Annotated in this window: 31 protein-coding genes; 12 read left to right on the top strand and 19 right to left on the bottom strand. The window is 51.2% G+C overall.

Going from position 1 to position 41,196, the window contains the following annotated elements; translation table 11 throughout:
* Positions 1–2,356: 2,356 nt before the first annotated feature.
* From AC13D2_RS01130 to AC13D2_RS01145, 4 genes are all read right to left on the bottom strand, one after another.
* Positions 2,357–3,505 (bottom strand): hypothetical protein, encoded by a 1,149-nt coding sequence (locus AC13D2_RS01130; protein WP_482938088.1) that lies wholly within the window; start codon positions 3,503–3,505, stop codon positions 2,357–2,359.
* 151 nt (positions 3,506–3,656) lie between these two features.
* A complete protein-coding gene (locus AC13D2_RS01135; RefSeq protein ID WP_482938089.1) occupies positions 3,657–5,336 on the bottom strand; it encodes a DUF4942 domain-containing protein in 1,680 nt (559 codons plus the stop codon).
* Positions 5,337–6,555: 1,219 nt separating this feature from the next.
* Positions 6,556–7,719 carry a hypothetical protein gene (locus tag AC13D2_RS01140; RefSeq protein WP_482938090.1) on the bottom strand — a complete coding sequence of 388 codons (1,164 nt, stop codon included), beginning with the start codon at positions 7,717–7,719 and terminating at the stop codon, positions 6,556–6,558.
* Between the two features lie 488 nt (positions 7,720–8,207).
* A complete protein-coding gene (locus AC13D2_RS01145; RefSeq protein WP_482938091.1) occupies positions 8,208–9,092 on the bottom strand; it encodes a BrxR family helix-turn-helix transcriptional regulator in 885 nt (294 codons plus the stop codon).
* A 292-nt stretch (positions 9,093–9,384) separates the two neighbouring features.
* Here AC13D2_RS01145 and AC13D2_RS01150 point away from each other — a divergent pair, with 292 nt between their 5' ends.
* Together AC13D2_RS01150 and AC13D2_RS01155 are read left to right on the top strand one after the other, a co-directional pair.
* Positions 9,385–9,558 carry a hypothetical protein gene (locus AC13D2_RS01150; protein WP_482938092.1) on the top strand — a complete coding sequence of 58 codons (174 nt, stop codon included), beginning with the start codon at positions 9,385–9,387 and terminating at the stop codon, positions 9,556–9,558.
* A 1-nt stretch (position 9,559) separates the two neighbouring features.
* Positions 9,560–9,895, top strand: a complete 336-nt coding sequence (locus AC13D2_RS01155) for a YegP family protein (RefSeq protein WP_482938093.1) — start codon at positions 9,560–9,562, stop codon at positions 9,893–9,895.
* 170 nt (positions 9,896–10,065) lie between these two features.
* On the opposite strand, the gene AC13D2_RS01160 is transcribed toward AC13D2_RS01155, so the two are convergent.
* The 9 genes from AC13D2_RS01160 to AC13D2_RS01200 form a co-directional block, all read right to left on the bottom strand.
* Positions 10,066–10,881, bottom strand: a complete 816-nt coding sequence (locus AC13D2_RS01160; RefSeq protein ID WP_482938094.1) for a hypothetical protein — start codon at positions 10,879–10,881, stop codon at positions 10,066–10,068.
* A 7-nt stretch (positions 10,882–10,888) separates the two neighbouring features.
* Entirely contained in the window at positions 10,889–14,098 is a 3,210-nt protein-coding gene (locus AC13D2_RS01165; protein ID WP_482938095.1) for a type I restriction endonuclease subunit R, read from the bottom strand.
* 53 nt (positions 14,099–14,151) lie between these two features.
* On the bottom strand, positions 14,152–15,525 hold the full coding sequence (locus AC13D2_RS01170; RefSeq protein ID WP_482938096.1) for a restriction endonuclease subunit S: 1,374 nt from the start codon (positions 15,523–15,525) through the stop codon (positions 14,152–14,154).
* Positions 15,522–17,507, bottom strand: a complete 1,986-nt coding sequence (locus tag AC13D2_RS01175; RefSeq protein WP_482938097.1) for a type I restriction-modification system subunit M — start codon at positions 17,505–17,507, stop codon at positions 15,522–15,524. Before AC13D2_RS01175 ends, AC13D2_RS01170 begins: the two co-directional genes overlap by 4 nt.
* Before the next feature lie 42 nt (positions 17,508–17,549).
* Positions 17,550–18,113: a recombinase family protein gene (locus AC13D2_RS01180; protein WP_482938098.1), complete on the bottom strand. Its 564-nt coding sequence runs from the start codon at positions 18,111–18,113 to the stop codon at positions 17,550–17,552.
* 539 nt (positions 18,114–18,652) lie between these two features.
* A complete protein-coding gene (locus AC13D2_RS01185) occupies positions 18,653–19,429 on the bottom strand; it encodes a LuxR C-terminal-related transcriptional regulator (protein WP_083231811.1) in 777 nt (258 codons plus the stop codon).
* Between the two features lie 251 nt (positions 19,430–19,680).
* The gene (locus AC13D2_RS01190) at positions 19,681–21,195 is read right to left on the bottom strand and encodes an aldehyde dehydrogenase family protein (protein ID WP_069183782.1); all 1,515 of its coding nucleotides are present in this window, start codon (positions 21,193–21,195) and stop codon (positions 19,681–19,683) included.
* Between the two features lie 14 nt (positions 21,196–21,209).
* A complete protein-coding gene (locus tag AC13D2_RS01195) occupies positions 21,210–23,321 on the bottom strand; it encodes a PQQ-dependent dehydrogenase, methanol/ethanol family (RefSeq protein ID WP_449287807.1) in 2,112 nt (703 codons plus the stop codon).
* A gap of 39 nt (positions 23,322–23,360) precedes the next feature.
* Positions 23,361–24,284: a transporter gene (locus AC13D2_RS01200; RefSeq protein WP_449287806.1), complete on the bottom strand. Its 924-nt coding sequence runs from the start codon at positions 24,282–24,284 to the stop codon at positions 23,361–23,363.
* Between the two features lie 209 nt (positions 24,285–24,493).
* Between AC13D2_RS01200 and AC13D2_RS01205 the strand changes: the two genes are divergently transcribed.
* The 9 genes from AC13D2_RS01205 (at position 24,494) to AC13D2_RS01245 (ending at position 34,414) form a co-directional block, all read left to right on the top strand.
* Entirely contained in the window at positions 24,494–26,410 is a 1,917-nt protein-coding gene (locus AC13D2_RS01205; protein WP_449287805.1) for a sigma-54-dependent Fis family transcriptional regulator, read from the top strand.
* A 211-nt stretch (positions 26,411–26,621) separates the two neighbouring features.
* Positions 26,622–27,236 carry a tyrosine-type recombinase/integrase gene (locus AC13D2_RS01210; RefSeq protein ID WP_138437831.1) on the top strand — a complete coding sequence of 205 codons (615 nt, stop codon included), beginning with the start codon at positions 26,622–26,624 and terminating at the stop codon, positions 27,234–27,236.
* Positions 27,237–27,811: 575 nt separating this feature from the next.
* On the top strand, positions 27,812–28,846 hold the full coding sequence (locus tag AC13D2_RS01215; RefSeq protein ID WP_482938099.1) for a hypothetical protein: 1,035 nt from the start codon (positions 27,812–27,814) through the stop codon (positions 28,844–28,846).
* Positions 28,847–28,906: 60 nt separating this feature from the next.
* Positions 28,907–29,797, top strand: coding sequence for an LAPAL motif-containing putative phage structural protein (locus tag AC13D2_RS01220; RefSeq protein WP_482938100.1), 891 nt, complete (start codon positions 28,907–28,909; stop codon positions 29,795–29,797).
* A gap of 67 nt (positions 29,798–29,864) precedes the next feature.
* Entirely contained in the window at positions 29,865–30,356 is a 492-nt protein-coding gene (locus AC13D2_RS01225) for a type II toxin-antitoxin system VapC family toxin (RefSeq protein ID WP_482938101.1), read from the top strand.
* 177 nt (positions 30,357–30,533) lie between these two features.
* Positions 30,534–30,908, top strand: coding sequence for an IS66-like element accessory protein TnpA (gene tnpA / locus AC13D2_RS01230; protein WP_482938102.1), 375 nt, complete (start codon positions 30,534–30,536; stop codon positions 30,906–30,908).
* Positions 30,905–31,240, top strand: a complete 336-nt coding sequence (tnpB, locus tag AC13D2_RS01235; protein ID WP_482938103.1) for an IS66 family insertion sequence element accessory protein TnpB — start codon at positions 30,905–30,907, stop codon at positions 31,238–31,240. Before tnpA ends, tnpB begins: the two co-directional genes overlap by 4 nt.
* Positions 31,241–31,315: 75 nt before the next feature.
* On the top strand, positions 31,316–32,860 hold the full coding sequence (tnpC, locus tag AC13D2_RS01240) for an IS66 family transposase (RefSeq protein ID WP_482938104.1): 1,545 nt from the start codon (positions 31,316–31,318) through the stop codon (positions 32,858–32,860).
* Positions 32,811–34,414 (top strand): IS3 family transposase gene (locus tag AC13D2_RS01245; RefSeq protein WP_482938105.1). Its coding sequence is split into 2 segments (ribosomal slippage): positions 32,811–33,342 and positions 33,342–34,414, totalling 1,605 coding nucleotides; the frame shifts between segments, so codons are not numbered across the junction. Before tnpC ends, AC13D2_RS01245 begins: the two co-directional genes overlap by 50 nt.
* Before the next feature lie 94 nt (positions 34,415–34,508).
* Here AC13D2_RS01245 and AC13D2_RS01250 read toward each other — a convergent pair.
* From AC13D2_RS01250 to AC13D2_RS01275, 6 genes are all read right to left on the bottom strand, one after another.
* A protein-coding gene (locus AC13D2_RS01250) for an IS3 family transposase (protein ID WP_227507849.1) occupies positions 34,509–35,620 on the bottom strand; the annotation gives its coding sequence in 2 pieces (ribosomal slippage) (positions 34,509–35,359 and positions 35,359–35,620; 1,113 coding nt in all).
* A 484-nt stretch (positions 35,621–36,104) separates the two neighbouring features.
* The gene (locus AC13D2_RS01255) at positions 36,105–36,296 is read right to left on the bottom strand and encodes a hypothetical protein (RefSeq protein ID WP_091643569.1); all 192 of its coding nucleotides are present in this window, start codon (positions 36,294–36,296) and stop codon (positions 36,105–36,107) included.
* Positions 36,297–36,462: 166 nt separating this feature from the next.
* Positions 36,463–37,641: a replication initiation protein gene (locus AC13D2_RS01260; RefSeq protein WP_091643693.1), complete on the bottom strand. Its 1,179-nt coding sequence runs from the start codon at positions 37,639–37,641 to the stop codon at positions 36,463–36,465.
* A 571-nt stretch (positions 37,642–38,212) separates the two neighbouring features.
* A complete protein-coding gene (locus tag AC13D2_RS01265; protein ID WP_228210962.1) occupies positions 38,213–38,389 on the bottom strand; it encodes a hypothetical protein in 177 nt (58 codons plus the stop codon).
* A gap of 310 nt (positions 38,390–38,699) precedes the next feature.
* Positions 38,700–39,038, bottom strand: coding sequence for an N-acetyltransferase (locus AC13D2_RS01270; RefSeq protein WP_482938106.1), 339 nt, complete (start codon positions 39,036–39,038; stop codon positions 38,700–38,702).
* A gap of 136 nt (positions 39,039–39,174) precedes the next feature.
* A complete protein-coding gene (locus AC13D2_RS01275; protein ID WP_104272348.1) occupies positions 39,175–39,498 on the bottom strand; it encodes a type II toxin-antitoxin system TacA family antitoxin in 324 nt (107 codons plus the stop codon).
* A gap of 364 nt (positions 39,499–39,862) precedes the next feature.
* On the opposite strand from AC13D2_RS01275, the gene AC13D2_RS01280 reads away from it, so the two are divergent.
* On the top strand, positions 39,863–40,828 hold the full coding sequence (locus AC13D2_RS01280; RefSeq protein ID WP_482938107.1) for a DNA-binding protein: 966 nt from the start codon (positions 39,863–39,865) through the stop codon (positions 40,826–40,828).
* Positions 40,829–41,196 lie beyond the last annotated feature (368 nt).

Here is a 41,196-nt window from a genome sequence, read left to right on the forward strand (position 1 = left end):
CTTTTAGAGCGTGTGGCACAGCCACTCGCTCCTGGAGGATCGTTCTAACAGTCGCGAAGCGTCTGTTGATCCGACTTCGGGGGCCCCGCGATCAGCGGGGATCCTTTACCGGCCGGAGGTCGGAAGCGCGAGGGATACGGAGGGCGTCAGTCCCGCCAACGGCGGGATGAGCGAATAGCGAACCCGGAGAAGCCCGCCCCGAAGGGCGCGTCTCTGAAGTTTCCGGCCGGAAATTCTCTGACTTTTTCTTAGAATCAAAGCTACACGGACCAGTAATATGTCCTCAGTCCGAGTTATTCGCTCTGTCTAGTGCAATAAACCCCTCTTTAACCAAGCTAAAGATGTCCAAATTTGCAAAGCTTGTGCGGCAATCAGGCATAGAAGATAAGAGGCTTACTACTTGCGCGTGGGTTTTTTCGACATGTGAACCGTCGACCAAGTTTTTCACTAAAACCGACACATCGATAATTCCTTTGTCATCCAACGATGACGCCGTGTTCGAAAATCTGCATAACCCTATCCTAATGTAGGCAGTGTCCTTTTGTGGGATTTTGTAAATCGTTTCACCTACTTCCGTCCCAAAACGCGAACCCCCTTTTGCGAAAACTAAAGCACCTATTGGTTCGCGATCATATTTCTCAAGGCCTGCGAAAGCTGGATGTGCGTTCGTGGGAAGGTTTCCCTCGTATACGCGCAACGTCGCTTCAAGACCCGTAAGGTCCATTGTATATTCATTATGATTTGATATTTCTACGTCTAGCCAGGCGGCTGAATCCGTCTTCCTGATGTCGGAAGTAATAATTGGCTCAATCCAGCCGCCTATTCCTTTTCCGGCCTATACCCATTTATAAGCGCTGTTATCAAGGTGAACAACTCGCCTTTTTGTTCTTGGGTGAGACTATCATCTTCTCTCATTGCCAAGAGTGGGCAAAGTGTCTGACGATAACGCCTATCAGCTGCGGCCTCTCGGTCAGACATCGGAACCTCTTGTTTGACTGTTCCTTTTACCGATGTGTTCGAACCTCCCTTAATATTTCCGCTTACGCCGCCCGAAGCATTCGCGTTGTCAGAGAGCGAACCCTCAGCTTGGAGCTCAGCCGTCAATTCCCGGCCAGAGTTCACAACTTGCTCATATGTGAGGTCACGAGCCTGACGCTGCCAGCTCTCCATTGGAAGACCTGGACAGTGCGTCGAAAAATCGAATGATGTAGTTTCAATAGTTTCATCGGGCGTAGTCTCAGTACTTTGGGAGACGCACCCAAACAAGGCAAAACACATGGATAGGAAAATCAGAAAACGGTGATTCATCGCTTTAATCCCTTAAAGGTTCATTGAACTCGGCCAATGATCGATCGCTACAGCGAACTCCCGCGCTGATCCATGCCAATCTTATGTAGAATTAAAGCCAATTTCCTAGAAACGTTCAAGAAATAGACAATACTGAAAATTGTTTCCGGCCGGAAACATATCGGCGGGTTAGGATCCAAACCAGTCCATGAAGGTTTTGTGAGTCTCACATTCAAGCGAAGGCTGAATCTCCACTGAGCCAAAGCCTCCATCAGGTGTAATCGCATATGCCGCCACTCGAAAGGCCTCCAGTCCGTTTGGGAGAATTGCAATCGTTTCAAACGACGATTGAGAGAGGACGGCACAACGTCCCGAGTAATTGGGTGGCAAGTAACTGGTAGCAGCGGTGCCGCCTATTTCATCAGCGACCTGGGCGATTACGGCGCCGCAGAATTCGGGGCATTCCACTTTCACGATTGACCCTCTCGAAAACCATAGCCCTGGCAATGGGCCTCTCGATTAATCATGCTTTTCTTCCCTCAAAGGTCGCTTAACATCCCTATTTGTTATTATATAATCATCGGAGAAAGTAGAACCTGGAGGGAAGGCCTTCTACGACGTGACGCCGCTGAGTTTCCGGCCGGAAACTTATATCTATTAGATCCGGAATCGATTCCGAAATCCGAGACCTATAAGAAAGATAAGCGCGATTGCAATCAAGCCCTGGGTTGCCATCAAGGCATACAGTACGGGTTCTGCATCCTCGAAAATATTCCGAAACCCGATGAGGCGCAAAACACCCGCAGCAGGAAGAAACGGGAAGGTCCATGCAAACGAGAACAACAACGGTGACTCGATGCTATCGAACACATAACGATAGATAAGGCCAAAACCCGCCCAAGTAAAAGTGAGCCAAAGCATCGGTAGAGCTATCGATTGCCCATAGTTGGAAGTGCATTCATAAATTAGGTCGAGCGTATCCGCGAGAAACCTGCCAACTCCTTTCCTTTGAAAACGGTTAAATCGCATTTCCTCGGCGTGACACGTCAACGCCAGGCCATGATCCTTGTTAGCCTCTGCCAGCTCTTTGATTCGCTGCAGTTTGGCGCCCCTGTTGGGCCTGCCGCTTTTGCTTGCTGGTCATCTGGGAGCCAAACTCCACATCTGTAAGACTGAGGTGTTTTTGAAATTCAGTACCCACTAGATTTGGAACAGGTCCAAACTTCAGTCCATTAATAAATAATGGGCCCTTAAAGGTGGATCCTCGAAAAGAGAGCTCGCTTGTAAACACCTCTCCGTCTTTTTGACTAAATTCCAGTATTCCAGGAAAGTGGGCCTGTTTGAATACCACCTCACCAGGGCCAAGATCACTGAAGTTTAGTTCTGTTATTGCGCGCTCAGGAAATCTGGTAAACGCAAAGATCATATGCCCGCTTACCATGCCGAGCCCATCGAAGCGCAGCCGCCTGACTTCTTCGAAATTGGCATCGGTGAAGCGCAAATAGTTCTTCGTCCCTTCATGATCCGGGAATCCGAGTCGCAGGCCATTCACGCATACGTTCCCGCTTCGCCATTCCGTCTTTGTGAAGTCGACCTGAGACAGATTTGAAGCGCCCGCGAAGTCCAGCAGCAGGTCGCCTACATTCAGAATGGCTTCACGGAATGAAATACTTGTGCCCGTCGACGCTTTGATTTGGAAGTGGAATTTTGGACCCTGCATCACACAGCAGCAGTCAGCTTGCCCAGGTTTCTTAAATGGCCCAAAGCTCAAACGCTTCTCGCCTAAGTCTTGAATCTGAATCTCGGCATTGTTGTAAAACCTCGCACCGTTAAACAGAACCTTGCCTTGGCCACTAAAGGAGCCCCCCTTGAACTTAAATACATCAAACGAGGATCCAGCAAAGGATAAGGTTCCGCTTCCAAAATGAGCGTCCTGGAACACGACAGCGCCTTGGAACGTCCCTGCAAACGTAATATCGCCATCGCCAAAGTCACACTCACCGAAATGCAGAGTCCTGGCGCCCCAGCCAATAAAAGGAAATTTCAAATCTCTTTGGCCAATGTCGCTCCGCAACTGCTCCCAATCCATCGCATCGAAGCAAATCTCAGCGCCATCTTTCGCTTCACGCTTAAGAGATTGGCTTGCTTCATCAGGGGTTCGACATTGCAAAATCGTCTGCAGGAGGGTTTGAAGCCTTTCGCCGCTGATACTTTCCATTTACTGTCCTTGTCCAAGTGGCGTGTATTTTAAGGTGAGTTTCCGGCCGGAAACTAAAAGGCCCGCGATCGCGCGAGCCTTCGTCTTTAGTCACCTTTAGCCTAGCAGGACCAATCCCTGCTGCATCCAATTTGTTTTCGGGCGGAAACTTTTACGGAAGCGGTGCTGCCAAAGCCAGCAATGCATCATTACCCAACCGCAAGTTCGAATGAAAGGCTGCTTGCGCTTGCGTCACAGAAATATCCATTTCGTCAGCGGCCTCCTGGGCATTTCGCACCCATCCTTTCAAGCGCCCGAATTCCACGTTCAACCGGCACATCAAACGCTGATTTACCTTCAGATGTAGCGTTCCCTTCTTGTGAGCCTTTGCCTCGAAAGCGACAGCTCTTTGCCCGGTCTTTCGGTCGGTAAAATGAAAAAGCACTTTCTGGCCGGCCTCCCATGCCCGCCGGCCCGCTGGCGCCTCATGCCTGGTCTCAAATCCCAGATTATTAGCAACGGTCATTAGATCGTTCAAAAGGTCTGCCACGGTAGAATCGAGGGTAGGGGACTGATCTCCAAAATACCCATAATCCAGCGCTTTCCAACACTCCAGGATAATCCGATGATCGAGTTTGTACCTTTCGATCTCGGGCGTGCGCCCGTAACGCCAGCCTTCCTCGGCAAACGTCTTGACGTTGGATTTATAATTTATGACATTGGCTTTCTTGGTCATTCGCTCCACGAGCTCAATCAGCTGGTCATCAAAGTATTGATTGCAGTTTTTAATGAGCCAGGCACAGAGCGCATGCACATTATCCGGCGTGAAATCGATGCTCATCGAGGCCTGTAATTTGTCCATAACCCTTTGCCTTGTCTTCGTAGCCAGCCGGGAGGTAACCGGCCGGAAATTCTCGAACAGCTCACGCCAATAAACGTGCTTCAGGCCCTCAATCTTGAGCTTCAGCCCTTTGGCCAAGGCTTCGGTGCTTACCCCGAGCTCCCCAAGCAACACCGGATCGAGGCCGCAGATCCGCTCATAATCCCCGACCAAATCCGATAGATCGTTTTGGTAAAAATCAGACAACGCCTGCACCAGACCGCGACTAGTGATTAACTCCCGGCCGGTACTGATACGCTTCTTGGCTCTGGCCTCAATGGTTGCCTTTGGATCAAGATTGGAACAATCCGCGACCGTAGATTGAGGAGCAAGGTGTTGCTCAAACCAAAGATCAAACGGATCCACCCGCAACTCGTTAGACCGATAGCTCCGGCCACGATTGTGGCTGTGTTTATCTAAGCGGATTCGGACCACATCAACGACAGTGCGCGCGCGACGGTCGGCATCGGGGGTATCAAAAGAAAACTGAGCCAAAACTTCGGTTTCGGCCTTTCGACTTTCAATGGCAGACTGCAGAGATTTATCGTTCTGCCAACGTACCGGAATGATCAGGTAGATAAGCTTTGCGTTAGCTTCGCGAACGATCTTTTCTGACCAGGCTCCAAAGTGAGAGTAGGGCGGGTTCGAAAAGATCACATCGCATCGCAGATCTAAAAGCACCTGGGCGAATAGGTCAGTTCCAACAGTGACAATGCTTCGGTCCTGGCGCTCAACCAACATCAGACTCTTTTCAATGGCATATCGATCGCCGTCAGTCAGACGCATTAGGGCGCGCCCGTCCCCAGCACCGACATCAAGCGCCGAAAAGATAGGGTATTTGTCGCTGAGCGGATCCGAAAGAATTGCCTGTATGTCCTTTCGGACAGCACTCAACATCTCATTGGTAGTGGGATAAAACTCGAAATCTTCGGAATGGTCTTTCAGTGCGGAAACAAGCGCAAGTGTACTCATGATGGGATTCTCCTAACTCGCCTCGACGCCGGCGAACGCGCTGCCAGCTAACTACTGGCTCCCTCAAATACTCACATTTCTACCGCATTTTGTCAATCTTTGGGTATATCTTTAGTATCGCCCATAACGTCCGCTGCTATCCTGAGTCAGAAGGGTGAACGCATAGAGAGCGGCGATATGATTTCCAGGGAAGAGATGGGGCAGATTGAGCGGAGTTGTAGGCCTTACAGGGTGAAGATCAACGCATGGTCTGCTTCTTTAAATTCAGAACCTCGCTACTACATAAACCTCTATAGCATGCCGGCAGGGGTAGGGCCCTGTCGAACGAAGCTCTGGTTTACGTACGATAACCCAAAAGTGCAGATCGATGACCGGTATTCGGCGCTTGATCATCGATTGAGCTCCCAGATCCAATATGTCCAGCAGGCGATCAATCGGTTTTTTGAAGAAAACAAACAATCGCTCTTGCAGAGAAAAAGAAGCAACCCGAACCCTTTCTAGTTTCCGGGGGATCCGTTTCCGCCCGGAAACATGAACCGTTTGGCATGATCAAAACGTGCTACTGGCAATAAACTCGACTCCAGGTACACTCTGGCTATCTCGTTGGGTCGAGATGAGGCAAGGATGCCCGTTCACCGCAGTATGGTCTCTCGGGTGCGTCACCTGCTCAGTGGTGAGCCTGGCCGGGGGCACCCGGCACCAACCTCCTTTTTTTGGGAGGGGCAGGGCAGGGCGGCTACCCTGATCTGTCCAGCCGGTCATTTTTGTTCCGAACCATCCGAACCATTGGCCGCCCCTTGTCCATTACGCCAATCACGCCTGTATCGATCGCCGCACCCACCATATATATTCCTGGTCCCAGCCTTTGATAAGGCTCCAGAATCATCCGCCGCCACGATGTTATATCCAGGAGCACAGCTGAAAACGATGGGAGTCTGCGGATGACATCCCGATCGGCAATGCCGAGCCATGATCTCACTTCAATCTCGTGGGCTGTGACCACACCAATTGGCTGGTGAGAGGCGTAAGCATTGAGGGTGGCAAAATAGGTGTTATGTCGTCGGCGGAATTCCACAATGTCACTCGCTGATAAACTGTATAAATATACAGCTTATCAGGAGGGCTTTCGAGATGGAAAAGCAGGACGAAACGAGGAGCCAAGAATCGTAGTAAGTGCTTACTATTACTTAACTCGCTGTCCTGGCATGCGGGAACTGGATCAGGCGGAGCAAGAATACTGAGAAGGGGCTCGACCTTCCACGACTTGTCCCGTCTTGTAATCCACCTTCTGCGTCTCTTCCAAGTCGGTTTCGTAACGCCACCCGGGACCGTCGTTCGTCATTAGATAAAAGCTCCTGAAACAGTCATATCCACCCTCGTTCACCAGGCTCCCGGCAGCCCTGCAACTGGCTTTATTCGCAGCCTCAGATAAGTAACAATTTACTGAAGTACCCCGAATTCTGCCCACCAAAGCCTTCGCCTGTAGCTCTTTCTCGAATCTATCCCCAGCAACACCCTGCACCTTTGCACGCTCAACCGTCCTGAGGTTGCCTTTCAGCTCCGACAACACAGGATGAGCCTCATGGATCTGGTCGATTTCCAGCTCGTTCGCCACTTCCCAGCCATTCTGGCCCATGATGAACTGAAGCTTGACCAACCTTCGCTCGTCATTACCGTCCAGGGCCTCTAAACCAACAAATGCGGTCGCCGGGTTAGCGGAACCGTTGGTATAGAGTGTCGTACCGAAGTCATTCAATACTGTGAGACGTTCATAATTCCGCCGGGTGTATCGTTTTGCCAGCAGCTTCAACGTGTCCAGACTTTGGTAGGTAGTATCTAACTTCCCCTGGATGACCTTGATATCGCCATATGTGGCGAAACCACTTCCTCGCAGCTCTGTCCCATGTTGTTCAGCGGTCAACACGATGGAGAAGGGTACTCCGAGTAGCTGAGAATCTCCGAACACGAGGTCCAGCTGATAGTTTCCCATAAGCGATTGGGTGTCAGGCACGCCTTGATCTTCAAGCTTTTGCTTCAAGCGCAGGTGCGGCACTAGGCCTGGCCCGTCCGATGGGACTTTGAACCCGTTGCCCGCCGGATTATCGTCAAACAATACGATTTCTGCAGAAAGATCAGCAAAAAAGTCTGAGCCCTGCCGCAACTCCAACGTACCTGATTTCAGAATGGCCTGTTCCACGGAGAATTGAACATCCCGAATTTTCCCAGATACGGGATCCTCAGTGCGCATGGTTGCCTGGGTTTTCTTTTCGTCGGGGGCTCGGTCAGACGCAGCCTGAGAAACCTGATCTGGCTCAGATTCACTAGTACATCCGAAGACTGCCAAAGCCACAAGGGCAATAATGATAGGTTTGAAGTTCTTCATTCAATTCCATCCTTAGACTTGATCAATTTTTGACTGCCGTTTTATCAGCAATAAAAACAGCTCTTTAGGTCCCATTTCCACCGATTTATCCACGAAAATGGCGAATAACTTTGCCCAGTAACAGCAAGGAAGCTGTTCGTGGAACCATAAGTTGGCCTGTTCGGCCACTTTTTGATCGTATAGGCGATCTCGGCTTCCGACGGACGTCGATCTCGTAGATTCTGACATCGAGTCATTTGATCAGAAGGATCGGGGCTCAGCGCCGGCATGGATGCCAGGCAAACGCGACACCTGCCCAGTGGTGTGACGCGCCAGGGAGAGGCCTGGCTCCTTGCCCCAGAGCCGTTTCACCATAACCTCAGATTATGCGCAGTGGGCTCACCCCTCGAACAGAAGCCAATAAGCGACCACATCTCTCTTTTAGGGCCATCGGAAAGCTTATCCTCAAGCTCCATAAGAAAGGCCGAGAATTCGTAAGCAGCGAAAAGCTAGTCTAGACTCGGTGCCAACCTAAAGCTTTCGATATTCATGTTCTTAATTTCTTCTGCGTTTCGTAAGTGGAGCAGTATGTGCTTACCTTTTAGGTCGGCACTGGTGGTGGCGTCCACATTCCAGGTGCTCAGCAGGTAGCCTACCTCAGCCCTCCTGGCCCGCTTGGTAAAGCAGCCATTGGACATTCCAAATTCTTTTTCGACGGCTAGCCGGTGATGGCTATCCAGCCTTGGGTGAGCTTCAATGATCAGGTCGACATTTTCTATCCAGTCCACATCGTCGTTAACCGTCTCACTCGGTTTGATATTCTCTTTATGAAAAAGCTTTGCGGTAATCACCCGGTTGAGAACAAAATCTGAAAACTTTGACCGCTTCCGATCGTAAGCGCGCGCATGCCAGCGTAGACCATTGTTCATCAGCGAATGCGGGCAAACAGTCCTAATGGATTCGCCATTAGACGTCGACACGTACGTGATCTCAACGGGTCGATTGGAAGAAATTGCTCTGGAGAAGGTGGCGGTGATGTCCAGATCCGGTTTTTCCAATGCAATGAGGTGTGCACACCGAAACTCTTCCTTGCTGTCCATAACGTCGCCAAAACCACTTGTCAGCGTGGATAGGCATTTGTCAGCAGAAAGCGGTAGTAAACACTTAAAGTTATTGGTCGTTACGTAGTGCTTTCGCCGGGGATCGTAGACGATGTTTTCCGGAGCCGCTTCAATGTAGGTTCCCAGATCACGGGTCGCAGCGGCTGAACCCACATCAAAGCGTGCCATGATGTCTTTGCGAGTGACCTTCCCGGTGAAATAGGCCAAAAACTCAATATGCGCCAGTCTCTCCAGCTGTTGGCCCGATACGCCCTCAAATCCCACGCTGTTCATAGCTTTCCCCTTACCCGTCGCTGTGAACGGATACTCCTCGTTCTTTTCGCTCCAATATAGGCTGACTCTCAAAAACATTCAAATCGTTTTGATCGACGCACACATAACGATTGACATCATCAAAATGATGCGTATTATGGAAGGGACACTAAAAAGCCCGAGCGACTAGGGATCGGTCGGGCTAATTAGTGTACCTGAACCGCCAAGGGCAGTAGGTACCAGCTTTAGACGGCGAGAATTCTACTGTCACAAGGCATCTTTGTAAACGACTAGTTCGAGAAGGAGAACAGTCATGGCAGTGAATCGCCCCTATGGTGATAATAAACGGATCGGCGCTGTCCGGAAGCGATCCCAAACTCAAATGAGTAACGGAAAATGGGTTAAACGTGACGCAGAAACGGGCCGGTTTATGGACGTGAAGTCCGATGACCGTCCTTTCAAGGGCGTTCGTAAGGAGGCGCGTTAAGATGTCAGCACGATACGAACTCTTCCGCAGTAACCAAAATGCTCACTATTACTTTCGCCTAAAGGCCGGTAATGGCGAGATCATTTTGCAGAGTGAAGGCTACCTCAACAAAGGCGGAGCGGAGAACGGGGTCGAGTCGGTCCGGCAGCACAGTGCAATGGAGCGTTGCTACGATCGAAAGACCTCTACCGCTGGCCAGCCTTACTTCGTGCTCAAAGCGTTGAACGGACAGACCATTGGCAAAAGCCAGATGTATTCGTCCACGTATGCCAGGGACACGGGTATCGAGTCGGTTAAGGCAAACGGGCCGAGGGCCCCTTTAGTTGATCTGACCTGATACCCAGCAGCGAGTAGTAATCAATACCGCCTTTCTTTATAAAGGCGGTATTGGGTCAATGTTTTCCTGCGTCAGCCAGAAAAACTCCACCTTTTCCAAAAATATGCGTTTCATCGAGCGTTAACTGCAGCCCATCTCTATTGACTCGGGTGCAGACATTTTAGTCCCGGCTAATTATTGGACGTTTCGGTCAGTTGTGTTTCAAACAGATTCAAAATTTCTTCCAATGAGGCTGTTTCAATCTGAGCCTTTATTTCCCCGGGCGGGTCGGTGGCGAGCAAAACTGATTTGAAAAAATTCTCCAAGAGGTCACGCAGATCTTGCGTCAGACTCTCATCTTGAACCTCTTTTGTAGGCCATATCAGCGGCCACAGCCAGACCCGAAGCCAAAACCAAAATCCGGCTTTCCAGCTCACACGGCGCACCATGGTGTCCAAGTTGGCCATTAGTTCGCTCATTGTGTTGTCATGAGATAACTCGATCTGCGTTTTCCCGAAACTGTTGACCTCAGACGCCTCCTCGCTATGGGGCATCGTGTCTATGAGCGAGGTCACGACGTTTGAGACATTTTCCGACATCTTGGGGAGAAGCTTCATGCCCCGAAGGCGGTGGGTTAACAGAGGGTTGATTCGCGAATACTCAAACAGCGCGGTTTCATAGCTATTGAGCAGCTTCTGATCGGCTCTGACCAACCCATCGACCATGGAAGCAAGGAGTGTTGCGATGTGCTCCCTGGGAATTTGGTTAGTCACCAGTTCCTTCAAGTTCGGACGCTCACCTAAAATACCATTAAGCTCTGATTGAAATTCGTCGACCATCTTATCGAGTTTAGGTTGCTCGATGAGCAATTGCTGACGGATTTCAAGCAAGTGAAAGAGCACCGTCCGAGCGCTTTCTTTGCGCTGCAAGCGTAATTTCATGAGGTACCCCAGCACCCCCAAGCCTGCAGTTACAAGAATTCCAACGTCAAACACCAACTCTTGCATTTTTACCTCAGGAGCCTCCCTGCCTACTGATTTGCCTGCCAGGCAATGACGTTCTCTCGTCCACCGAATTTTTCCCCGATAAAAGGCTAAGGATCAGTAACGCAAATGCCCTTTGTTTTGGCTCGCTCTCCAGAATCTCCATCGACAATTTTTCATGGTCAGTCATCGAATCAAGTACCAGGTCAGCCAGCCGCTTCGGGAACAACCCGTGCATCACCTGATCCGTTGAATGGCTGTTCACCTGTGCCATAACCGCTTCGTCTCGGCGCACCCGATCAGCAATCCCGTTCGCAAAATGCAGCTGGTCCTCATCGCTGACTTCGGCACCAAAGATGTCATTGAGTCTTTCGATGATCTCAGAAAGGCGTTTCTTCTCGGGATCGTGGGGCTTTCCGGTACCGACGTCTGTGATTGGATCAAGGCCGTCTGGGTCATCTTCCCCTTCCAATCGGAGTTCATGTTCTTTGCGTTTGGTAATCCGGTAGTGTGTCAGTGCCAATTCAGAGATATCGATCTCATCGTCATCCAGGGCTTCCTGCCGAAGTAGCGGCAGCAGATGCTTGGCGAAGACACACAATTGCTCGAGCTCCGGATCCTCGAAGAACACGATCTGGGATAGGAATTCGTAGGCGCGAACAAAGCTACCCAGGTTTTTCTTGAACAGATCCAGCTGATCCAGGCCTTCACCAATTGCCTTCAGGGTGGCATCGGCCTGTTTCAGGCCAATGGTATTGCCATCGGTTTCGGCCTGCTTACGGGCAGCCCGAGTCTGTGATCGCTCGTCTCGAAGTAGTTGGTACCGCTTGTTGAAGCGCTCGCGGGCCGGTTGACAGTAGTAACTGAGTTTGGATGACTGAGCCTTTGGGTCAAAGAACGCCTGCGCGAAAGCCTCTACCTCATCCCAGTGATAGATTTGTTCGGCGTCCAGAGCTTCCTGAAGGTCGTAAACCACTTGGGCATCAGAGACACCTGATAGCTCTGCTTTGTTGTAGTAGGGCAAGAAGGCATCGAGGATCTCCTGAGCATCGTTCACAAAGTCCAGGATGAACGTTTCCTTGCCCGGGAATCGACGGTTCAGGCGCGAGAGCGTCTGCACGCACTCCACGCCCTTGAGTTTCTTGTCCACATACATGGCGCAAAGCTTGGGTTGGTCGAACCCGGTCTGATACTTGTTGGCCACCAACATCACGTTGTACTCGTCCGTGTCGAACGCTTCTGCATGGTCCCGGCCATTCAAGCCCGGGTTCAAAAATCTGCTTGTCTCTGTCACTTCTTCAGGGATTACGTCATCCTGTGGCAAGCTGCCGGAGAACGCGACGAGCGGGTGAACATCCTGATACCCCTGATGCTTGATGTATTGCTGCATGGCCAGCTGGTATCGAACGGCTTCCTGTCGACTGCTGGTGACCACCATCGCCTTGGCGTGGCCATCCAGCAGGTGTCGGACGTTTTCCCGGAAGTGCTCAACGATAATTTCGACCTTCTGGCTGATGTTGTACGGATGCAGACGAACCCACTTGGCCAAGGTGGTTCGGGCCTTCTTGGAGTCTACTTCCTCGTCTTCGCCGTCAGGGTGAGCAAGCTTCCACGCCACCGCATAGGTGGTGTAACGCTTGAGAACATCCAGGATAAAGCACTCTTCAATGGCTTGGCGCATCGAGTAAACATGGAAAGGTTCAGGCTTATTGGACTCACTCCGGGGTTGGGAAGGGTCTGGTTCCCGGCCAAACAGCTCCAGAGTCTTGGCCTTAGGCGTCGCAGTAAAGGCGTAATAACTGATCTGTTCGCTTGGTTTGCGGGCCGACACAGCCGCATCCAGCAACTCTTCGGCGCTGATTTCCTCTCCTTCCGGGAGATCGCCGCCAAGAATTGCCTTGAGCTTGGTCGCTGATGATCCTGTCTGGGAAGAATGGGCTTCATCCGCAATCACCGCATACCGGCCTGATGCCAGTTTGGGGTATTTTTCCAAGGCATCGAATAGTGCCGGGAACGTCTGAATGGTCACGATAATGATTCGGGTTTGTTCGGCCAGAGCTTCGGCCAGCTGCTCCGATTTGCTCTGATTGCCCAGGTCACGATTGATAGGCCGAACCACGCCCTGGGCATGCTCAAACTGGTAGATGGTGCTTTGTAGCTGGCTATCGAGGACCGTTCGGTCGGTGACCACGATGATGGAACTAAATAGCTTATTGCCATCGGCATCGTAGAGCTGGGCCAACTGATGGGCCGCCCAGGCTATGGAATTGGATTTGCCAGAGCCCGCACTATGCTGAATGAGGTAGCGCTTGCCGGCACCCTCTTGCCGGGTGGCCTGAATTAGCTGGTTAACGACATCCCACTGGTGATATCGGGGGAAGATCAGGGCTTCCTTGGTCTTCCGGTTTCCGTAGAAATCTTCCTCAGTTTTATTTTCCAAGTGCAAGAACCGACCAATTACCTTGAGCCAGGCGTCTTTCTGGAGCAACTGTTCCCACAGGTAAGCCGTGGCGTAGCTGAATTCGTCCTCGGCCCGGGGATTCCCCGCACCGCCGTCTGAGGTGCCCCGGTTAAATGGAAGAAAGAAAGTCTCCTTGCCATTCAACTTAGTAGTCATGGCCACCTCATCCTGGCTGACTGCAAAATGCACCAAGGCCCCGCGCTTGAAGATGAGCAACGGCTCCGGCTTTCTGGTCACCGGGTCTTTGATCGGGCGATCCTTTTTGTACTGGCGCTTGGCGTGCTCGACCGTTTGTTTGAATTCGCTCTTGAGCTCCAGCGTCGCGGTCGGAATCCCGTTAACGAAAAGCACCAGATCCAGCCGGGGGTTGTAGTCACCGGTGCGCGCATGGGGCGAGTAGGAGACCTCTTCGACCACGCGCAACCGATTGGCACTGTATCTACGCTCCGTGTCAGGATTCATGCCGTGATCGGGTTTAAAGCCACAAAGATCAACCTTCACACCTGGTACTTTGAAGCCGTGCCGCAGTACATCGAGAGTGCCCTTCTTTTCAAGCTCCCGGACAGTTTTCTGAATGAGCATCTTTTCCGGATTCTGAGGATTGCCTTTGCAGAACTTTTCCCACCGGTCCGGCCAGGCCTGCTGGAAGTAACCGATCAGGTCTTCCGGATACAAGGCATTCGCCTTGTCGTACTCTGATGCCTTGCCGACCAGCCAGCCCTGATCACTCAGGGCAGCGATGATGTCATTCTGGAAAGCTCTCTCGCGGCTGTCAGCCATGACCTACTGCTCCCTTGGTTCGTTAATTCGATACTGCAGAGTAATGACTTCGGTCATGCCGTAGCCTCCATGCCTACCGTCCGCACCTCCTCATCAAAGGCGCTTTTATCGGTCGGTGGTTGCCAGTTGCGGACATCGATTTTTCCGGTTACCGCTGCGGAGATCAGTGCTGAACGGCGTTCTTTGAGAAGAAGAATCGTTTTCTCTGCAGCATCTAATCCGGCTCGGAGGGTTTCCTTTTTACGAAACGCCCACGCCACCAGTTGTTTTTGCTCTTCTATCGGCGGAAATGCTGCTGTAAGAGAACGCACGTCGTCCATGCCGATGGTCTTTATAGTCGCACCGAAGGTATAACGCTCAAACTCACGTTCCATTGCGTAGAAGATGAGGAGCAAGTACTCGGGAACCAGCTTCTCTTCTGCGCACAACCATGCGATCAAATGCTGAGACACGGCCATAGGTTTAGTCGTGATGGCACTAAGTCCTATTGACGCGTCCCGAGTAAAGACGACAGCTTCTTCGGGCAGTAGGCGAGCAGAAGAATTCGCAATACCTAGATCATTAACTTTGGTAGAGGTATCCGCAATGTAATCAGCTTTTTTAAGCTGCTTTGAGTCATTCAGGGATACCCAGGGGATATCACAGTCGACCCAGTATTCTTCTTTTTTCTTGTCTGGTGTATGGCCGCTCTCAATCCTGGCGAAGTTCTTAATTCGCGCAACGATCCAATGCTCTGGTACCTCACCAAGCCACTCAACCCCAGACTCCTTCATCAGCACATCAGGATCGAGCCCCTTGGTCACCGCATGGGAAATCACCGCCTGGCGCTTTTCCTGAAGCAATTCTATCAGGCGCTCCTGCTCGCGGATCAGGGCGTCGATTTTGGCGGTTTCATGGTCTAGGAAGCGGGCGATTTGGGTTTGCTCTTCAACCGGGGGACAGTAAAACCTCGCGCTTCCGATAAGCTCTTGGTTCAGCAGCTTTGCTCCATAGATATTTTCTCGCCCGTAATGAGGAATTATCTCAGGTGCAGCGTACTTCCAGAATTCCAGAGAGATCCCGCTCGTTGGCCGAAAAGCCGCTATCGCTTCATTCGTATAGGAATCTATTTTGAGAAAAGCGACTTTTCCAACAGACAGCTTGAAAGAGAACAACATACTGCCCGCAGGTACAATTTCCGCCTTCTTAGCGTCGATTGCCGCATCAGTAATTTTTGACTGAGTATCTTCAATGTGCCCCCGAGTCATATCTGCAATGGTTACCCACGGATGTTCTCCATCATAAAATTCATCTTTTCCTGAAGGAGGTGTCCATCCAACGACGTAAGGAAGATCCCAAGCTATTTTCTTGTGTTCCCAATGATCTGGAACTTCGTCTAACCATTCGAGATTAGATTTTCTGTAAGAGTCGTAAGCCTTTAGACTCATGCCGACAACTCCTCGATCATCTGCTTGATCCGGTCGGTGCATTGCTTCAGGTCGGCGTCGATTTCATGCAGTGGACGTGGTGGCGCAAACTCATAAAAGTGTCGGTTAAACGGGATCTCGAAACCAACAATGCCCACTTCCCCGTCTTTCTCGTCCCGCTTGGATTCGTCGATCCAGGCATCCGGTACGTGTGATTTTACTTCCCGCTCAAAGTAGTAATACACGGACTCTGCTAGGGGCACGTTCTCAGAGTCCCGCAGGCCAGTGTCGGCCTCTGGATTGCCCTTGCTGTCTGTGCAGATATCCGCTTCTGGATCGCGCTCACTCAGGGCATTGAGCAGGGCTTTCAGTTGAGGTGCACTTAGATACACCTGATGGTCGGTGAGAGAGTCTTTCAGGGCTTTCTGGAACTGCTTTCGATTCCGATAAACAGTCTCGGCATCCAGGGCACAACAAGCTGCGAGGATCTTGTCTTGATCCTCCTGATCCATTTTCTGGATGGCTTTTTCGTCCGCAATCCGCTCAATGCGGTCTTTTGAGGTTTGGAAGTTCAGCTTCAGCGGACGCTCAACGGTGATGCGTCGGTAACCGAAAGCTTCGATGGGGAAGATTTTACTCTTCTTGGTTTCTTGGAAATCCCCATACATCCGCACGATCGCGTCCTGGTCCGACTCGCTGACAAACTGGCGCTTACTGCCAAGGGACTTACGCATCTTGGTCGCCCGGTCGGTGGCATCGATAAACTGGACCTTGCCTTTGCGTTCAGCGGGCTTATTGTTGGAAAGCACCCAAACATAGGTGGAGATACCGGTGTTGTAGAACATATCCGTGGGCAGGGCCACGATGGCTTCGACCATATCGTTCTGCAGCAGATAGCGCCGGATTTCGGATTCGCCACTGCCGGCACCGCCCGTAAATAGCGGGCTACCATTGAGAATGATGCCGATCCGAGAGCCACCTTCACGGGCATCCCGCATCTTGCTGACCAGATGCATCAGGAACAGCAGGGAGCCATCGGACACACGGGGAAGCCCAGGCCCAAAGCGGCCATCGAAACCACGATGTTTGTGCTCATCAGTGACCTGCTTCTGAACCTTTTTCCAGTCCACACCAAACGGCGGGTTACTGAGCATCAGGTCAAACTTATTGGCAGCCAACTGATCATCCGACAGCGTGTTGCCTAGCTTGATGTTGCTGACTTCCTGCCCTTTGATCAGCATGTCGGCCTTACAGATGGCGTAGGACTCCGGGTTCAATTCCTGACCGTGAAGCGAGACCGTGACACTCTCGCTGATCTGTTGAATGTACTCATCGCCTTCGGACAAAAACCCGCCCGTTCCAGCTGTAGGGTCGTAGATGGTCACAATGCTGTTGGGCGTTAGCCGACTCTCCTGTCCGGTCAGGACAAGGGAGGTGGTCAGATGCACAATGTCACGGGGCGTGAAGTGTTCCCCGGCCGTTTCGTTGGAGCTCTCCGCGAACTTCCGGATCAACTCCTCAAAGATGATCCCCATACCGAAGTTGCTTATGGTTGCGGGACTCAGGTCAATGCTGGCAAACCGCTGCACCACCTGGTAGAGCATATTGTTGGCGCTTAGCTGTTGTACGAAGTCTTCGAAATGGAAGTGCTCGAAAATCTCCCGGGCATCTTGGCTGAACGACTGAACATAGCTCATCAGGTCATCTGCCGTCTGATTGTCAGAAAGGGTTGCCAGACTCAGAGGCGAGGCATTAAAGAACTTTTGGTCAGCCGCCCTGAGCAACAGCTTTTCTCGAACGGCATCAGGTTTGGTTTGGTGCTCCTGAGCTGCTGCAAGAACCTTAGCTTTGGTTGGCTCGAGCACACATTCCAAGCGGCGCAACAGGGTAAACGGCAAGATCACACGCCCGTATTGGCTTTGCTTAAAATCGCCTCGCAGGAGATCTGCAACCGACCAGATAAAAGCAGCGGTTTGGGAGTGATTGGTCTTATCGTCAGTCATCCGTTGAGCTCCATTACAGCATGTTGTCAGGCAGCCTCTAACTCAGGCTGCCAGCCCTATTCTTTTCAATGATGCGTTCAATGTTGTTCGAGTCACGCCAAAGTGAGCCGCAACTTCTGTTTTCGTGATTTGAGGATCTGATAACATGGCAGCCGCTTTGCGGATGTCAGAGTCGGACATTGCGGGTTTTCGGCCTCCTTTCCGCCCTCTTGCTCTGGCCGCCTGGAGTCCTGCCTTCGTTCGTTCCCGAATTAGGTCATGTTCGAACTCAGCCAAAGCACCAAAGATGTGGAACACCAAACGGCCACCGGAGCTGGTGGTGTCGATCGATTCTGTTAATGATTTAAAGCCAACCTCTCGCTCATTTAGATCCTGAACAATTTCTACTAAGTCCTTCAGTGAGCGGGCTAATCGATCCAGCTTCCAAACAATCAGAATATCGCCCTTCCGAAGCATACGGAGGCACTGCGACAGTTCAGGTCGCTCCCGAAGTGTACCTGTAAACTTTTCTTGGAAGATCTGTTCGCACCCGGCTTTTTCCAGAGCATCCACTTGGAATTGGGGATTCTGATCCTGTGTACTGACACGCGCATAACCTATGACCATCAAACGCACCTTTTCTAATCATAGTTTTTTGTACGTGATTTTTGGACATAAAACAATGAGAAATTGGTGGTTTTTAGTCAGTAGGCTGATCGTCTAGAAAACGACCGTTTTCGGACAAAAGCATAGCTCAGCAAAGGATTTGACCTTCGACAAGGATGCAGGGGAGACTGAAACACGCCAGTGACCACGAAACAACAGACGTCCAAGCCGGGTTTTAAACAAAAGCGGACATTCAGAAACGACCGAATTGAACAATAAAGCGGACCTTTTCTTCGGCCGCGTGACCTGGTTGCCTTCCCCCCCACGAGTCACCGAAAGACCCTCCGACATTGGAATGTTTGGCAAAACACAACCGTGCGGAGAACCCTAATCCGCGGTGCAACTAAAACAGGGATGTTTACATAAGCTCCGAATGTTCCTGACATTCGTTCCGAAAACTGTCAGTTGGAACTCTCTCAGCACCCACCGGCTGATTTGATTTTTCAGTCAGTTTTCGACTCCGGCCCCGTTTTAGGTTTGCCCTGAAGCGAAACACCCGGCTATTTGCGCATTCGGGAAACTAGGTCGAGACAACTCGCTGCAAGGATCGCCTGCGCGCGGTTCTGAACATTTAGCTTACGTAAAACAGCCGAAACATGAGCCTTCACGGTCGTTTCGGCCAGGTGTAAGTTGTACGCAATCTGTTTGTTGGACTCTCCAAGTGTTATTCTCTCTAAAACTATCAACTGGCGCTTTGTTAAAGATTGAAACTGGCTGCGATCTATCTCTGCTTCTGATCCGGCCCGGCCAGCAGCAAGACCATTACCACTTTCGAATTCGTCAGAGCCTGCACAAATGCAAATCTTGCCATCCAAAACCTGTCGAATAGCGTCGACAATTTCATTTTTTGATGCATTTTTCGCTACGACTCCCATGGCCCCCCGGCCAATCGCCTGAGAAGTGATATACCTATTTACTCTAACCGACATAACTATGATGGGTAGCGAAGGTGCGATCTCATTTAAGCTAGCGAGACCGCCAAGCCCCTGCATTTCCGGCATGTCGAGATCGAAGAAGATGAGACCAAGGCTGCCATGCTCACTCACGATTTCCATGGCATCTTTCAAGCTGGATACCTCGAAGACATGTTCACAAAGATGATTTACTAAAATAATGTCGCGTATGGCGTCGCGAAAAAGCGGCTGATGATCAGCAATCATGACCTTGGGCAATCGCGCCATTTCAACTTCGTCCTGCCCAATGTCAGGAACTGGAAGCGAGTGCAGCGTAGCTTGGCTCTTTGCCAAGCTTCTGAAGTTATTGGCTTCTTTTAGCATTTGTTATTCCTCGCCAAACTGTACATACATTGACCGGTGCTCCGCCCGCACTCCTCGCCGCATGGATTGACTATTTCGAGCGGCATCGCGCAAGGAGCCTTAAAGCAGACCTGCGTCATTCTCTTCATCCCCATATCGGTGAAGCTTTGTGGCTCACCTGTGAGGAAGGTGTTATTCGACTCTCGGAAATTGAATGGTTGACCTATCTAGGCTAAACCCCTGCTTCTCAGAGCTGGGGTTTAGCATTCGTCCTAGAGGGCAATGACAACCGACTTTGTTTCAAGATATGAATCGAGTGACTGTTTACCCATATCACGTCCAACCCCGGAGAGTTTATAGCCCCCGAATGGGATGTTTGCATCAAGCATGTTGTGCCCGTTTACCCACACAGTGCCTGCCTTTAATTTCGGGATTAAGCGTTGCACTTGAGAAAGATTGTTTGACCAGATACTCGCTGCCAGGCCATAGCGACTATCATTGGCCCGGTCTACGACATCCTCGATATCATCAAACGGGATGACCACCAGAACGGGACCAAAGATCTCGTCTTTGGCTATGACCATAGAGTCGTCTTCGGTCGCAAATATGGTGGGCTTGACGTAATAACCTTTGCGGTCAGCACGTTCGCCACCGGTAACCAGGCGGGCACCTTCCTGGCGGCCCGTCTCAATGTAGCGACAGACCCGGTCTAGCTGAACCCTGGACACGAGTGGTCCCATTTGCGCAGCTGGATCCAGGCCAGGCCCCAGGGGGATTGCCTCTGCTAACTCGGCGAGCCGATCCAGGACCTTGTCAGAAATGCTTCGGTGAACGTAAAGTCGCGAGCCTGCACTGCAGGTTTGTCCATGGTTGAAAAAGATTGCTGCCGCTGCCCCTTGCGCAGCCTTCTCCGGATCACAGTCAGCCAGGACAATCATTGGAGACTTGCCCCCCAGCTCTAAGGTAACTCGCGCCATATTATCCATCGCAGCACGGCCTATGATCTGACCCACCTCAGTGGATCCCGTAAAACTAATCTTGTTGATGTCAGGATGAGTTATCAGTGCCGACCCAGTGCTCTGGCCCTCGCCAGTAATGATATTGACAACCCCGTCAGGAAAATTTGCCTCTCCGATCAGCTCGCCCAGATAGAGGGCAGAAAGGGAAGTTTGTTCCGCAGGCTTCAACACAACCGTGCAACCCGCTGCAAGTGCCGGAGCCAGCTTCCAGCAGGCCATCAGAAAAGGAAAGTTCCACGGTATGATTGCGGCAACAACACCGACGGGTTCGCGTCGGGTATATGCAGAAAAGTCAGAGTCAGCCGGGGCAAAGGGCATGGACACATCAAGAGTCGAGCCCTCAATTTTTGTTGCCCACCCGGCCATGTAGCGAAAGAATTCCAGACCCAGGCTTATGTCAACAGCTTCGGCAATAGCAGCAGACTTGCCGTTGTCGATAGCTTCCAGCTCAGCAATGATTCTGGCATCTCGCTCAATCAGATCTGCAAGTTTGAGAAGCATGTTCTGACGGGCGGAGGGTCTCATTCGGCCCCAGTCATCACCATTGAACGCACTTTTTGCACAGCTAACGGCTTTGTTAACGTCATCAGGATGTGCAAGGGGTATGCTTCCTATAACCGTTTCTTCAGCTGGGTTTTCTACCTCTATACGTTTGTTTTCCAGAGCATCAACCCATTGTCCGCCTATCAGCATACGGTGATTTTGACGAGCCAGGAACGCCCGGGTTTTATTCTCTAAATCATGTGGATGTTTTGTGAACGTATTCATTGGTTTCCCTCAAATCACTGACTTTTCGGACGGATAGCATCTGCAGTACCCTGAATAAACGCTTTTATTTTCTCGACATCTATCTCATTCAGCGTTTCGGTAAAATCAGGCATGCCACGGGAAACGAATGGACCGTGAAACAGGAAGGCGTCCAGGTTTTCAATAACTGATTTCTTTGAGTAGCCCAGGTTTGGAATATTACCGCCCTTGTCTACACCAGGAACACCATGACAGAACACGCAATTACTGACGTAGAGAGCCGTGCCTTCTCCAATAAAGTCGGGATTATAGTCAACGCCGGAAACCAGTGAGTTCAGCTGATACTTGGTGAACTCAGGCATCTCGGCATCACCGTTCAGGACAAACGTATAAACAGTACCGGCGGTCTTGAGGTCGGAGGCTCTCTGGGATTGTCCAAAAACTCCGCCCCAGCCCGCGGCAATAGAAACATACTGAGTGCCGTCTATTTCATAAGTGATGGGCGCTGCAATGACGCCGGTACCCATTGGGGATTCCCATAGGGGGTCACCCGTTCGCGCGTTGAATGCCATAAAGCGAGCGTCTGCGGTTCCCTGAAATACCAGATTACCGGCCGTTGTCAGGGTTCCGCCGTTCCAGGGAGAGACATGTTCGTAACGCCATGCTTCCTGCTGCGTAACGGGATCCCAGGCTGTAAGTCGTCCGAACGGCTTGCTTGATGGTGCCGCCACGTTGAATTTGAAAGCGGTGTTCCAGCCTACGCCACTCATGGGTTGTCCTGGCTCATTGCTTTCTATGCTTTCCCAGGACGGGTCCTCAACCATTGTGATAGGGATGTGCTGAGTGGGGAAGTAAGCCAGGCCGGTTTGGTGGTTAAAAGACATTGAGTGCCAATTATGTCCCCCGAAAGGCCCCGGGATAATATCGAAGGGTTCGTCCATGGATCGTGCTTCAGGAACTTCTATTGGACGACCGTTGCTGTCGTATCCCGTGGCCCAGTTAACATCGACATAATTATCGGCCGATATGAATTCACCGTTTGTCCGGTCGAGAACAAAGAAGAAGCCGTTTTTGGGAGCTTGCATGATAACTTTGCGACGCTCTCCATCAATCATGAGCTCGCTGAGAATCAGGTCTTGCGTCGACGTGTAGTCCCAGTTATCCCCGGGCGTGGCTTGGTAATGCCACACGTACTCACCAGTGTCTGCATTGAGAGCAACGATTGAGGATAGATAGAGGTTATCCCCACCATTCGGGCTACGCTTCTTGTGTGACCATGGAGAGCCGTTGCCTGTGCCGATATACAAGAGATTCAGGTCCGGATCAAAAACGATGGAGTCCCATACAGTGCCACCTCCACCGGCCTCCCAGTATTTACCACTTGGGTCCCAGGTTTTTGCAGCCCGAGCCATGGCTTCGTTTTCAAACGGTTCGTTCGGATTTCCCGGCACGGTATACCAACGCCATTTCTGCGCCCCGGTTTTGGCGTCGTAAGCTGTGATGTAGCCCCTGACTCCAAATTCGGCCCCACCATTGCCTATGATCACGTTGCCGTTAACAACCCGAGGTGCACCGGTAATCGTGTAGCTCATGTCGTTGTCGGGCAGAGTATTCATTTCCCAGACTTTTTCGCCGGTTTTTGCATCAAGGGCGATCAATCGACCATCATAGGATGCAACGTAGACATTTCCGTAGTGCACTGCCACACCGCGGTTTACAACATCACAACAACCCCTTGAGCCTGCCTCACCAGGCACTTCAGGGTCGTAGGTCCAGAGTTTTTTGCCGGTTTTTGCATCAAGTGCATGTACGATGCTCCAAGAGGCAGAGACATACATCACGCCATCCACAACAAGTGGAGTGGCCTCGACTCCTCGGGTAGACCCGAGGTTGTAGGACCATGCAAGCCCGAGGTTTTCGACATTATCGGCCGAAATCTGTGAGAGAGGACTAAAGCGCGTCTCCGCATAATCAAAACCATGGGTTGGCCAGTCCTTGCCCGTTTTGGCATTTTCAATGATATAGCTTTGATTTACCTGATCAGCCGCAATAACAGTGCTGGCTCCGATTACTAAAAATGGAACTAATGCACTACTTGTTACTTTATTTGTGAAACGTTTTCTATAGTGACTATTAGTCAGTTTCATTATTATATCCTTTTGTTGTTATTGCTCTTTTATGGGGTTTTAAAATGCTTTTAGAATACGAAAGTTGAGTCGATGTTGCTCTTTGAATCCATTTTCTACGGACAAATCTCTTCCATAATTTGCGATTAGTTGCAGCCCCGGATTCGCGAACCATGCCGTACCGATTGTCATCTTCGTGGTCGCAAGGTCATTGTCCTGATTAACATCGTTTATCTGTGTTTCACCACCGAACGAATGAGAAATGCCGGTGCGAAGGTCCAATTGCGGCGTTACGTTATAACGCAGGAAGCCCTGGAACTGATACAAGGGGTCCTGTTCCAAAGTGGCCTTGGAGGCACCGAGTTCGTCATTCTTGCCGAAAAAAGTGACGTCACCAACCAGGTCTAATGAGATGTTAGAAGTGAGACCAGTTATGTAACCCGCCTGTAATGTATGTTTCCACCGGTTTTCGCCAAGATTTAATGTGTCATTTCGATCGTAACTCCCTACCGGAACATACAGGAACGGAGTAATGCCGAAATAGGTGTTACTTTCGGGCTCGTTTACCAGCCAAACTGTCGCCGCAAGTATCAGGTCGCCGATGCCACTTGTGTCACCAAGGGAAGAGGTATCGTCTTTTCCTTCCACCTTGCCAAATGGGAGGAGAAATTGAGGGTCTACTGTGTAACCGCCAATTTCAGTGAAATGCACCCCACGCAGGATTCCTACCTGTGAGTCTAATCCAGCATTAATGGGCGCTTTGTCGCCATCCGAATAGAGTGAATCTGCAGTGGCGTATTGATAGTAGACCATTCCAAGATTGGTTCCGGCGGGCAGTGCCGTGTAATCCCCGGCATCAACGTCAATAGCTACTGCATTACCGGAAGTCAGCAACATGGTGGTTAATCCAACAGAAGCGACGCTGAAATTCCCCTTTCTGGAACCGAGAAAACTTTTTTGCTTATAGTTTGATACAGATGACATAGTGCAGCCTCTTATTAGTTTTGTTGGTATTGCACTCGACGTGAAGCAATCAATATGCCAGATCGATTGATCCTTAGGAAATTATTATGAAACAATTGCTTATGCGGCTTTATAGCATCTATGTTTTAGTTTTTGGAAAAAAGTGGATCGTTTCAATACACTAAAATTGGATGGTTGAATAAAAAAAATACAGAGTGGTGGGTGTCCTTATGCATAAAAAGATCGTTGATCCGAACACTCAGGTCCAGCAAGCCCGTGAGTTGTTTGACGAAGGGCGTGTTGTACCGTCCCAGTGGGTGCGGGATGAGGTTTTGCGCTCTTGGTTAAGGTGCAGAAAACATGGCGTGTCCCCCTCTGATCAGTTCTTACTCGAGGCAGCGCAATTCGACCAGTTTTCTCATATCCGCAATCAACATCAGCGTCTCATGACATTTGCCGAGCCTGAAATGCATCGGTTGTTTCGTGCAATCAGTTCTGCAGGTTGGGTTTTGGCCTGTGTGGAAAGAGAAGGCCGCAGCATTAAATATTTCGGCAATGACAGTCCCTGCTACGAATTGCTGGGAGCCGCTTTGAATCCTGGTGTGGACCTTTCAGAGGATATAGCTGGAACCAATGCCCCCGGTTGCGCTTTGATAGAAGGCAGGCCTTCGCTTGTGTGTGGAAGTGAGCATTTCTTGCATTCTTTCCGCGATCTATCCTGCGTGGCAGTGCCCATTTTTGACCCTGCAGGGTCGCTGGTCGGGGCTTTGAATGCTTCAAAACCTTATGATGGCCGACCGGTCGGGATTCTTGAAGCAGTTGCGCTCGCAACTCGGTCTGTTGAGAATCGAATGGTCGACGATTTGCGTGGCGCCTTAGTCCTCGCGCTTCACTATCGTCCGGAGCTTACGCAGTCACCTATGCGTGGTTTGATACATTTCGGCGAGGATGGTGAAGTTTTAGGTGCAAACCCCTCGGCCAGGCAGATGCTGGATATCGATTCTCTCGAGAAGATGCAGAGTCATGTCTGTTTCAAAGACTTGTTTTCATGCCGCGCTGCCGAGATTGAGGGATCACAACAAAGCCCTGTTGAGGTGGAATGTCACAATGGGGCAAGGCTTTTTCTTAAGGTTGAAAGTCTTCGGAAAGGGCTCGTGAGCGTCAAATCGACGCCACCGCAAAGACGGCCGGACATCAGTCAGTCTTTTTATGTGGGCGAGCCAACAAAACCACTTTTTGACAAGGCGCATCGGGCCTTTCAGTTTGGAGTTCCGGTTCTGGTGACTGGGGAAACCGGAACAGGCAAAGAGGTTTTAGCGCGCTCGCTACATGCCAATGGGCCTTCTTCAAAAGGCGCGTTTGTTGCCGTGAACTGCTCGGCTATTCCTGCCGGCCTGATAGAATCAGAGTTGTTTGGCTATGCAGACGGCGCTTTTACTGGTGCCCGACGTGGGGGTGCCAAGGGGAAATTTGAGGAAGCGAACGGCGGTACGCTCTTCCTGGATGAAATAGGCGATATGCCGGTAGAATTTCAAGCACGGTTGTTACGTGTTTTGCAAGAACGCATTGTCACCAGGCTTGGAGAAGAGAAGTCTCGGCCCGTCTCGTTTTCTCTGGTCTGTGCGACACATCGGAACCTTGATGAGCTTATGGAGAGTGGGGACTTTCGGAGCGATCTTTACTACCGAATCAATGGCCTCAGGGTGCAGCTCCCAGCTCTGCGAGAGCGTGAAGACCTTGATGCTTTGATTGATCACTTGCTGGCCCTTATGTCACAGGAAGGATCCCCGCCAATACTGACAGCTGAGGCCCGTAATCTTTTAAGGCACCATTCTTGGAAAGGTAATATCAGGGAGCTCCAACAGGCTCTGAATCTTGGCCAGGCGCTTTCTACTCAGGGGGTTATCGATGTTGAGCACTTACCCGACGACATTAGGAGCCAAACTGGCGCTGCGGAGGTGGACGTTGGCGAGGGCGGCACACTCGCCGCCGCGGAGCGCCAAGCGGTGCGATGTGTGCTCGAGAAACACAATCACAACGTCAGTGCCGCGGCTCGAGAATTAGGAATAACACGAGCCACTCTCTATCGGAAAATTAAACATTTTGGCCTTCGAGGTAATTCGTGGACTAGCCCGAATTTCTCATGAGGGGATAAAACGCGCCGCTCTTTTCAGCGAGTAAGCGCCTGGGCATTACAGTTTGTCAGGTGTATCCGGCTTTTAGTTGTGGGGCATTAGCTTGGCTGTGCCGGTCGTTGTCCGCCCATTCTAAATGTCCGCTTTGCGACCAGGCTGGCCAGCAGGGAACAATTTTCTGAACCATACTTAAAGGCCCTTACCCTCCGAAGAGGGCCACGTCATGACGGTTCCTACCAGCAAAGCTCCCTGGAACAAAGGGAAGCTCGTCGGCCAGAAGCTACCGCTCAAACTCGAACAAATATGGGCTGTCCGTATTCGTCTAGAGATAGCGAAGAACATCCGCGAGCTGGCGATGTTTAACATGGCTATTGACTGCAAACTTCGATCCTGCGATCTGGTAAAGCTTTTGGTTCGAGATATTTCCAGAAACGGTGAGGTTCTGGATCGGGCGCAAGTCATCCAGCAGAAGACTAGTCAGCCTGTTCAGTTTGAGATAACCAAAAAGACTCGCGAATCGGTCGAAGCATGGATCGAGTTGCGCGGACTGTCGGGTATGGATTATTTGTGGCCGAGCCGGATGCGAAAGTATGACCATATCACCACTCATCAATACGCCCGTCTTGTCAAAAAGTGGATTACCAGCATTGGACTTGATCCTTCAGTCTACGCAACCCATTCAATGAGACGTAGCAAAGCGACATTGATCTACAAGAAGACCAAGAATCTTCGAGCCGTCCAGTTGCTGTTGGGACGCACAAATATGTCGAGCACCGTGCGGTACCTTGGTGTCGAGGTCGAGGATGCTCTGGAGATAGCTGAGAGTATTGAGATCTAGCTGCGTAACTTGTTTCCTTGGTCACTGTGGATGCCGCAGACGCTGCCAGCCCCGGTCGATGATCACCCTCGGGTTTCGATCAGGCTTCTCCAGTCGTAAACAAAAGCGAACATTTGCCCCTCACTCGATCCAAGCCCGTTTCCCTGGCTCAAACCTAAGAAATCCATCCTTTCCGGAGCGAAAGAATTGGTCTGAAACTGAGTTTTGTGAGGCCTTTGGGGGTGGAAAATATGTATGTAGAATTGACAGACAGGTAATGAAAATCACCTGAAACCCGGCAAAATGTTTGCGGTTTAATTTGCACAGTGCCGCGCACTTTTCGCGAACCAATCCTGTAGATCGTTGTTGTAGAAAATAACTTTTTCAGCCACTTGGCTTTAACGTGCAGAAAAGCCGCGAGCAAACTTTTGACATTGCACGGGCTCGCGGAATCGCCGAAAGGCAGCTAGTATCCCTCTGAAATGGATTGGAAATTTGCACTTTAATTCAGGTCTAGACTGCAAGAGCCGACTGATTTTAGTCCAAATTCAAACTAATAAGCTTTAAACGATCACAACATAAACTCAGGAGGAGTGATGATAGTAGGAAGTCAAGAGCTCTATGATGAGACGAAGGAATCCTTGAGCAGGATCCAGAAATTTGATGCAGCTCTTTTGCCAAGAGAATCAGAATTAGGAAGTCGACTCAATTTCAGTGACGTTGTTGATCCAGCTCAACAGTTGATTGATCTATATAACCGACTATCCGTCACGGCACTTCAAGACTTTCCAGATAACATCCTAACTCCAATTAGAGATAATGCTAATAGCCATTTTAAGCTTTTTACTCAGATATTGGATTTTGATCCGAGTCAACAAGACCCAAATGGTGTTCGTAACAATTTGATAAAGCAGGTTGAGGGAGCGTATCAGCCAGCTTTCCAGGCATTGCACCCTTATATTTCCTATTCGTTACATCGATCTGCTGATTTCCAACGTCTTGACTCCGATGCAAGATCTACACTGCAATCTATTGAAGACAAAGCAAATAAAATTTCGGAAAACCTTTCTCAGCATGAGGAAAATGCTAAAGCCGCACTAGATGAAATCAGGCGTGTAGCAGCAGAAGAAGGTGTTACGAAGCAAGCAGCGCACTTCAATGCGGAGTACGAGCACCACAAAACAGAAGCGGATAGGTGGCAAGGCTACGCTGTAAAGCTTTCAATTGGGCTTGGCGTTTTTGCGGTTGTCAGCTTATTTATACATAAGATTCCGTTTTTCAATCCTGAAAATACTTACGATGCGATTCAGCTTTCAATAAGCAAGGTTCTAATATTCTCAGTAATTGCATATATGCTATTTCTGTCTTCAAAGAACTTCCTGAACCATAAGCACAATGCCATTGTAAACAAACATAGGCAGAACGCTTTAATGACCCACACTGCGCTGGTTGAAGCATCTGGTGATGAGGGTGTTAGGGATGCTGTCCTCTTGCAGGCTGCAAACTGCATATTCTCACCGCAGTCTACGGGGTATACGCAAACAGGAGAAAGTGAAGCTTCCAATCAGAAGTCCATGATCGAAATATTATCAAGACCGATAGCTCAGGGCGCGAGAGACGTTAACAAGTAAAGGGAGCGGACAGCAAAAGTTGCCGTTGCTTTAAGCGTTATTTGAAAAAAGGGAGGTACCGTGCAGGTACTGGCCGTTAGGGAATTTGAGACGGATTTTGTCATTTACTTTAGTGGTGAGCCGAGAAGAATAAATGCTTACACATTGGCTTCCTCGCTCGTCTCCCTTGCAGATGCGGTAAAAGTAGCAAACTCCCTAGTCAATCCCGGATACGATGTCGAAGTGGTCGTCGAGGCGTTTGGGGAGGGCAGTTTCAAGGCGAAGATTCGTGCCCTATACAACGGCGCGTCCAATCTATTCTCGACAGACAACCTAAAGGCAATAGCTTTCAGCGTCATAGCGACGTATGTGTATGAAAACACTCTTGCTCCCGACAATGATGTGAATGTTACAGTGAACACCGATGAGGTGATTGTGGAGCAGGGAGGTAATAGGTTAGTCGTTCCCAGGGAAGTGCATGAGAGAGTGAAGGAACTAGAAAAATCAGAAAAGTTTACACAAAGCATCGGGAAAACATTTCAAGCTGTCGAGAAAGATAAAAACGTCACAGGGCTGGGTTTTTGTCCAAATTTTGAAGACGATTTCCCCTCCATACTGATACCGCGTGAGCGATTCCATTTGTTGTCTGAGCCACCTCAAATAGAGGACAACCAAAGAACCGTTGTGGAGCCCGCAGATCTACAGATACTGCGAGCAATCCTAGAGCGCGGGAACAGAAAATGGGAGTTCGTCTGGCGGGGCATAAAAATATCGGCCCCGGTCTTGGACGATAAGTTTTATGACGACTTTTTCGCACACAAAATAATGATCGCTCCAGGCGATGCTGTAGCGGTGAAGCTGAAGATCTATCAAACGCGAGACGAAGACACAGGAATATTCACTAATACCCGTTATGAGGTCGTAGAGGTTGTTCGCCATATTCCGAGAATGAAACAGGCGAATTTAGAGTGATTTTCAAAAAACCAGGCACTCCAGTCAACCGCCAATGCGGCGTCTTAGCTTCGGCGTTAGAAATCACATGGAAATGACCTATTTGAGAGCCTGCTGCCTCGATGCGTCTGTGCTAGTGAAGTGGCACATTGATGAAGAAGGCAGTGATGCAGTTCGAGACTTTATCAACAAAGAGGCGACGATCTATACAACGCCATTCTGCTTTTACGAGGCGCTCGGCGTACTAAAGGTAAAGTACTTGTATCGAAAAGAGATGAGTCGGGAGCAATACCTAGATGCCTGTTTTGGCTTAGGTTGTGAGTTTCAGGCCCGGCTGAGTGAAGCAGAGGATATTAATGTCTGCGAACCTCCCTATTTGATGCAAACGATAGAGCTTGCAAGAAAATACGATCTAGACGTTTCTGACGCCTTTCAAATACTTAGCGTAAAGGAAGGATTGTTTGCTGGGGGCATCGAAGGAACGGCAACTGTGTTAGTGACTGCTGATTCGAAGCTGGCCAAGACCGCCCAACTTGAAGGTTTGGGTGTGCTCAATGTGTTGGAATTAGGGAATGAGTAACCAATTTCTAACTAAACGAGTAAGCCAGACGTCCCCCCTATGTGTCAGCGTAGTTGTCGCCTGAATATTTCAGAGGACAACCATGCCCCATTATTGTAAGCGTCCGGTGATCCCATCTTGAGCCTGGCGCAGCCGCCGTCAGGATAGTGTCCACTTATTTTCTAGTGGACACTTAACATGAACGAACTAAGCGTAACCAAGCCCTACCAACGCCGTCGCCGGTTTTCCCGCAAATTCAAAGCCGAGATTGTCGCCCAATGCCAGCAACCTGGTGCCTCCGTTTCCCGGATCTCGCTGGATAACGGCCTCAACGCCAACATGGTCCGGCGCTGGATTAGCGAAGCGCAGCGAGCGAATAAAGCACCAGCAACACCGGGATTTGTTCCGGTTAATATGCCAGCCGCAACCTCAGCACTGAGGAACCAATCGGTCTCGGATAAGCGTAGCACCATCCGCATCGAGATTCCCCGCGCCGGTGGCGCGGTTGTGGTGGAGTGGCCGGCGGAGCAGGCCCATCAGTGTGCCGCGTTACTGCGGAACCTGTTGGGATGATCCGCATCGATGAGATCTGGCTGGCCACTGAGCCGTTGGATATGCGGGCGGGGCCAGACAAGGCCCTGGCCCGAGTTATTCAGGTCTTTGGCTCGGCCAGGCCCCATTGCGCTTACCTGTTCGCCAACAAACGGGGTAACCGGATGAAGGTGCTTATCCACGATGGCCTCGGCATCTGGCTCTGCGCCCGCCGGCTGAACCGGGGCAAGTTCCACTGGGGCGAATCCTGGCGCGGTAACCAGCTGCGCCTGACCGAAGAACAGTTGTCCGCCCTGGTTCAGGGCCTGCCATGGCAACGCCTAGGGGCCGACGGCATCATCTCCATCCTGTAACCACAAGTACCGTGGTATCGCTATAGCCAGAACTGCGAATCGCTTGCAGTACAAGGGCTTGGCATACTATAGGGCATGACTCAGCGCCCCGATATCGACCAACTCTCTGCCGAACAGCTCCGTGCTCTCGCGACGGAACTGTTCGATCGTGTCGAGAACAAGGAACGGGCACTGGTGCACCGTGATGCGGTCATCGAGAAGCTGACCCACGAAGTGGCCATCCTCAAGCGCCACAAGTTCGCACGTCGCAGTGAGCAACTGGACGCCGTTCAGGGAAAACTGCTGGACGAGCTGGTCGACAGTGACCTTGCTGCTATCGAAGCTGAACTGGATCAGGCGATGACCGATGAGCAGAAAGCCGCTCGACCAAAGCAGCAACCCAAGCGTACATCGCTACCGCCAGAACTGCCCCGTACCCTGATCCACCACGAACCTGAAAGCACGCAGTGCCGCTGCGGTTGCCAACTCAAGCGCATTGGCGAGGACATCAGCGAGAAGCTGGATTACGTTCCCGGCGAGTTCACCGTCGAGCGCCACATCCGGGGCAAGTGGACCTGCGACAAATGCGAAACCCTGACCCAGGCACCGGTACCACCGCAAGTGATCGACAAGGGCATCCCGACAGCGGGTCTGCTGGCTCAGGTGCTGGTGGCCAAGTACGCCGACCATCTGCCACTGTATCGCCAGGAACGCATCTTCGGCCGTGCCGGATTAGAAATCCCGCGCTCCACCCTGGCCGAATGGGTGGGTGCCTGCGGTGTGCAGTTGCAGCCCCTGGTGAATGCCCTGAGAAATGCCCTGTTGGAGCACAACGTTCTGCATGCCGATGAAACGCCGGTCAGCATGCTGGCCCCGGGCAAGAAGAAAACCCACAAAGCCTACGTCTGGGCCTACTGCACCACGCCGTTCTCGGACCTCAAAGCCACCGTTTATGACTTCGCTCCCAGCCGAGCAGGCGAACACGCTCGCACCTTCCTGGGTGACTGGCAGGGCAAGCTGGTCTGTGACGATTACGCCGGCTACAAGGCCGGGTTCGGCAACGGCATCACCGAGATCGGTTGCATGGCCCACGCCCGTCGCAAGTTCTACGACCTGCATGAAGCCAACAAAAGCGAACTGGCCGCCAGGGCACTGGAATACATCGGCGGACTCTACGAAATCGAGCGGGACACCAAAGACCTGCCGCCGGACAAACGACTGGAAATCCGGCAAGCCAAAGCCCGACCGATTGCCGATGCACTGCATCAGTGGATGCTGGCGCATCGCCAGAAAGTGCCGGATGGCTCCGGCACGGCCAAAGCACTGGATTACAGCATCAAACGGTGGGCAGCGCTGACGCGCTACCTGGACGATGGCGCTGTGCCCATCGACAATAACTGGGTGGAAAACCAGATCCGGCCCTGGGCGTTGGGCCGCTCCAACTGGCTGTTCGCGGGGTCACTGCGCAGTGGCCAGCGTGCTGCGGCTGTGATGACACTGATCCAGTCCGCGAAGCTGAACGGGCATGATCCGTATGCCTACCTGAAGGATGTGCTGACCCGGTTGCCAACGCAGAAGAACAACGCCATTGATGAGTTATTGCCTCACCATTGGAAGCCGGCTATACCTGACAGGGTGTGATTCCCGGACGCTTACCCATTATTCACCGGAACGTAAAGAAGCCATTCTCCAGAAGATGGCCCCACCTCACAGTCTGACTGTTGCCGAGTTGGCCAGCCAGGAAGGCATCAGTACCGCAACCTTGTACAATTGGCGTAAAGCCGCCAGAGGACGAGGTGCCGTTTTGCCATCGAATTCAGCTCATCCAGACAAGTGGAGTAGCGAAGAGAAGTTCCGCATTGTTCTGGAAACCGCCCCGATGACGGAGGCGGAAGTTAGTGAATATTGCCGTAGGAACGGCCTTTACCCGGAACAAATCGAAACCTGGAAAGCCGCCTGCATGGGAGCCAATGCCCTGTCGGATGAACAGGCCAAGCAGAATCGGCAAGCGGCCAGGGCTGAGAAAAAACGAGTCAAAAAACTCGAAGCCGAGTTGCGACGCAAGGAAAAAGCTCTGGCAGAAACGGCTGCACTGCTGACGCTGTCAAAAAAAGCCGAGGCGATCTGGGGCCCCAAAGACGAGGACGAATGACCAGCCTCCCGGATCGCCAGCAGGCGGTTACCCTGATCCAAGAGGCTCAGGGTAACGGAGCCCGGCTGGTCAAGGCCTGCGCCTTGCTGAACCTGAGTATACGCACTTATCAGCGCTGGACGGCAGATAAGGCCGTCAGCGCCGATCAACGACCGGTGGTGCCCAGACCAGCACCCACCAATAAACTCTCGGAGGCGGAGCGTCAGGCCGTGGTCTCACTGTGCAACCAGAAGGAATATCGAAGCTGTCCGCCGGCCTTCATCGTTGCGGATCAACTGGATCAGGGTCGCTACCTGGCCTCGGAATCCACCTTCTATCGGGTTCTGCGGGAGAAGGATCAAGTACACCCCAGAGGTCGGCAAAAAGCGCCCCAGAGCAAGCGCAGGGCAACTACACACAAGGCCACAGAACCGAACCAGCTGTGGTCGTGGGATATCTCATGGCTGCCGGGGCCAGCAAAAGGCACCTGGTTCTACCTGTATCTGATGCTGGACGTATACAGCCGCAAGATCGTCGGTCACGAGGTCTATCACAGTGAGACCGGCGAGCTTGCCAGCGAGTTCATCGAGAAGGCCTACTGGCGTGAACACCTGGCGACGAAGGACAAGCCTCTAGTGCTGCACTCCGACAATGGCAGCCCCATGAAGGCCTCGACCTTCTTGGAGAAACTGTACGATCTGGGTATTACGCCCTCGAACAGTCGCCCCCGGGTCAGTAACGACAATGCCTACTCGGAGTCGTTGTTCAAAACCCTGAAGTTCCGCCCGGGGTTCCCGGTAAACGGCTTCAGAACGATCGAGGAGGCCCGCAAATGGGTACTGGCGTTCGTGCGCTGGTACAACACCGAGCACCGACACAGCGCCTTGAACTACGTAACACCTCAGCAACGCCATACGGGCGAAGCTGATCAGATCCTGGCCCAGCGAAAACAGATTATCGAAGCGGCGAAAGCCGAGAACCCGCGTCGCTGGTCTGGTGATATCCGAAACTTCAGCTTGCCGGAATCAGTCACTCTGAACCCGGAAAAGGCGGCCAATTGTTAAAGAGCTGATGACTTAAACGCGACATCTACGTTGACAGACTCCGTCCCTGTCGGGCCGCCGCTTCGCTCCGCGTTATCCTGTAAACATCCCTGTTTCAGTTGCACCGCTGATTAGAGTTTTCCGCTCGTTGGTGTTTCGCCAGGTATTCCCATGGCGTCAGGTCTTCCAGTGAATCGTGAGGGCGCTCATCGTTGTATTCCGTCATCCAGGATTCGGTCAGTTCTCGGACTTCGGTGAGATTCCGGAAGACATACATATTCAAGATCTCGTCCCTGTAAGTCCGATTGAAGCGCTCAACATACGAGTTCTGAGTTGGTGTGCCCGGCTTGATAAACTCCAGCTCGATACCGTGTTGCTCAGCCCAATCTGCCAAGGCCATCGAGATGAATTCAGGACCGTTATCCATGCGTAGTTTGGCCGGGTAGCCTCGCCAAGCAATGATGCGCTCCAGAACTCGTATGACCCTCGGTGCTGGCAGGTTCAGGTCAATCTCAATAGCCAGCACCTCCCGGTTAAAATCGTCCACCACGTTGAAGGTGCGGAACCGGCGACCACAGAACAGACTGTCGCTCATGAAATCCATGGACCAGCATCGATTAACGGTGACTGGTACGCTCAATGGCTCCGGGTTTCGTGTCGGGAGTCGTTTCTTGCCCCGTCGTCGTTTGTTCAGGTTGAGAGCACAATACAGCCGGTGTACCCGCTTGTGATTCCATCCGTGACCCCAGCGTCTCAGCACCTTGAACAGCTTGCTGAAGCCGTAGGCGGGATAGCGTTCAGTCGCGCTTTGAAGTGCTGCAATCACCGGTTCATCCCGGGAGGTATCTGGTCGATACCGGTACACAGAGTCACTGATGCCAGCGATTCGGCAGGCCCTGCGGATGCTGACACCGTGAGCCTGCTTGAGGTAATCCACCAGTTCTCGTCGAACGGCTGGCTTTACAGCTTTTTTTCGATCACATCCTTCAGCAGCTTGTGATCCAGGCTCAGCTCGGCGTACATCTGCTTCAGCCGGCGGTTTTCCTCTTCCAACTCTTTGAGGCGCTTCACATCAGAGGCCTCCATGCCGCCATACTTCGATTTCCAGTTGTAGTAGGTCGCATCGGAGATGCCGTACTCCCGGCAGACTTCCTTGACCAGGCGGCCGCCCTCGACCTCCTTCAGGATCTTGACGATCTGTGACTCGCTGTACCGTGATTTCTTCATGTCGTTCTCCGTTTGCCTCATTGTAGGCCGGAGAACTCTAATTACGCATGCGCCGATTTTAGGGGATGGTTACAATCCCACTATTTGAACGTTCGCTTTGCGACCAAACCCAACTTCGCTCTTCAGTCACCCAAGCATCTCCAATTGCCAGGCAACCCACTTTGGGGATGCGAGAGTCGCGACCAGACTGCACTCTAAAGATCAAGTTTGCGCGTTGTTCGAAGTGCCCTGAATTAATTTATGGACTGCGCGTAAGAGCAGTAGACGTGTCTCGGTGATATTTACAGGAAACCCCACAGCCACTGGGCTACAGGCCGATCCAAAACCTCCTGAACTAAAATGAACACCGCACCTGGTTTAACATAATGTTTATTATGCGTAGTATGCTAAACGGTAGGCAGCTAACAACCTAAGCTTTGTTTATTGTTCTTGTACTCCAGTCTTCACTATTGGGAGTCGTAATTGTAAATTGGGTTATAGGTGGTCAGTCCCAAAAGATAGCGGCGACAACTACTGGGGAGCCGATAGCGAAAACGCCGGCGAAGACCCAGGAGAAATATTGCTCCCAGACGCGGTGGTCGCTAAGTAGATCGCCGAGGTGGAATCCAACTATTCCACCGATCACGAAAAGCGTGATTGCTAAAGGCCCGGGCATAGTTTTCTTTTCTTTTGCCATGGCTCAAATCCTCCCTGGAGCTGCTCCGCAATTACCCTGTTTATTGGACCTTAGTAATTTTAGTTGGTATCTGCAGACCTGGCAGGCGTGTTTGGGCAGACTTTGGTTTATGCAGGGAATCTGAAGCGGAGTTCTGGGCTTGTGGCCTAAAGAGGTAGGAAAGCGTTCAATCGGTTGTAGATCGGAATTTTTCGACCTGTTGGGCAACAGAATAATTCAGAAATTCCGAATAACTGGAGAAAGGCTCTCCCCTATCCTTTTCTGCGGCAACCAGATTACGGAATTCGGCAGGAGTAGCGCACTCGTGGAATAAAGGATGGCTTGTGCTTGGTTTTGAGGCGTCCGCCTTAGTTTCCTGTTCTATCGCATCCAGTGGTAGTTCTGGATTTGCATAGTTTTCTCGAACTGCCGTTACAAACCATCCAGCGGGATTGCTGAGTGTTTGAGACCTGTGGTGAGCTTTCGCCAGTGCCAAATTGCTGACGATTCGATCCTCATCATATTTGGTGAAGATCTCTCTGCAGGAGGCATCGGTTACTCCGAGAGCTCTGAGATCCGAGTAAAGCGGATGGTTCGGAAGATCCTCCAAGGTGTCGATGGTCTTCCACTCGAACTCAAGGGCAACCGTTTTACGGCCGTGCTTTATCTTTTTAACGTAGACCTTTTTAAATTCAGTAAATTGCTCAATCTGGGCAATAGCCGGCTGGAGAACTTTCTGGTTGAGATTGGCGAATCTTTCGTATGTTTCCGGGTTGTAGCCCATCAGCTTCGAGAAGTTATCCCAACCATTGCGAGCAGCGAGCTTAGGATCAAGCCCAACGGTCCGGTTGCCGAACTTACGGTACTGCTGAAATAACTCATAGAGTCGAATCGCGTAATTCGATTTCATTCGCAGAATTCGACCTAACTCATAAAGTGTGAAGCGGCCAACCAGGCCGATCAGGAAAGGCTTGAGCTCTTCACTAAATTTGATGCCGAATGATCCACGCTCACAATAAGCTTTGGAAACCCATTGGTACATTCGCCATTCGCCGGTGTCTTCATTCCGGATAGTGACTTGCTTGCTCATAATGCCTTTAGAAATGCGGCGGAGATCTCGATAGGCGTTTTTGGGATTGAGCTCCAAATGGGCTACTAGATCCTGAACCTGGAAGACTTGCTCATGAAACTGCGTCTGATCTTTACGGATCTGCGCCATGGCAACCAAAAGAAGTTTGTGCTCTTGGCTGGTTAGCTCAAATTGCGCCTCAACCAAGGCGTTGGCTTTCGCAACCCGGAGCTTAGGGGTGTTTTCGTTGAGTGGAATTAAATCGAGCTGGTGATTAGCTTCAGCTGCTTGTCCCACGATTAACCCCGAATAAGTGAATTGATGGTTCGAACAAATATCACCCAACAGAAAAAGCTTCAAGGGCAAAGGGCAAGAAGCAACTCCAGGATGGTAAAAGGCAACCCAATGACGGCCATGGGCAACCAAATGACGTTTGGTTTAGATATTCCTGGTAGACCGGACTGGTCATGAGCTCTCTAGTTTGCCGGTTTAACGCCTAATTCGCCGTCATAAGGTTGCCTTTACCGGCTCACAAGCATCCATTTGCTCAATTCTTCATCGGATTTTGATTGTGAAGGCCTGAAATGACCATCATTCGGTTGCCGAAATCCTGGTTGAGCCCGTCATTAAGTTGCCTTTAGCTATTTTTTGAGGCCGCCGAACCGTCATCGAGTTGCTTTTAGTCAGCATCGAGGCCTGAGTGGCGTGCCGCCCGTCATTCGGTTGCCTTTAATTGGGGCCTGGTGAAGCGGTTCTTACCGTCATTCGGTTGCTTTTGATGGTTGCGATCGGCACCGGGTTAGAGGGATATCGGCTCTGACACGAAAGATCCCGTCATTGAGTTGCCTTTTAACCCGAGAAACTTCATTTAGGTTGCCGAATGACCGCGTTTTCTGGCCTCAAGACTGCCGTCATCTGGTTGCCCTTGGTGAATGTTCTCTGCCAACTTGTGGAAAACGTAGCTTTTTTCCTGACCATCGTTGGGTTGTGGGTGACCGTCTTTAAGTTGCTCTAAGAATTCTTGAGAGTGGCTTTCTACCGTCATTGAGTTGCCTTAGACCGTCTCAAAGATGCTGAGTCTTCATGTGAGTTGCCCTAATCGTTCTACCTTGTTGTTTTGGCGTTATTTTTCAGCTCCGAAACAAACATAACTATAGAAACATGAAATAGTGCAAACATGGCTTATGGACTTCTATCTCTGATACAGGCACACCAGTGACCGGCAACCTGGATGATGCCGTTGTAACTGCTGCCCCGGTCTCCAGGGCCCCGTTAGCTGGAGCGCATTGCCTTTCAAAGATGGATTCTCTCTAAAGGCAATACGGTCTGCAGACCAGTGATAAGCGACGAGCGACCTACGCGATGCCTGCAATGAAGTTGCATACGCCTATCGGGAGCCACAGCTTCAGGCCGGTCTCATCGATGATCTCAAGGTCGTCACCTGCCCTATCAAGGTAAAACGCTTTGGCATCCTGGTCCTTGGCATCAATAACCAAGCCTACGCCACCTACGGCATCTGAAATCGCAGCTGCGGTAATGATCGAGTAGGTAAAAAGACGTTTACCGCACCCCTGACCCTTGTACCGGATATCCACGGCCATTTTGGCGAGCAACAGAGCGGGTACCGGACTCTTAAGTTTACGACCGGCAAAGCACTCATCTGGAATGTCGATTGTGGTGGGAGTCAGCGTCACAAAACCCATGACCCTATTTGAGTCTCTTGGATCTTCCAGGACAAATGTCCTTGTCATCCTTTTGGAGTCGGATGACCGCGCGCTGTTAGCTAAATAGTTATTCAGTTGTTCATTACCGCAGTCAAAATCTCTGCGGTTATGCCTCTTCTGAATCGGTGTAAGTTTCGCTCGCATCTATCGTTTCCCTGTAATCGAGCGCGTCCTGAATGAGCTTGCTTGACTTAGGTTTCCGAGGTCTTTGATCCATCAGACTCAGCATTCGGTTACCGGTCTCAACGGTCACCTTGATGCGTGTCATCTGTTCAATAACCTTATCTGCCCTGTCCATGGATGACTCAATCACAAATTGTGACAAGGTCACTCCACTGAGCTCAGCCGCTTGCGCTATGTGTTTTTGGATCTCCGGACTGACTCGCGCAACAAGGCGCGGATCAGCAGATCCGTTTCCCAGCTTGGTCATGATTGGCTCCTAGTATTTATCGTTGGCTGGCTCAGGCGACCCTGTTTTAAAGCCCGGGTTTGGCAAGTGCGTGCGACGAAATACAACCTGTTTCCTCTAACTGTTGCCAGCATCATTACTCTACTCTGCCCTTGCTCAAAAATCAATCTGTGTGACGTTTAGGCACACAAGCAGTGCGCTGCGTTCAATTTGATTGCTGCGGATTGATCTGTGCGCCCAAGATGCGCTCCATCGAAAACATCGTGGCTTTTTGGCTTTAATTTATTTGTTTCTTTGTTTCTTTGTTTCTTTGTTTCTTTGTTTGTTTGTTTATTTTTTATAAAGCGCTATACTTGATGCATATCCCTACTAGTTCGAGGTTCATATGCGCCCTGCGGAATTTGAAGACGAGCAAATCATCGAAGCAGCGAAGCGGTTATTAGGCGCCGGTCGGCGAGTAACCGGTTTTGCCTTGAGAAAGGAAATCGGGGGCGGCAACCCGTCGCGATTGGTGAGGGTTTGGGAGGACTACCGCCAGAGCCAGGAGGTTGTTGAAAGCGAGCCCGTCCAGGATCTGCCTGTTGAGGTTGAAGAAGCACTGAATGAAATGACCAGCTCATTCCTGGATCAGGTCAGAACACTTGCGATCAATCTTAACAACCGTGCTGTTAAAACCGCAGAGCGCCGGGTAGCCGATGTCATGAAGTCGGCCAAGGAGCAACAACAAAGCGCGGAAGCAGAGCTGATTGATGCCACAGCGGCCTTTGACGAGCTAGAAGGGCAAGTGCAAAGCCTTCAGGAAGCGCTTGAAGGCACGAGAAAGGAGCTTCAGTCCGTCAATGATGACCGGAAAGAGCTCGGCAACAAACTGGTAAAGCTGGAAAAGGATCTTGCTGTTTCGGAACAGAAGTTAAGCAAAGAGCAAGAAAAGGCCAGTGATTTGAAGGGTGAGGTTGCAGGTCTCAAAAAAGCTAATGAGAGCCTGGAGAGCGACAAAGCTGATCTTCGAAAACAGCGGGATGGTTGGGCGACGATAGTAGAAAGCCGTGAGGAAGAGGCAGCAAAGCTGAGTCATCAGTTGTCGGAGGCTCAAGGGATGCTGCGTGAGCTTGAGGCTGAAAAGAAAGCGATCGCCGCACAATCGGAAGAACGAAAGAAGGAGCGTGACGAAGCCCGCTCCGCCCAGAAGGAGGCCGAGAGACTAGTCACCCAACTGGAAACCCGGCTGGCAGCCAACGAAACCCAGAACAAAGAGACCAAAGAGAAAGTGCAAGAGTCTCAAAAGCCAGGAAATGAATCTCGGTCACCAGAAAAGGCCTCGGATCCAAGAAAGAAGGGAGGTAAATCGTGATTGGGTGCCGACCTGCATGGCTACTGATCTTAGTTTTATCGGCTCTGCCTTTGGTTGGGGCAGCCGATGTGATCAAAAAGTCCGGGTCGGGTATTTGCCATGATCCACAGAGCCCTTGGTACGAGGTTGTTAAAAACTACCAGGGATTCCGGACCCTCAAGGCGTGTACGCAGTCTGGTGGTCGCCTGCCCAAGGGAGCCAGTGCTACTCCGGAAGAAATCAAAGCCCGAGGCTGTAAATAAATCTGTGTAACTGCCCACCCCATTACAGGTGGCCGTCCAGGCGGTCACCGAACTCGATAATAAAGCGATTCAGTGCAGGCTTCCAATCTCGGATCGGCATGGTCCATTTCTTTGATGCTTGCTGGA

The sequence above is a fragment of the Marinobacter sp. B-12 genome (assembly GCF_056857915.1).

What these genes read in the sequence shown, in the direction of transcription:
- AC13D2_RS01130 (WP_482938088.1), bottom strand. Translation starts at nt 3,505, where the DNA reads ATGGAAAGTATCAGCGGCGAAAGGCTTCAAACCCTCCTGCAGACGATT.
- AC13D2_RS01135 (WP_482938089.1), bottom strand. Translation starts at nt 5,336, where the DNA reads ATGAGTACACTTGCGCTTGTTTCCGCACTGAAAGACCATTCCGAAGAT.
- AC13D2_RS01140 (WP_482938090.1), bottom strand. Translation starts at nt 7,719, where the DNA reads ATGAAGAACTTCAAACCTATCATTATTGCCCTTGTGGCTTTGGCAGTC.
- AC13D2_RS01145 (WP_482938091.1), bottom strand. Translation starts at nt 9,092, where the DNA reads ATGAACAGCGTGGGATTTGAGGGCGTATCGGGCCAACAGCTGGAGAGA.
- AC13D2_RS01150 (WP_482938092.1), top strand. Translation starts at nt 9,385, where the DNA reads ATGGCAGTGAATCGCCCCTATGGTGATAATAAACGGATCGGCGCTGTC.
- AC13D2_RS01155 (WP_482938093.1), top strand. Translation starts at nt 9,560, where the DNA reads ATGTCAGCACGATACGAACTCTTCCGCAGTAACCAAAATGCTCACTAT.
- AC13D2_RS01160 (WP_482938094.1), bottom strand. Translation starts at nt 10,881, where the DNA reads ATGCAAGAGTTGGTGTTTGACGTTGGAATTCTTGTAACTGCAGGCTTG.
- AC13D2_RS01165 (WP_482938095.1), bottom strand. Translation starts at nt 14,098, where the DNA reads ATGGCTGACAGCCGCGAGAGAGCTTTCCAGAATGACATCATCGCTGCC.
- AC13D2_RS01170 (WP_482938096.1), bottom strand. Translation starts at nt 15,525, where the DNA reads ATGAGTCTAAAGGCTTACGACTCTTACAGAAAATCTAATCTCGAATGG.
- AC13D2_RS01175 (WP_482938097.1), bottom strand. Translation starts at nt 17,507, where the DNA reads ATGACTGACGATAAGACCAATCACTCCCAAACCGCTGCTTTTATCTGG.
- AC13D2_RS01180 (WP_482938098.1), bottom strand. Translation starts at nt 18,113, where the DNA reads ATGGTCATAGGTTATGCGCGTGTCAGTACACAGGATCAGAATCCCCAA.
- AC13D2_RS01185 (WP_083231811.1), bottom strand. Translation starts at nt 19,429, where the DNA reads ATGCTAAAAGAAGCCAATAACTTCAGAAGCTTGGCAAAGAGCCAAGCT.
- AC13D2_RS01190 (WP_069183782.1), bottom strand. Translation starts at nt 21,195, where the DNA reads ATGAATACGTTCACAAAACATCCACATGATTTAGAGAATAAAACCCGG.
- AC13D2_RS01195 (WP_449287807.1), bottom strand. Translation starts at nt 23,321, where the DNA reads ATGAAACTGACTAATAGTCACTATAGAAAACGTTTCACAAATAAAGTA.
- AC13D2_RS01200 (WP_449287806.1), bottom strand. Translation starts at nt 24,284, where the DNA reads ATGTCATCTGTATCAAACTATAAGCAAAAAAGTTTTCTCGGTTCCAGA.
- AC13D2_RS01205 (WP_449287805.1), top strand. Translation starts at nt 24,494, where the DNA reads ATGCATAAAAAGATCGTTGATCCGAACACTCAGGTCCAGCAAGCCCGT.
- AC13D2_RS01210 (WP_138437831.1), top strand. Translation starts at nt 26,622, where the DNA reads ATGACGGTTCCTACCAGCAAAGCTCCCTGGAACAAAGGGAAGCTCGTC.
- AC13D2_RS01215 (WP_482938099.1), top strand. Translation starts at nt 27,812, where the DNA reads ATGATAGTAGGAAGTCAAGAGCTCTATGATGAGACGAAGGAATCCTTG.
- AC13D2_RS01225 (WP_482938101.1), top strand. Translation starts at nt 29,865, where the DNA reads ATGGAAATGACCTATTTGAGAGCCTGCTGCCTCGATGCGTCTGTGCTA.
- tnpA (WP_482938102.1), top strand. Translation starts at nt 30,534, where the DNA reads ATGAACGAACTAAGCGTAACCAAGCCCTACCAACGCCGTCGCCGGTTT.
- tnpB (WP_482938103.1), top strand. Translation starts at nt 30,905, where the DNA reads ATGATCCGCATCGATGAGATCTGGCTGGCCACTGAGCCGTTGGATATG.
- tnpC (WP_482938104.1), top strand. Translation starts at nt 31,316, where the DNA reads ATGACTCAGCGCCCCGATATCGACCAACTCTCTGCCGAACAGCTCCGT.
- AC13D2_RS01255 (WP_091643569.1), bottom strand. Translation starts at nt 36,296, where the DNA reads ATGGCAAAAGAAAAGAAAACTATGCCCGGGCCTTTAGCAATCACGCTT.
- AC13D2_RS01265 (WP_228210962.1), bottom strand. Translation starts at nt 38,389, where the DNA reads ATGACGGTAGAAAGCCACTCTCAAGAATTCTTAGAGCAACTTAAAGAC.
- AC13D2_RS01275 (WP_104272348.1), bottom strand. Translation starts at nt 39,498, where the DNA reads ATGACCAAGCTGGGAAACGGATCTGCTGATCCGCGCCTTGTTGCGCGA.
- AC13D2_RS01280 (WP_482938107.1), top strand. Translation starts at nt 39,863, where the DNA reads ATGCGCCCTGCGGAATTTGAAGACGAGCAAATCATCGAAGCAGCGAAG.